Source organism: Psychroserpens jangbogonensis (genome assembly GCF_000797465.1).
Lineage (GTDB): Bacteria > Bacteroidota > Bacteroidia > Flavobacteriales > Flavobacteriaceae > Psychroserpens > Psychroserpens jangbogonensis.
Genome location: NZ_JSWG01000015.1, coordinates 403,700 through 461,370, shown reverse-complemented (window position 1 = coordinate 461,370; position 57,671 = coordinate 403,700). Strand labels below are relative to the sequence as shown.

The following is a 57,671-nucleotide window of genomic DNA, read 5'->3' as shown; positions in this document are numbered from 1 at the left end:
AAATTAGCAGTGGTATTGAACCAAAAAGCTCGCCATCCATTTCTTAATTTTTTAATGAGATCAAAAGTTGTATTACCTGTTTGCCTATGAATTAATTTGATTAAAATTTGACCTTCTGTTCGCGTTAATTTTTTGAGTTCTGCTGAAAATTCTTCTTCAATATATTTTTGAATAAGCTTAGCATAACGTCTCTTTGCTCGCTTCGTCTCTAAGGTTTCGAGTCGTTCATTTAACGTTGTTAAACGTTCGGCTGCTAACTTTGCATATGGATATACCTTTATGGTTTTCCGTTTTAAAATTAAATATTTAATTCGATCTTCTTTAGAATCAAATTTCAACTTTCTTAATAACATAACCTCATTAAGATTAATGGCTGTTACAGGAATTGAATCGCCTTCGATCAAAATATATTCAATAGCAGTTGAGTCTTGCTGTATTGGCTCTTTTTGGGCCATTACAAAAACTGGAAACATAAATAATATATACTTTATCAACTTCATTATTGATTGTTGAGCTAAAACCATTCCAAACGTGGTTTTAAACTTTGGTCAAAATTAAAAATTTACTGCTTTTAAAACCTTTAATTCGTGTTAATATTATTATTAGGGTAAATAAAAAACTCATAAGTTATTAAACCTATGAGTTTTTTAATAGTCTTCTATTAATCGAATTTATAACTTCTTCCGATTATCTTCTGAGCTCGTATCTATAAGTTTATTATAAGGATCTACTCCTACTTCAGTAGGTTTTCTATCCACAATAATTGTGATTTTATTATTGATTTTTGTGATTTTATGTTTTTTCAAATACAATTCTACTTCCTTCTTTTCTCCATCTTCGTTTTCATCTTCTGTAAAAATCCCAATATCAATATAATCTTCTAAAACAACAGAATACTCTAGTCTTTTCTTTCCTTCAGCTTTATAGGATAATGAATCTCCTACTTTCTCACCATAAAAACGTTTTCCTTTTTCATCGTTTCTATACTTACTAACATTAAACTCTATATCCACTTGAAATTTACCGTTGTCTAATTCGGTAACTTCAGAATCAATAATTCTGTTTTTATAAAGTGTAATCGTTTCGAACATATCCTTGATCACATATTGCAACGAATCTGGTGTGACTGCCCTAATATGATTTACCATATCTATCGACGTTGTATAAGGAGCTTCTTGGAATTTTACCTTTTCCACATAGGTTTTAAGCGCATTGTTAAGTACGTCTTCTCCAATATAATCACTCAGTGCATAAAACACCATAGAGCCTTTTTGATAATGAATATATCCTTGACCATCATTATACATTAATGCATTTTCACGCTTTTGTTCTAACGTACGTTGTATTAAATAATCGTCTAAAGCTTTCTTTAAAAACTTACGCATTTCACTTTTTCCTTGTTGATGCTCTAATACTTTTAAAGAGACATATTCAGACAAACTTTCAGAAAGCATCGTTGCGCCTAATACGTCTGCTCCAATAACTTGATGCGCCCACCATTGGTGTGCAACTTCGTGAACTGTAATAGCAAAAGGATAATCGACACCGCCTTCTTTTGTATCATCCACATCTGCAATAAATCCTACGCCTTCTGAAAATGGAATCGTATTAGGAAACGATTGTGCAAAACTTCCGCCTGTTCTAGGAAACTCAATAATACGAGTTTGTTTATGTTGATAAGGACTGAAATTTTTAGAGTTATAATCTAATGAGGCTTTCATACCTTTCATCATTCTATCCAAGTTATATTCGTGTCCTTTATGGTAATATATTTCTAAATTGATGCCTTTCCACTCTTCTTTTTTAACCTCGTATTTACCAGAATTAAATGCATAGAAATTTAAAATCTTACTATCCATTTTATAATGAAAATAACGACGACCATCTTCTGTCCATTCTTTTTGTAAATACCCAGGAGCAATAGCAATTTGATCTTCAGATGTACTTACTGTTGCTTCAAAATCTATCCAATCTGCATCTTTAGAAATATACGTATTCCCTAAAGCTGTAGAATCTGAAGGATGTGGTTTTAACTCGTTTGGAGGTAAATCATATTTTTTACGAGTCTCATTATCTCTCAATTCGCCACCATTGTAACCTAATGAAGGAAAGATTTGAAGGTTATTTATAAACGTTCCATTTCCTCTTACAGGAGAAAAAGGTCGCAATAGTGTATTTGGTGTATTATGTACTGTAATATCTAATTCTAAACTATCGCCTGGAAGTAACGATTGTTTTAATTTATAAATATCGAAGTTATACAACGTGTCTTCTGAAACTAACGTGTTTTCCTTGTTGAATTTGAACGTGCTTGGATAATCATTATGGTTAAGTAAAATACTATCAATAGCTTGATTAGATTTATTAACCATCAAGTAATTAGCTTTAGCATCAAAGTTTAAATCATTTGGAAAAATATTTACATCTGCTTTAACTGAAACAATTCTTGGCTGGATTGATTTTTCGTATTTTTTATAGGTCTTCTCCCATTCAACAGATTGCTTTTCCGATTCTTTACTTGATGTATTAACATTAGCAATATTGTTTTCGTGATAAATTTTAAAACCAAGAGCTAAAAAACCGATCAAGAATACTAATAAACCCATTATAGCCATTCCTTTAAAGCGAAATTTCGCAATAGATAAACGTTCTTTAAATGAATGAGGCAAACCTCTTACCCAAAATAAGCTTGCAAGAACTAATAACACCAATCCTCCTAATAACCAATAGGTTTTATAAATAAGATGTCGTGACGCAGACGTACCGTAACCATTCATATCTGAATACGAAAATCCTGGCGCTTGATTGTATTTAAATATAGATTGCTCAATGCCAGCAAAACTTAAAAACGGCATACCAATAGCAATTATTAATAAAACAAATAAGCCTAAATACTGATTCTTGAACAATGTTTGGACGAATAAAGATAGTAACGCCCAAATTGCAAAGTGAATAATCCTTAATCCAAATAACTCCTTTATATAATGTCCAATTTCGAAATTATAATAGCCTTTATAAATTTGAAATATCATTCCGGATACCATAATAACTACTAATAATAGTAATTGCATTTTAAGCAATGCAATAAATTTTGATAATAACAATGTCCAATTTGGTATTGGTGTTGTATCAAGTATTTGATCGGTATTTGCTGTTCGTGCTCTTTGTACTAACATTCCAGCATATAAAAACGTACAAACATTAATAGATAAGAAAAATCCAGCACCACCCATTAACGTTTTCCATGTTGCAGGAAGTGTATCAGTTCCAAATAAATTTCCAACTCCAGATAAACCAATAAGAATAAAAATCAATCCAACTAAAACAATACTTATAAAAGGCCAGCTTTTAACAATGTATTTAAAATCTATATTAGATAATTTCCATGTTGTTTTTAAATTCTGAACAAAAGAAAAATCATAATCAACTTTCGGTAAATTAATTCTTGTAATTCCTCCAAAATTAGTTTTAGTCATACGCTGACCCTTTTGTTTTCTAAATGAAAATGAGATGGCATTTTGACTAAATTTGAAAAATTTATAAACGAACCCAAAAATTAATGTTCCAATACCAAGCCATAATAATCTATTATAAATAATGAGCTCTTTAATTGGCAGCATGTCTTCATTCTGTTCTGCAACTGTCCAATAACGCGTATAATAATTTGCTGCTTCAGCTCCATAAGGATCTAAAAGCGCAGACAAAAATCTATTGTCTGGATCTGAAAGTATACTAGACACCAAACCTTGAATTAACATCAATAATATAATGGCAATAAAACCAGCCGCTATGTTTCTTGTATAGGTTACAATGGCAAAAACAATGGCTCCGAATAATAATATATTAGGTATTATATAAATAAAATAGGCTTGTAAATATGCCGTAAAACGAAAAGCACCAACAATATCCTCATTGGTTCCTGGTAATCTGAATCCAATAAACATTGCAATCCCAATAACTAAAACAATAAGAGTTACAATGGTTACACTGCTAAAAAATTTTGCAAATAAATAATTGGCTTTTGTAAAAGGATATGAATACAAAATGGTATGCATTTCACTTTTATAATCTCTATAAACGGAAACCCCAATTATAGATGGAAATAAAAAGAAAATTAGAGTTGTTAGTCCATTAAAGAGACCTATAACGCCAATTGGTGAATTAACAATTTGCGATGAACCAGTAGTGCTGGTAAGGAAATCGAAAAATCCCGCATTAATTGCAGAAAAAAGCAAGCCCAATATGAAGAATATTGCCAAGTAGATATAAAAGGATGATTTATTGAACCAGTATTTTAATTCGTGTTTAAATATTGTAGTAAACATGTTTTGTGTCTTAGAGATTAATTAAAGCCTATTAAGCAAGTATAGATTCGTCTTGCTTTAAAGCAATAAAATACACATCGTCTAATTGTGGTTCTGCTAACCTAAAATCGTCAGCAGGCTTTTCTAAGGCATGTACTCTAATATTTAAAGTATTGTCTTGGTTATAGTTTGAAGATAAAATATTGAATGAACTTTCCATAGCTTCTAAATCATCTCGTTCTACTATTTTCGTCCAAATTTGTCCTTTTATCTCTTCAGTAGCTGCAATTGGAGTTATTTGTTTTAAAATTCGCCCACCATTTAAAATCGCCATTTCATTACACAATTCTTTTACATCTTCAACAATATGTGTCGAAAAAATAACCGTACAATTGGTACCTACTTCTCTTAAAACATTTAAAAACCGATGACGTTCAGCTGGATCTAGACCAGCAGTTGGTTCATCTACAATAATTAATTTTGGATTATTTAAAAGCAATTGGGCAATTCCGAAACGTTGTTTCATTCCTCCAGAATATCCAGCCACATATTTCTTTCTTACATCGTATAAATTTGTGATTTCTAAAACTTCTTTTACCAAAGCTTGTCTGTCAGATTTTGAACTTACACCTTTTAGTGTAGCAAAATAGTCTAACAAAGCTTCAGCAGACATTTTTGGATATACGCCAAACGCTTGTGGTAAGTAACCTAAAATTTTTCGTAAAGACATATTGTCTTCAAGCACATTAATATCACCAAACATAATAGAACCAGAGTCAGGGCTTTGCAAAGTCGCTATGGTACGCATTAAAGACGATTTTCCTGCTCCATTTGGTCCGAGGAGTCCAAACATTCCTGTTCCAATTTCAAGATTAAGATTATCAATAGCCTTAACGCCGTTTTTGTATGTTTTAGTTAAATCTTTAATGACTAGCTTCATTATATTAAATTTTAGATGATTTAGTTATTGTTGGTAATTTGTATAAAAATACTTCATTTTGTTACAAAAAAATTTCCTTAGCTATTAAAAACCAAATAAATCCTTTTATTTTTACAGACATACAAATAAAACAAACTTACATGGCTTCAAAAAGCATACTCAACAAAAAATCAATTGACTTTCTTGAAAAATATTTAAACAATGCTGCTCCAACAGGATATGAGTGGGAAGGGCAAAAAATTTGGATGGACTACTTAAAACCTTATGTAGATGAATTCATAACTGATACCTACGGAACTGCAGTTGGTGTTATTAACCCTAAGGCAAAATACAAGGTTGTTATTGAAGGGCATGCAGACGAAATTTCATGGTATGTGAATTATATTTCAGATAATGGATTAATCTATGTGATTAGAAATGGTGGAAGTGACCATCAAATAGCACCAAGTAAAATTGTAAATATCCATACTAAAAATGGGATTGTAAAAGGTGTTTTTGGATGGCCAGCAATTCATACTAGAAATAGAGCAAAAGAAGAAGCGCCTAAACCAGAGAACATATTTATCGATTGTGGCTGCACAACAAAAGAAGAAGTAGAAAAACTTGGCGTACATGTTGGTTGTGTGATTACATATCCAGATGAATTCCATATTCTTAATAAAAACAAATTTGTATGTCGTGCATTAGACAACAGAATGGGTGGATTTATGATTGCTGAAGTAGCACGATTACTGAAAGAAAACAAAAAGAAACTTCCTTTTGGATTATATGTAACAAATTCAGTTCAAGAAGAAATTGGATTACGTGGCGCACAAATGATAACGGAAACAATCAAACCTAATGTTGCGATTGTAACAGATGTGACTCATGATACTACTACTCCAATGATCGATAAGAAAAAAGAAGGTCATTTAGAAATGGGTAAAGGTCCTGTTATAGCTTATGCTCCAGCAGTACAACAAAAATTACGTGATTTGATAACAGATACAGCTGAGTCGAAAAAGATTCCTTTTCAACGTTCTGCCTTATCGAGAGCAACTGGTACAGATACAGATGCCTTTGCCTACAGTAATGGAGGTGTTGCATCTGCATTAATATCATTGCCGTTACGTTATATGCATACTACTGTAGAAATGGTTCATCGTGATGATGTAGAAAACGTGATCAAAATGATTTATGAAACATTGCTCAATATAAAAGATGGCGAAACGTTTTCTTATTTTGAGTAGCAAAAACTGAACATGCAAAATCAAAAACATCTTTTTGATATTCCAGATGATATCACCTATTTAAACATTGCATCACAATCACCAGCTTTCAAAGCTATTTATGAAGCAGGATTAAGAGGTTTAAAGCAAAAATCCAGACCATACACAATACTTGGTTCAGATTATTTTGAACCTGTTGTAGAGCTCAAAAAACTGTTTGCTGAATTAATTGATGTTGAAGATTACAATAGAATTGCAACCATTCCATCGGTTTCCTATGGAATGGCTACAGTTGCAAACAATATTACTTTAAATAAAGGTGACGAGATTTTAGTAATTGATGAGCAGTTTCCTAGTAATTACTATTCGTGGAAAAAATTAGCAAATACATATAATGCCATTATTAAAACGGTTTGTCCAGTAAAAGGCGAACGATGGGATACTACTATTTTAGAAGCAATAACAGATAAAACTGCTATTGTTGCTATGGGAAATATACATTGGTCTAATGGAAGCTTATTTGATTTAAAAGCCATTAGAAAGAAGACTAAACAACTTAACGCCTTATTAATTATCGATGGAAGTCAAAGTATTGGATCTTTACCTTTTTCGGTTAAAGACATTCAACCAGATGCATTAATATGCGCTGGATATAAATGGTTGTTTGGTCCTTATGGTTCCGCTTATGCTTATTTTGGAGAATATTTTGATAACGGAGAACCTATTGAAGAGAATTGGTCAAATAGGTTGGATAGTGAGAATTTTGCTAGCTTAACCAATTACCAACCAAAATACAAACCATTAGCAAATCGTTACACAGTTGGAGAAAGCGGGAATTTCATTTATGTGCAAATGCAAATTGAAGCTTTAAAACAGGTTATAAAATGGACACCAAAGGCTATACAAGACTATTGCAAATCAATTTCATTTGAAGCTTCTAAGGAACTTTCCGAATTAGGCTGTATAATTGAAGACCATAATTATAGGACTCATCATTTATTTGGTGTGAAACTACCTGAAGGATTAGATATTATAAAACTGAAAGCTAATTTGCTTGATCAAAATATTTTTGTGTCTTTTAGAGGAGAATACATTCGAGTTTCATGTCATTTATATAACACAAAAAAGGATTTTGACACTTTAGTGAATTGCATAAAATCGGTACTTTAAACTATCATTTTGGAAGAATATATTGATATCGTAGATCAAAACGGAATACCTACAGGAGTTTCCGTTCCAAAATCTGAGATTCATACTAAAGGTCATTTGCACAATACTGCTCATGTTTGGTTGTTTACTTCAGAAGGTCATATTCTACTCCAACAACGAGCAGCTTCAAAAACTATTTGCCCATTATTATGGGATGTTTCTGTAGCAGGACATATTGATGCTGGAGAATCGATTGAACAAGCTGCTGTAAGAGAAGCAAAAGAAGAAATTGGAATCCTCCTTTCCGAAGACCAACTAAATAAAATTGGCGTATTTGAATGTCTTCAAACCTATCTTAATGGAATAATAGATAATGAATTCCATAATACGTTTATTGCTGAAATTGCTGTAAAAATAGAAGACTTGACTCCTCAGAAAGAGGAAGTAGAAGCTTTAAAATTTGTAAGTATTTCAGAATTTAAAACCCTTTTAGCTAACAGCGAAATTAACAATCACTTTGTTCCTAGTAATCGCAAGTACTATGAATTTGTAGTTGAAGCAATAAAAGCCAAATTGACTCAATAATTTTCACTAATTTTCATGAATGAATAATGTATTACTAGCAGTTGCTCCAATTCTGATCATAATTATCTATATCTATTGTAAGGATAAATATGAAAAAGAACCAAAAGGTCTACTCCTTATAAGTTTTGTTTTTGGCGCTATTGTTAGTATAATCATAACCACAATTCTCTATCTAGGTTTCGATATTATTTTACCCTTAAAAGATGAGTCTAGCATTCTGCAACAATTTATCAAAGCCTTTTTTGTAGTGGCTTTAGTAGAAGAATTCAGCAAGTATGTTATTGTACGTTATTTTGCACAACCGAAATTTGAATTTAATGAACCTTTTGATGGAATAATGTATGCTGTTATGGTCTCTATGGGTTTTGCTGCTACAGAAAATGTATTCTACGTATTAGAAGGTGGAGCTGAAGTTGCTGTATTAAGAGCTTTTACTGCAGTTCCTGCTCATGCAACTTTTGGGATTTTAATGGGTTATTTTATGGGAAAGGCTAAGTTTTCTAAAAGTAGAATTAAATTAAATTTTTACGGACTTGCTTTAGCTGTATTATTTCACGGTGCTTACGACTTCTTTTTGTTTATTGATTTCATTCCAGGCATCTGGATTGGTGCATTTATTTCACTAATTATTGGTATCGTATTATCTCGAAAAGCCATCAAGAAACATCAAGAGGGTTCTCAATTTAAATCTTTATAAAAATAGTATTAGAATATGATATTTTTCATATTTTAGGAGTGGTTATAATCTTAACTTTATCATATCTTTTAAACTTCAAATTCATGTATAAAATAAAAGTAAACAATTCGCACAGTTTTGACATTTCGAAAGAGGATTTAGAAAAACTAGACGCTATTGAAACCACAACAAATCACTTCCATGTTTTACAGAATAATAGTTCAACTAAAGCTTCAGTATTACAGTCAGATTTCAACAAAAAACACTATACAGTAAAAGTCAATAACAATACGTATGACGTTGATATAAATGATGATTTAGATCAACTAATTGCTGATTTAGGATTTGAAGTTGGCGCAACCAAACAAGTAAATGATATTAAAGCACCAATGCCTGGTCTTATCCTCGAAATTAATGTCAGTGAAGGTCAGGAAGTCAAAGAAGACGATGCGCTTTTAATTCTTGAAGCAATGAAAATGGAAAACGTGATTACCTCTCCTAGAGAAGGGATTATTAAATCTATTAAGGTTAAACAAGCTGAAACAGTAGATAAAAATTCGCTTTTAATCGAGTTTGAATAATCTATACACTTAAAATTATAATTATCTAAACATATATAATCTTCTAAAAAGATATTTATGAAAAAAATATTAGTTGCCAATCGTGGAGAAATTGCAATTCGTGTAATGCGAACAGCAAAAAAAATGGGTATTAAAACTGTAGCTGTATTTTCAGAGGCAGATAGAAATGCACCTCACGTAAAATACGCAGACGAAGCCGTATGTATAGGTCCAGCTCCATCAAATCAATCCTATTTAAGAGGTGATAAAATCATAGAAGTTGCCAAATCTTTAGACGTGGATGGTATTCATCCAGGTTACGGATTCTTAAGTGAAAATGCAGGTTTCGCGAAATTATGTGAAGCCAATAATATCATTTTCATTGGACCTCGTTCTAAAGCCATCAAAATGATGGGAGATAAATTAGCTGCTAAAGATGCGGTTAAGAATTACAACATTCCAATGGTTCCTGGTGTTGATCACGCTATTACAGATCCTAAAGAAGCTGTTGAAATAGCTAAAGACATTGGCTTTCCAATTTTGATTAAAGCTGCTGCTGGTGGTGGCGGAAAAGGGATGCGTGTTGTAGAAAAAGAAAAAGATGTAGAAGAACAAATGAAACGTGCCATTAGTGAAGCGACTTCAGCTTTTGGTGATGGTTCTGTTTTTGTAGAAAAATATGTGAGTTCTCCTCGTCATATTGAAATTCAAGTTATGGCAGATAGCCATGGCAATATCATTCACTTTTTTGAACGTGAGTGTTCTGTCCAGCGTCGACATCAAAAGGTTGTTGAAGAAGCGCCTTCAGCTATTTTAACACCTGAACTCCGAGAAGAAATGGGGCAAGCAGCTATTAATGTAGCGCGTTCTTGTGATTATTTAGGTGCAGGAACAGTTGAATTTTTAATGGACGCTGATCATAATTTCTATTTCTTGGAGATGAATACACGATTACAAGTGGAGCATCCTGTTTCCGAATGGATTACAGGTGTGGACTTAGTGGAACTCCAAATTAAAGTAGCTCGAGGAGAAGCTTTAGAAATCAAACAAGAAGACTTGAAGATCAGTGGTCACGCTTTAGAACTTCGTGTATATGCCGAAGATCCAATGAATAACTTCTTACCTAGTGTTGGAAACCTTGAAGTTTACAAATTACCGGAAGGTGAAAACATTCGAGTCGATAACGGTTTTGAAGAAGGGATGGATATTCCAATTTATTATGATCCAATGCTTTCAAAATTGATTACCTACGGAAAGACACGTTCTGAAGCGATACAGCTAATGATAAAAGCGATTGATAATTACCATATTAAAGGTGTGCAAACAACATTACCTTTCGGACGATTTGTTTGTGAACATGATGCGTTTAAAAGTGGGAACTTTGATACTCACTTTGTGAAAAACTACTACTCGCCTAGCCTTTTGGAAGAACGACATCGTAAGGAAGCTGAATTAGCAGCTAAAATTGCCTTAAAACGCTATTTAGAAGATCAAAAATTATTACGATTACCTAATTAAGACACTATGAATTCTAAGATAAAAATGCTTAACGAAAAACTAGAGCTATCCAAATTAGGTGGCGGACAAGCACGAATTGATAAACAACATCAAAAGAAAAAACTCACAGCAAGAGAACGCGTGTTATATCTTTTAGATGAAGGTTCTTTTGAAGAAATTGGAGCTTTGGTTACACACAGAACAAAAGACTTTGGTATGGAAAACCAAAAGTTTTATGGTGATGGTGTAGTAACTGGTTATGGAACAGTTAACGGACGATTGATTTATGTTTTTGCTCAAGACTTCACGGTTTTTGGTGGTTCATTATCTGAAACACATGCCGAAAAGATTTGTAAAATCATGGACATGGCCGTTAATGTAGGAGCACCAATTATTGGATTGAATGATTCAGGTGGAGCTCGTATTCAGGAAGGTGTTCGTTCTTTAGGTGGTTATGCCGATATTTTTTATCGAAACGTACAAGCTTCTGGGGTAATTCCTCAGATTTCTGCTATAATGGGACCTTGTGCTGGTGGTGCAGTTTATTCTCCTGCAATAACCGATTTTACAATTATGGTGCAAGACACAAGTTATATGTTTGTGACTGGACCTAATGTTGTAAAAACAGTTACTAATGAAGAAGTAACAAGTGAAGAATTAGGTGGTGCTAGCGTGCATTCTACAAAATCTGGTGTAGCACATAAAACATCAGCAAATGATATAGAATGTTTAGAGGATGTCAAAAAGTTACTGAGTTATTTACCACAAAGTAATAAAGAAACACCAAAAGATTTAGAGTTTGAATTTCAAGAAGAAATAAGAAGTAGTTTATCTGAAATTGTTCCTGAAAACCCAAATAAGCCTTACGATATGCATAATGTCATTGAAGGAATTATTGACGAAGATTCTTTTTATGAAATTCATAAAGATCATGCCGAAAACATCATTGTTGGTTTTGCACGTTTAGGCGGAAAGTCAATTGGAATTATAGCTAATCAGCCTATGTTTTTAGCAGGAGTATTAGATGTTAACAGCGCTAAAAAAGCAGCACGTTTTGTGCGTTTTTGTGATTGCTTTAATATTCCGTTGTTAGTACTTGAAGATGTTCCTGGATTTTTACCAGGAACAGATCAAGAATGGAATGGTATTATTGTTCATGGTGCGAAACTACTTTATGCTTTTAGTGAAGCTACAGTGCCAAGAGTAACTGTGATTACCAGAAAAGCGTATGGTGGAGCCTATGATGTTATGAATTCTAAACATATTGGAGCAGACATGAATTTTGCTTGGCCCAATGCTGAGATTGCAGTTATGGGAGCAAAAGGTGCTGCCGAAATCATATTCAAACGTGAAATTGTTTCTGCTGATGATCCTGAAGCTAAATGGAAAGAAAAAGAAGCTGAATATGCTGAATTGTTTGCGAATCCTTACAGTGCGTCTGAACGTGGCTTTATTGACGAGGTTATTCTTCCGAAGAACACAAGAAGAAAGCTTATTAAAGCCTTCTCAATGTTAGAAAACAAAGAAGTAAACAGACCTAATCGTAAACACGGAAATATTCCGTTGTAGTTAATTAGGAAACTTACTTTTATCTAAACCAGGAACGATACGTAACGCATTTTTATAGTATACTTTTTTAAGAACATCGTCAGGTAAATCTAAACCATACATTGGCCAAAAAGCATGGTACTTTTTGTGGTAAGGAAAATACTCATCTGCACTTTCTAAAACTCTAAAATACGTTGGGAACTCCTTTGGTTTCCAGCTGTCTTTACCAAAGAGAATACGATCTTGATACTTAATAAAGAATGCTTTTGCGAAACGAGGCTGTCGTCCTAATTCAGCAATAATAGCACCTATGCCAACATTCATGTTAGGCATATCATCCAACAGCTGGCCAAGCTTACCTAGATCGTTAGCAAACCAACCCATATGTGCATTGATGAATGTTGTATTTGGATGTGCCTTAAACATATTATGCTGCTCCTGAATAATCTGTTCCCAAGGTGCAGGGTTATTTGCATCACGCTTACGACGTGGATGTGTTTTTAGTTCTAACCATCTTTCATTATCACCATCAAACTCATCCCAAAACAGTTTTGGATCTGCTGCATGAATTAATACTGGAATTCCAAGTTCTCCACACGTTCTCCATATTGGATTTAATCTAGAATCATCAATTGCCAATCGTTTACCATCAACATCTGTATTTCTTAATCCCAAACTTTTATAGACCTTTAATCCTCGAGCTCCATTTTTCACATCTTCCTTCAATTGAGCTACTTTCTTTTCTATCCATCCCTTTGCTCCTGCTCCATCAAAATTAATATTACAAAATACCACAAAGCGGTTTGGGAAATTCTTGTCAATATTGGCTACAGATTTTATAAGATCGTCTCCAGTTCTACCACTTAGATTTACCATGATTCCCATATTAAGAGTATCCATAGCTGCTACCACAGGTGCTAAATCTTGAGTTGGCATTTGGTATTGATGACCATGCACATCTATAAAAGGAAATTTAGCTTTTTTAATTACTTTTCCAGGAACCACCAATGTTGATGTTGGATTATAATCTTCAAAAGATATGTCTTGTCCGAAGGATAAAAACGTAGCACTTATTAATACTGCTAATAGAATATAAAATTTAGATGTCATAAGTTGTGATTTACTAGATAAAGTTAAGCATCAAAGCGAATTCAAAAATAGAATTAGGAAGGGTTTAACATCTAGTTATTAAAACAAACGACCATAATAATTTAAATCAACGATTTCACCCTTAGTGGTTCTATAATCTTTTCGAATCGTGCCTTCCAACTCAAATCCATTTTTTAGAATAACAGCAATACTGCCTTTATTCCTGCTACTAGCTCGGCATAATAGTTTGATGAATTTATAGTGTTCTACAATATGATCAACTACTAATTTAGTAGCTTCAGTCACAATGCCTTTGCCTTCGTATTTAAGATCGATAAAAGAACCTAATTCTGCCTTTGGTACATTCAAATCTATGTTCTTTACATCTACCAATCCCACAAAAGCATTGGTATGATTATCTGTAATCATGAACGGTAAATAGCTTATATTTTGGATGCGTTGTTGAATTTCAACACAGTATTTCTCAGTAGCATCAAGGGTTAATGTTTTTGAAACTGTTCCTGCAAAGAAATCTTCTAAACGCGGTCTGTTGTTATCAATTAAATTGAAAAACACTTCGCTTTCATTCGCTTGTAGGAGATTGACTTTATAGTGATCAAATGTCATACATTAATTGTCTAATAATCGTCTGTGATAATTTATTTGTCCAAGATGATACGCCAAGTGCATAGTCAGGTGTACTAAGAAATATTCGGTAGTCATAGGTTCCTTAAACACACGATGTGTATATTCTTTTTGTAAATCATCTTCAGATATTTTTTCTAGAACTGAAGAAACAACATCTATCGTATCTTCCACTTGTTGTATTAATTCTGCTCTAGGAACATCTTTAAGAGAAAACTCTAACTCGCGTTGTCTTACATATCCGGAATCACCCATAGTTGCTCCAATAAAATGATTCAAATTTCCAACGAGATGCAAACATAGATTACCTGCAGAATTTGAAATATCCTCAGGAACTATCCACAAGGTTTTTTCTTCTTTATAGATTTCAATTTCCTTTTTTAAGGCGTTTAAGTCTCTATTGAATAATTTAATTAATGTATCTATAATCATGTGTTCGGTTTTATAATCCCATAAAATTATTTAAAATAAATTAAATCTTAGCTTGATAGGTATACAAATCATAGTACCTGCCTTCTGCCGCAATGAGCTCATCATGATTTCCTCGTTCGGCAATTTTTCCGTTTTCTATAACCAAAATTTGATCAGCTTTACGAATCGTACTCAATCGGTGAGCAATCACGATTGTGGTTCTATTTTTAGTAAGTTCTCCCAAACTCTTTTGAATCAGAGCTTCGCTTTCAGTATCTAAATTAGAAGTCGCTTCATCTAAAATAATAATTTTTGGATCAGCTAAAATAGCTCTAGCAATTGCAATACGTTGTCGTTGTCCACCAGATAATTTCACGCCTCGTTCTCCAATCATCGTTTCTAAACCATCATCAAAACGGTCTGTGAATTCATTTACATAAGCGGCTTTTACCGCTGCAAGCAATTGTTCTTCCGAAGCATTAGGTCTTGGAAACATAATATTCTCACGAATGGTTCCTTCAAACAAAAACTCATCCTGTAACACAACACCTAAATGTTTTCTGAAACTTTTCAGATTCACCTTTGACAAATCTTTACCATCAATTGTAATTTGTCCTGACTTAGGATTTAAAAATGTTGCTGATAATCCGGCAATTGTAGATTTTCCTGAACCTGAACTTCCTACGAGTGCAATCACGGAACCTGATTCTGCTTTAAAATTTATGTTATATAATACAGCTTTTCCTTCTTCGTATGCAAAAGACACATCATTAAATTCTAGTTCTCCCTTAAACTCTTTAAGTTCTATACTTCTATTGGCATCATCTTCTTCGGCAGCCATATTCATTAATTCTTCCGTTCTATCTAAACCTGCTAAAGCTTCTGTTAATTGACTTCCAATATTACTCATTTGAACAATTGGCGCAATCATAAATCCTAATAGTAAGGTGAAAAATAGAAAGTCACCAGTAGTCATTTCTCCAAGAATCATGTAATAACCACCAATACCCATAATTCCAGTAGTTGCAACGCCAATCAAAAAAGTTGAAGAACTTGTCATTAAGGCGGTAGCTGTTAAGCTTTTCTTTACGTTTTGGAATAATCTATCAACGCCTTTTTCAAAAATCTTGTTTTCTTGATCTTCAGCATTAAATGCTTTTATCACACGAACACCAGCTAAAGTTTCGGTTAAACGACCGGTAACCTCAGCATTAATTTTTCCGCGAGATCTAAAAATAGGGCGAATGTATTTGAATGCTTTTAAAGCAATAATTCCGAATATAGACAAAGGCACAAATACAAAAAGTGTCATCCATGCATTGAGTTTTATTAAAATAATTAATGAGACAATAGCTGTGAAACTTCCTCCTACCAACTGAACTAAGCCTGTTCCTATAAGGTTTCGAACACCTTCTACATCATTCATAATTCTGGATACTAAAGCACCTGACTTGGTATTATCAAAAAAGCTTATCGGTAAGGACAAGACCTTTTTTTGTACTTGTGCACGTAACTCACTAATTAAATATTGCGCCTGAACACTTAATATTTTAGTGAGTAAAAATGACGTAGCTGCTTGCACTGTAATGGCAGTTATAACAATCGAAATAAGTGTCCATAATCCACTTGTATCTGCATTTGGAACAACTTCATCCAACAAAACTTTACTTTGCCATGGGAGCACCAATCCAGACAAGCTTCTTAAAACAATAAGTACTAAGCCTATAAAAACTAATTTTCTACGTGGCCAAATAATCGTTTTAAATGCTTGTTTTAGGGTGACTTTTGGTTTTTTATTATCTTTTTTATCAGACGATTTTAAATGCTGCATGATTGAAATTTAGTTTACAAAGATACACTTGAAATTCGTACTCCGTTTTTTGAAAAGTCAATGTTTTGTTAATTCATTTTTTGAGGTTAAATACTCTTTGTTTTCTTGTACTTTTGCGCCATGCAAAACAAACCTACGTTTAAAATCGAATTTATTGCACTTATGGCATCGTTGATGTCAATAGTTGCTTTATCTATTGATGCATTATTACCAGCTTTACCAGAGATTGGAAGTGCACTTGGAGTAACGAACCCAAGTGACAATCAGTTATTGATCACCATGATCTTTTTAGGTTTAGGCTTTGGACAGTTGATCTTTGGACCTTTATCTGACAGTTTTGGGCGTAAACCTATGGTTTATTTTGGGTTTGCTGTGTTCGTTATTGCAAGTATTATTTGCGTCACTACCAACAACTTTGAAGTGATGATTGTTGGTCGTATACTTCAAGGCATTGGTTTATCTTCTCCACGAACAATTGCTATTGCCATGACACGTGACACTTATAGTGGTGATTTTATGGCAAAAGTCTTATCTATTATTGTCATGTTCTTTATTTTGGTTCCAATTGTAGCTCCAACGCTTGGACAATGGTTACTAGACATTTTTAATTGGCAAGCTATATTTAATGCCAACCTCATCATAGGATTACTTATTGTTTTATGGTTTTGGAAACGACAACCAGAAACACTTAAAGACGAAAACCGGATTAAATTCTCGCCATCAATTTTCATTACTGGAACTAAAGAGTTTTTACGACATAAAGAAGCAGTTGCATTTACATTTGTATCAGGATTTATTACTGGTTCGTTTATGGTGTATTTAAGCACCTCACAACAGATCTTTCAAGAACAATACCAATTAGGTGAATTATTCCCTTATATATTTGCAAGTACAGCCTTTTCAGTAGGATTTGCAACATTTACTAATAGTAGACTCGTTATTAGATTTGGCTCCTTTAATATTGCCTATTATGGCACGATAGCTTATGCTGCAATTTCATTATTATACGTGATGTTATATTACACAGGTAATAATCCAAGTATTGGCATTTTAATTACCTTCTTTTTATTACAGTTTTTTGCTATAGGTTTTCTCTTCGGAAATTTACGTTCACTTGCGATGGAACCTTTAGGTCATATTGCTGGTATTGGTTCTGCCATTAATGGATTTATATCTACGGTTATGGCTGTACCTATTGCCAACTATATTGGAAGTTTTGTGAAAACTTCTGTACTTCCTCTCTTTATTGGATTTTCTATTTTTGGAATACTTTCGTTATTGGTGTTCTTGTGGTTGAAACGGAGACGTGTTCGTATTAGGGCTTAGCTTTTTTATAAAACTCAAATCTTCTTTAGTGATGGTTTTAGATTAAAACTACAGTAATCTGTTAAAAATCAATATCCTAAAGGTTTTCGTTTTAAATTTTATAACTTGTTAGTCAATCAAATTATAAAATTCATGAAAAAAATTACTTTGTTACTTACCTTATTAACTTTTGGAGCACAAGCCCAAACTTTTCCACTTCCATATTGCGAGATTACAGATGCTAATGGCGTTACTGTTGAAGAAATCACCTCAGTTGATTTTGCTGGAATCAGTATTTCTAATTCTGATGCTGCTTCCGTATTAGTTGATGAAACGACTACTATTGTCAATGTTCCTCAAGATGAAACTTATACAATTGAAGTTGCTGGGAATACATATGGCAACTTTGACACAGATATTGTTGCTTTTATAGATTGGAATCAGAACGATCTATTAGATGATACTGGCGAAATCTATCAAATAGGAACACTTACCAATACAAATGGAAGCGATGGCAATTCAGTTACTTTGGATATTATTATCCCAACAGACGCTGTTTTAGGAACCACACGAATTCGACTTACAAAAACATATCAAGATCCTGATTCTCCTGCGGAAATAAACCCATGTGGCATACAGTTTAATCCATTTGGTCAAGGTGTTTTTTCAGGCTTTGGACAAGCATTAGATTTTAGTTTAGATGTAGAAGCGCCTTTAGGTATAGATACATATGAGTTTAATGCCTTTTCTGTATATCCTATCCCTACAAAAGATGTTTTAAATATAACATCCAAATCAGTATTAAATGCTGTAAAAATATATAATATTTTAGGCCAAGAAGTGTATGCTAAAAACACAGAAGCATCTCAATTAAAATTAGACCTGTCGTCTTTTACTTCAGGAATCTACATAGTGAAACTCTTTACTGAAGAAGGTCAGCATAGTTTTAGGGTTATAAAGGAATAGAAGCCTCAGTTATTGAAATGCTAACGTATTGCATTAAGAAGTTAGACTATGAATTCTTAAGTCTTTTTTAAATATAATAAGACACTAGTCATCTTTATAGCTTATACGGTCGCGAATGCCACCAGTTTCACGATGAATAATCACATCTGCATTATAGCGTTTAGCTAAGGTCTTCGCTTTACGAATGGCTGTGCTTTGTTTTCGATGTTTTGAGGTGATTCGCTTATTCCCTTCTCGTCTCACAGCCCAATCGTCTTGATAAGGCACAACATGTTGATGCCAAGTTCTTTTTTTAGTACTGTCTTTTCCTAGAGCTTTGAGAATGGCTTCTATGAGTTGTTGTATAGCTTTTACTAAGGCTGTTTTGTTGGACATACTTTTACTCCTCTTTAGCTTTTTTAATAATCGCTTTAAGACGCTCTTTTCTGGTGGCAGCTTCTGACTTGAGTTTGTTCTTTTTTTGCGCCATTAGCTTAGAATGCTTGGCTTTTGCCCTTGTGTTTTTCTCTGATCCTTTTTTTGACATAGCTAATTGATGATTACTATTTTAACAAATTAAAGATAATAAAACAAAAAAACAACCTAATTAGGTTGCTCTTTTTGTTTTGCATTAGTGATTGATGTGCCATCCTTTTGTAAAGCAAAAGATATAACGGAAAGCACGACCTTTTGAGCTAGGAAAAGGGAATGCCCAAAAGCTAAGCTTTTAATACCACTCTAAATCGAGCTTTACCATCATGCAAGTGATCTATAGCTTCGTTGACATTAGTCATATCAAATTCTTCTACCGTTGGATAGATATCGTGTCGTACACAAAATTCCAGCATTTTACGAGTTAAAGCAATACTACCTAAAGGACTTCCTCCTACCGACTTTTCGCCAGCGATCAAACTGAATGCAGGAATTTCCATAGGTTCTAAAACTGCTCCAACAGTATGTAATTTACCTTGAGGTGCAAGTGTATTTAAATAGGAACTCCAATCTAGTTTAACATTAGTCGTGTTTAAAATAAAATCTAGACTGCCAGCAATACTTTCTAAATCGGAAGGATCTGTTGAGTCGACCACATTGTGTGCTCCCATTGCTTTCAACGCTTCAGTTTTAGATTTGTTAGACGTAAAGGCAGTTACTTCACAACCCCATGCTTTTAAGAATTTAAGTGCCATATGACCTAATCCTCCAATTCCAATCACACCAACTTTATCTGTTGGTTGAACACCAGACAATACTATAGGATTGAATACCGTAATTCCGCCACAAAATAAAGGACCTGCTTTAGCCATATCTATTCCAGATGGCAACTTGGTAACCCAAGACCAATGTCCGCGAACATGATCTGCAAAGCCTCCATGACGTCCAACAATTGTACCTTCAGCAGTTGCGCAAAGGTGCTGTTTCCCATCCATACATTGATTACAATGTAAACACGATTCTGAATACCAACCCAAACCTACTTTGTCGCCTATTTTAAGTCCTTTTACTTCTGAGCCTAAACTAATGACTTCTCCCACAATTTCGTGACCTGGAACGAGTGGAAATTCCGCATTTCCCCAATCGTTGTTAATCATGCTCAAGTCACTATGACAGAGTCCGCAATAATGGACCTTGATATCGACTTGTTCCTTGCCTAATTCTGGTAAATTGTATTGAAAGGTTTCTAGTTTTGCTCCAGCTTCTTTTGCTGCGTATGCATTAATTATCATAATTGTAATATATGTTTTAGTGTTGTTTTTCTTTTTTTTAAAGATACGAAGATTCCCTATAGAAATTAATTAAAGACTAGTTGGGATTATTGGTATGTTTGTTAAGCTTTGAATTAGTCTAAAAATCGGTAGTACGCACATTTGAGATAAGCGCCTTCTGGAAAGCCAACTGGATGATCGATATCGTGCTGTGTTTTCTGTTCGATAGAAAATGAACGTTGATACTTTTGTAAGGTTTGTGCATTTATGTCATAAAATGCTGTTGCTGTCACTCTTGATGAACAAGAAGCCAAGACTAAAATTCCGCTTTTTGCTGTGAGTTGCACTCCCAACTGCGCTAGTTGTGCATATTTTTTCTTTGCTAAAGCGACTTCCGTTTGTTGTTTGGCAAAACTAGGTGGATCAATCACCACAACATCAAATTGTATGTTTTCTGAAACGAGCTCTTCCAATATTTTAAAGGCATCGCCTGCTAAGGTATTATGTGTTCCAGAATATGGATTTAGTTTTCCGTTTTGAAGTGCAATTTCTAAGGCTTGTTCGCTAATATCTAAACTAGTGACTTCCTTTGCTCCATTTGCTAAGGCATGAACTGAAAATCCGCCAGCATAGGAAAACACATCTAAAACAGTTTTGTTTTTACTTAGCAGCCCAACTTGTCGTCGATTCTCTCTATGATCTAAAAAGTAACCCGTTTTATGGCCTTTGATTACGTTTGCCGAAAACTGAACACCATGTTCTATAAACTGAACCTCTTCGTTGTCTAAGGTTCCAAAAACCACATCACCATCTTTAAGTTGGTGCGATTTAGAATTTTGTAAGCCTCGACTTAAACGAATCACAAGTGTTTTACATTTTGAGATTTGTAATAAACTTTCAAGAATAGTTTCTAAAAAAGGCAACCATATTTCTGAATAGAGTTTTACTACCAATACTTTCGCATAGACATCTGCAATAAGCGACGGAAAACCATCATTCTCACCAAATAACAATCGATAACTATTGGTCTTCGTTTTTAAAAGTGGTAATCGTTTTTGATAGGCTTGCTGAATTTTATTATAAAAAAAGGCATTATCAATATTCACCGAAGCGGTATCACTATAAATCATTTTGATACGTATTGGTGAATTAGCATCATACAAACCAATCCCAATCATCTTATTGGCTCGTTTGCCAAAGATAATTGACATATCACCAGTTTGAGCAGTGTTATTAATTTTTACAATACTATCTGAAAACACCCAAGGATGACCATCTTGCACATAGTTCTCGCCTTTAGCTGTTAATTTTACGGCTAGACGTTTTGGTTGAAGATTGGTTACAATTTGTTTTGAAAAAGGCATTTAGTGAGCTATATAATCGTATCACAAAGAAACAATAATCTTTATTGAATAGAAATAAAAAACGCAACCCTTTCAAGTTCTGTTTTTTTTAGTCCTAATCTTCTTCTTCTATTTCCTTAACAAATGTCACTTTAGAGATAGAAGTTGATGAGAAATTAAAACCTGCTTCTGAAGAATTGATAGATTCTGTAATTCCAATAATTAAGCTTTCAGCAGTTAGTTCAAAAATTTCGACTGTTCCTGTTTCTGATGAGTCTGCAAAAATTAGTTCATCACCATCTAGAGCCCATGCTCCACTTTCTAAAAACATTATATTCTCAATATTTTCAACTTCAGATTGTCCCAGAGTTGTTGTGGTCACTTCTAAACTATAAGAACCGTCAGAAATAGTTTCATTTGGATTATCATCAAAGATAATTGTGAAGTTAATATCGTAACCTTGTCCTACTGCTTGTGACGTTATATCTTGACCCGAAAAGTTGGTCACCACATCATAAGTAAATTGCACATCTACTGCTATCCATGTCCCTAATAAATCTCTATTAAAGTCAGAATCTTCAGGATCAAAGCTATCGTCATTCCCAGAACAGGCTGTTAGGATTAAAGCCAAAACGAGACATAATTTATGGGCTAATTTCATTTTTAGAGGAATTGGTTATAAGTAAATCTAAAATACAACTAATAACACTGAGTTTTAATTAATAAGATTAAATTAGATGTAAGGTTGTTTTTATAAGTTAAAGCGCTGAAGGTTAGACCAAAAAAAAAAAAACGCAATCATTACTGATTGCGTTTTTCAAACTAATATTCTTTGAATTTACATTCTAGAATAAATTGTTTCTAAATCTATAGTTGTTGTATTTAAAGTACCTTGGTTATTAATTACTTCAACCGTTTGATATCTTAATCTTAATGTTGTATTTGTTAATTCTAAAATCGTCATTGTTCCTTCATCTCCATTAGACACTGTAGTTAATTGGCTTCCATCTCTGGTCCATGTACCATCTCCTACAAATTCAAGGTTTGGAACATCAAACACTTGTTCTTGTCCTAAAGTCGTTGAAGTTAGTTCTACGCTATATTGACCTTCAGAAACAAATTCATTTGGGTTTTCAGAAAATTCTAATGTAAAATCCACATCATAAGATTCTCCAACAAAATCAGTTACGATGGTTTGTCCTGCAACCTCTATAACTGTATCTCCGGAATATAATACATCAACGGCATCCCAAATTCCAATCAATTCACCATTAACATCTCCTGGATCATTACTATTATCGTTGTCATCACTAGAACAAGCAGTTAATACTAAAGTAAGAGCAATAAATAAAAAGTTAAATTTTTTCATAATTTATTTGAGTTTTTATAAGCCGCTAATTTAAAAATTAAAATCAAAACTCATCTGTAAATCATCGTAATTTATTGATTTGATGACTATATGCAAAAAAAAACGCAGCCCTTTCAGGTTGCGTTTTTTCAAATGTTAAGATAATTTTGTATGCTTATTTTACTTCTTCAAAGTCTACGTCCTCTACATCACTTCCTTCTGCTTCGCCATTTTGACTTGCATCTGGTCCTGGTGCTTCTTGACCTGCTTCTTGTCCTTCAGCTTGCGCTTTGTACATTTCTTCAGATGCTACTTTCCAAGCTTCGTTGATTTTTTCTAAAGCTGGTGTAATAACCTCAATATCTTTAGTTTCGTAAGCTGTCTTCAATTCTGCAAGTGCTTCTTCAATTGGTTGCTTCTTATCATCAGATAATTTTTCACCAAATTCTTTAAGTTGACTTTCCGTTTGAAAAATCATAGCATCTGCTTCATTTAGTTTTGTAGCATTTTCTACTGCTTTTGCATCTGCTTCTGCATTTGCCTCAGCGTCTTGCTTCATCTTTTGAATTTCCTCATCTGTTAATCCTGAAGATGCTTCAATTCTAATATCTTGTGTTTTGTTTGTCGCTTTATCTGTTGCAGATACTTTGATGATACCATTGGCATCAATATCAAAGGTAACTTCAATTTGAGGTGTTCCTCTTTGTGCTGGTGGAATACCATCTAAATGGAAACGACCAATTGTTTTGTTATCTGCTGCCATTGGACGCTCTCCTTGTAATACATGGATTTCTACCGATGGTTGATTATCTGCTGCTGTTGAGAATACTTGTGATTTCTTAGTTGGAATCGTTGTATTCGCTTCAATCAATTTTGTCAAGACATTACCCATAGTTTCGATACCAAGAGATAATGGTGTTACGTCTAATAAAAGAACATCTTTTACATCACCTGATAATACACCACCTTGGATTCCTGCTCCTAAAGAAACAACTTCATCTGGATTTACACCTTTACTTGGTGCTTTTCCGAAGAACTTCTCTACTTCAGCTTGAACTATAGGAATACGAGTAGATCCTCCTACTAATATTACTTCGTCAATATCACTCTTAGATAATCCTGCTGCTTTTAAAGCAGAAGCACATGGCTCTATTGTACGTTTTACTAAATCGTCAATTAACTGCTCAAATTTTGAACGTGTTAATGTACGAACTAAGTGTTTTGGTCCTGAAGCTGTAGCAGTCACGTATGGTAAGTTAATTTCAGTTTGTGCTGAAGATGATAATTCAATCTTCGCTTTTTCTGAAGCTTCCTTTAAACGTTGTAATGCCATTGGGTCTTTACGTAAATCAATACTTTCTTCTGCATTGAATTCATCTGCCAACCAGTTGATGATTTTTTGATCTACATCATCACCACCTAAGTGTGTGTCTCCATCTGTAGATAACACTTCAAATACACCATCTCCTAATTCTAAGATAGATACATCATGTGTTCCTCCACCAAAATCGAAAACAACGATTTTTTGGTCAATACCTTTTTTGTCCATACCATAAGCTAATGCTGCTGCAGTAGGTTCGTTGATAATTCTACGAACTTTTAAACCTGCAATCTCACCTGCTTCTTTAGTAGCTTGACGTTGCGAATCATTAAAGTAAGCTGGTACAGTAATTACTGCTTCACTTACATCTTGACCTAAATAGTCTTCAGCAGTTTTCTTCATTTTTTGAAGAATCATAGCTGATAATTCTTGTGGTGTATATAAACGACCATCGATATCTACTCTTGGAGTATCGTTGTCACCTTTAACGACTGTATACGGTACACGTTCTGCTTCTTTTTTAGATTCAGAATATTTGTTACCCATAAAACGTTTAATTGAATAAACCGTTTTTGTTGGGTTAGTTACTGCTTGTCTTTTTGCTGGATCACCAACTTTAATTTCTCCTCCTTCTACAAAGGCGATAACCGAAGGTGTTGTTCTTTTACCTTCAGCGTTTGGGATGACAACCGGTTCGTTACCTTCCATTACAGAAACGCAAGAGTTTGTTGTACCTAAATCGATTCCAATAATTTTACTCATAATATTATATTTGTTTTAAAGATTTCCGCTTATCACGGAAACGTTATGTTCATTTTAATTACGATTTGATTATGACAATCATTATGCCATTACAATAAATATGACATGATGTCAGAATACTTTCTGAAAATTGTCTAGTTATATTGTAGTTTTGGTACATGATTTGATACATAAAAACAAAACTTATACTTATGAAACATATATCTTACCTTATTTTAGCTTTTGCTTCTTTTTTTATGATGTCTTGCGATGGAGATCCTGGACCACAAGGTCCTACTGGCGCAGATGGAGGCTTATTAGTCTCGTCAGCTTTTGAAATTGAAATCGATTTTAATACTGAAAATGATTACTCTTTTATTGAAGATTACGGATTTGATGTGTTTCCTTCTGATGTTACCTTGGTTTACATTTTATGGGATACTGTAAACGGACAAGATATTTGGCGTTTATTACCACAAACTGTAGAATTTGAAAATGGAACTTTAGTCTATAATTACGATTTTACCCAAGCTGACGTGAGTTTCTTTTTAGAAGGCACGACTGACCTAGATACCCTTGGGTCTGAATGGACTCAGAATCAAGTGTTCAGAGTTGTTGTTGTACCTGCAGATAATATTGATGGACTTGATGTGTCTAATCTCAATGTCGTCATGCAAGCAACTAGCATTGATAACTTTAATGTCAGATAATATAAAAACTTTTGCACGTCTTGTCACACCTATGCAACAAAACGTATATTTGCTCAGCAATTAATACGATTTAGTGAATGGAGTGTATTTCTGTTTTTGACATGCTCAAAATTGGAGTTGGTCCTTCGAGTTCCCATACATTGGGACCTTGGAGAGCTGCAGAACGTTGGATTAAAGAATTAAAAGATGCCAACAAATTTGAAAAGGTTGAAAAAATAACAGTTGATCTTTATGGCTCCTTATCTCTCACAGGAAAAGGGCATGCAACAGATTATGCTGTGATGTTAGGTTTATTAGGATGTGATCCAGAAACTATTCCGACAGAAAACATTACAAACTACATTAATGACATTAAAACTACTAAAACACTAAACTTCAATAGCGAGAAACTAGTAAATTTTAATCCAGAGACTGCTATTGTATTTAATAAGAAATTTTTACCATATCATTCTAATGGAATAATCTTTACTGCTAATATTGATGGTAGGAATAAAAAATCAACCTTCTATTCTATTGGAGGAGGATTTGTTGTTAAAGAGGAACGCACAAATCACAAGAAAAACTTTGAAATAAAGTGTTCGTTTCCGTATCCTATAGATAAGGGAAATGAATTGCTAAAGTTCTGTAGTGACTTGAAATTACCAATTTCGGGAGTTATTTTAGAGAATGAAAAATCCATTCGCAATGAAGCTGTTATAGATTCAGAATTACAACGTATTTGGGATACCATGTTAGAATGCATGTATATTGGATGTCATTCTGAAGGGACTCTTCCTGGAGGTTTAAACGTCAGACGTCGCGCTTATGACATGCATCAAAGCTTGAAAGGTGATACACCATATACAACTCATGTTGGATGGCTAAATTCTATAAGAAATACTGAAGTTAAGTTTCGTCAAATTCTAAAGTGGGTTAGTTGTTTTGCTCTTGCTGTAAATGAAGTTAATGCATCTTTAGGACGTGTTGTTACTGCTCCAACAAATGGAAGCGCTGGAGTTATTCCATCTGTATTGATGTATTATTTAGTAATTGAAAATCACGATGGTAATTTTGAAGATATAAAACGCTTTTTATTGGTAGCTGGAGAAATCGGAAGTATTTTCAAAAAAGGAGCTACTATTAGTGCGGCAATGGGAGGATGCCAAGCTGAAATTGGTGTCTCTTCAGCAATGGCAGCTGGAGCCTTATGTGAACTCTCTGGTGGTAGTCCAGAACAAGTTTTGGTTGCAGCAGAAATTGCAATGGAGCATCATTTAGGACTGACTTGCGACCCAATAGGTGGTTTGGTACAAATTCCGTGTATAGAGCGCAATGCCATGGGAGCAATTAAAGCTATCAATGCATGTGAATTAGCCTTAGATACAGATCCAAATAATGTGAAAGTACCATTAGATACAGTCGTGAATACTATGTGGGAAACAGCTAAAGACATGAACAACAAATACAAAGAAACCTCAGAAGGCGGCTTAGCCGTTGGAGTTAATGTTAGTGACTGCTAGCCTTTCAATTTAAAACACAAATCAAACCATTTTCATTTAATATCTTTATTTTTACAAATATAAATCCACAGCAGATATGTCAACCGCAAAAAAAGAATACAAACGAATTACCGTAAAGACCTTAGTAGACATGAAGTCAAAAGGCGAAAAAATATCAATGTTAACTGCTTATGATTATACTATGGCGAAAATAGTGGATGAAGCAGGAATTGATGTTATTTTAGTAGGTGACTCAGCAAGTAACGTTATGGCAGGACATGAAACGACACTTCCTATAACTTTAGATCAAATGATTTATCATGCATCTTCTGTAGTGAGAGCTATTGACAGAGCTTTAATCGTTGTTGATTTACCTTTCGGAAGCTACCAAAGCGACCCTAAAGAAGCATTACGATCTGCTATAAGAATCATGAAAGAATCTGGTGGTCATGCCGTTAAAATGGAAGGTGGTAAAGAAGTTAAAGAATCAATAAAGCGTATTCTTAATGCAGGAATCCCTGTTATGGGACATTTAGGTTTAACACCTCAGTCAATATATAAATTTGGTACTTACACTGTTCGTGCTAAAGAAGAACAAGAAGCTCAACAATTAAAAGAAGATGCTTTAATGCTTGAAAAAGCAGGTTGCTTCGGAATTGTATTAGAGAAAATCCCAGCAAAATTAGCACAAGAAGTTGCCGAAAGTGTTTCTATTCCTGTAATCGGCATTGGTGCTGGTGCTAGGGTTGACGGTCAAGTATTAGTATTACATGATATGCTAGGTATGACACATGAGTTCAATCCTCGTTTTCTGCGACGTTATATGAATTTGTATGAAGAAATGACAGTTGCAATCGGACAATATGTAGCAGATGTCAAGGCTGAAGATTTTCCAAATGATAAAGAGCAATATTAATATAGATCTCTAGATTTGGCCAAAGATAAAATTCTATCCAATAAGCATAATCTTCAAGTTATTTACGAAGACAATCACATCATCATCGTTAATAAACGTGCTGGTGATATTGTTCAAGGTGACAAAACTGGTGATAAGCCTTTAAGCGATGTTGTTAAGGACTATATTAAAATAAAGCACAATAAGCCTGGAAATGTATACTTAGGTGTTGTACATCGCTTAGACAGACCAACTACTGGCATTGTGATGTTTTCTAAAACGAGTAAAGCCTTACCAAGACTCAATAAACTTTTTGCTGAAAAGAAAGCTTATAAAACATACTGGGCAATAGTGAAACAGGTTCCAGAGTCTCCTCAGGACACCTTAATTAATTGGCTTAAGAAAAACCCGAAAAACAATAAATCTACAGCTTACAGTAAGGAAATTAAGGATAGCAAAAAAGCAATTTTACATTACAAGACACTAAAGGTTTTAGATAATTATATATTGCTCGAAATAGAATTAGAAACAGGAAGGCATCACCAAATTAGAACTCAGTTGGCAAGTATTGGATCTCCAATAAAAGGTGATTTAAAATACGGGTTTGATCGTAGTAATAAAGATGCAAGTATCAGCTTACATGCAAGGCGTTTGCAATTTACACATCCAGTTTCTAAAGAACCTATTGATGTTTCGGCTCCTTTACCAAATGATCCTATTTGGAATGCTTGCGAAAATTAAAATTGATAATTGATTGTTAAAATTACACCCTCGTTTGGTTGAGACTCTAAACTAAAAGTGGCATGTATTAGTTCTGCTCTACTCTTCATATTAATCAATCCAGATCCTTTCTTAGCAGAATCAATATCAAAACCTTTTCCGTTGTCAGCAGCTGTTATTATTAACTGAGTGTCTTGATAATCTAAAGTAACCTTAAGGCTTTCTGCTTCAGAATATTTTACAGAATTTGAGAAAAACTCTTGAAGAATTCTGAACAAAACAATTTCGTGCTTTTTATCTTCAATAGGCTTTTGAAAACCTACTATAACTAATTCTGTAGAAGAGAATTTCATTCGTTTTAAACGGTCCAACTCATTAGATATAGAGTCTTCAAAACCCATATTTAAAATGACATCATTATTCAACGATTTGGATAATGAACGAACTTCTTTAAGACTTTCCTTTACAATATCTGAAGTTTCACTCACCTTAACTTTCAAGTCATCTGGAGCTTTTGATATGAGCATATTAAGTTGCATGCTTGCATAAGCTAATAATTGACCAACATTGTCGTGTAACTCCCAACCAATATGTTTTAAGGTTTGTTCTTGTATTTCTGATTGTGTTCTAGAAATTTCTTCGTCAAAAGCCTTTTGCTTTTCTATCTGATCTAACAAAAGTTTGTTCTTTCTTTTCTGAAAGGTCACAAAAAAAAGTATAATCATTACCAATACTAACAATAATGCAAAAATTACGTAGCCAATTAAAGCAACCTCCTCTTTGTTTATTGTTTGCTCATTTTGAGCGAATACCAAAAACCGAAACCTATGCATGAATAAGTAAAAATATTAATGTATAACAAAAGTAATGTTCTGAAATTTACAAATTCCGTGTTAAAGGGAAGAAAATAACCACTGTAAATAAATAATGGTGTTGCACATAAATTCCATAACAACAAAGCAACACTTATATAAAACGAAGGTAATTTATAATACTGAAGTATATAATCACTACTCATCAATTCTTTAAAATATAAAATAACATAAATAGAAACTATTACTGATGCTAAAATCGCATCATAAGGTAAACCCAGATTGAAAAAAGCATCAGTAAATGTGTAATAAAAAATAGAAAAAACACTGTATAGAACAACTATAGATCGAATGAATAATTTGGATGATTTATTACTGATTAATTCAGTATAAAAAACTCCCAAAAAACCAATGGTCAAGAAATTATAAATATTATACAACCAAATGTTCTGACAAAAAATACTATTCTTCCAAACAATGAACCAACTATAATCATAATTGTTTTGTAGAAAGGACTTATACATTCCTAATATTTCAACAATTACAGTAATCCACAAAAAGACTACAAAAACTTTTAGCTTTTGGTTGTTTGTTTGTTTTAAATAAATAGTTCCTAAAATCGCAGCAGAGATTTCAAAAAATTTTCCTATGTATGATCTGTTTTCATAAAGAAATTCACTCACAGTGTATAAAATTATTGAGGATAATTTGCTCCTGGAGGATCACCACTTTCACCTTTATCTAAACCATTTCCTCCAGAAATATCATCACCACCACCTTTTTGCAACGACAACATATTTCCTTCAGATGAATTTAAAGAACCTGTTGGCACCAGTAAAAAAGTAGAATAACCAGGTGTGCCATCTACTGCCTCATGTGCTCCAGGATAAATCCTAATTCCATCCATTGTGTATCCCAATTCTCCAGCTTGTTTCTCAGCTAGTGTAATAAAGTTTTGTATGTCTTCTAAAGAGTACCAAGAAGATCTGTTATCTCCTCCCTCAACTCCCTTAAACACTGAATCATTAATTGCTTGATACCTTGGATCGTAAGCTTCAGTTAATTTTGTGATTTCAGAAGGGCTAATAATACCTTTTGGAATTGGTGTTTCATCCATGTCATTTTGGTTTTTATCATTATGAAAATAAAAATACATTGCTAAAGCACCTAAAACAAATCCTAAAATAAGTAATATTAATTTTTTCATAATTTAGTTAGTTTAAATTAATTGTTAGTCTAATGTATTGAAAATCTTAACATAAAACCAAAAAATATTCTAAATTCTAGGTTTTTTCTTACTAATCAATGCATTTAAACCTAAATTTTTCACCAAAAACACTCTGAGACAACCGATTAATCGATTCTTCTGAAACCTGCAAAATTCTTGGATAACCTCCTGTAGTTTGGCAGTCACGCATTAAAATCAATAGTTTTCCAGAAGGCGTCAATTGTACTGTTCCGGGCAACACTAGTGATGTAATAATAGGTTCAATTTTATTATCTACGGTTTCGTTAACCTGATATGCCATTCTATTACTATCCTTTGAAATCGTAAATTCAGTAGAAAAAAGGACTTGTTGTTCTAAACAAGATAATCTTCCAAACTCGATGCCTTTAAAAACATCCAATACATTGACATTGAAATGCTTATTATCAATTCTAAGAGAAGCAAATGCATTACCAATTGAATCATTATTCTCAAAGATTGATAGTTGATCGCCCTTTTTTAGTTTCGAATTTTTAGTTATCGTCTTATACATACTATAACTATTCATTACAAATTCTGTTTGAAAACCTCCTTTAACAGCCAAATAAGCTCTACAGCCGTAGTTTCTAAGGCCAAAAGACAGTTCGTCATTTTTAAGAACACGAATACGCGTATTCATCTTTATAGGTTTGGAATTTAGTTTTGGGCTTAAATCTGCTCCAGATAGCACAATTTCAGTAGTACACTGAAATTTTAGTTTAGGTCCTATAATCATTATTTCTAAAACCGCTTCAGTTATAGAGTTTCCCAAAGCAGTATTAGCAACTTTAGCAGAATACAAATCCATTGCGCCAGAACATGGAACACCATATTCTTGAACACCAAAGCGACCTATGTCCTGAACTGTATCATAAAAACCAGTTTTGAGTACTTCAACCATCTATTATCTCGCTTTCTAAGTTATACGTTCCATTTTCAACTGCTTTCAAAACACGATTATGCTCTTCAATTGTAATAGGAACAAATTGAATTGTATCTCCTGCTTTTGCAAAACATGGACTAATTTCTTTACTATTAAAAAATTCTAGTGGTGAATTCCCGATAATATTCCAACCTGCTGGACTCTTATTTGGGTAAATTCCTGTTTGCTGATTTCCAATTGCAACTGCTCCTTTTTTAACCTCCAATCTAGGAATGTTTTTACGTGGAAAAAACAATCGTTTATCAAGTCCGCCTAAGTATAAAAAACCAGGTAAGAAACCGATAAAAAAAACAGTATAAATTACCTCGGAATGTATCCTAATAATTTCTGATTTTGAAAATTGTGTTTCTTTAGAAATTTCATTTAGATCAATACTAAATTCATCATCATAACACACAGGAATATTCCAGTGCTTCAAGACCGACTTTTTATTACTAATTCTAGTAAAATACGCCTCTTTTAAGGCCGAAAACTCACTATAGGCATTATCAATAGTTAATATATAAGTTATTAATATCGAGTTATATGCAGTGTTTACATGAAGTATAGATTCAATATTTAAATTTGTAAGGTGATTTTTGAAGATTAGCACATCTTTCAGTATATTTTCATCAATTTCTTGAGGCCATTGAACTAAAATTGAACGTTCAGAAAAGCGATGGTATGTGAGTTTGAAATCTTTCAAAATTTACAAAATATTTATAGAATTCTGTTCTAGTTTACGAGTTAAAAATTCTAAATTTTTAATCACATATTTATGATCTCCATGAACGCAAAATGTATCAACTTTCAGTTCTACTTCCACTCCACTTATTGTCTTAACTTTTTCTTTAGAAATCATCCCAAAAACATGCTCGAAAATCAACTCTGAGTCATGAATTATGGCATCATTATTTTGTCTTGAAACCAAAGTTAGATCGGCATTGTAATTTCTATCAGCAAAACCTTCATATAAAACTTTCATTCCTTCGGCAATAGCTATTTTAGAAATCACAGATTGATAAGGCGCATAAAGTATTAGATTCTTATCGATCCCTTTAATAACATTGACTATAATTTGGGCTGTTGCCTCATCAATAGATGCTAAATTGTATAATGCGCCATGAGGTTTAACGTGATGCAACTTTAAATCCATAGAATTCAAAACTTCCATTAGAGCATTAATCTGATCTTCAAGTGTATTATATAATTCTGAAGGCGACATTTGCATTATTTTTCGTCCAAAATTTTCTTTATCAGGAAATGATGGATGAGCACCAATTTTAACATGATGCATTTTTGCTAGTCTCACAACATGTTTCATTGTTTCAAAATCACCAGCATGTCCACCACAAGCAATATTGCATGAAGACAAATAAGGCATTAAAAAGGCTTCATTACCTAAGCCTTCACCTAAATCACAATTGATATCTATTTGCTTCATTTTAAATAAAGTTAAATACTTTCAAAATACTTTTTACACCTAAAAACACTGCTATTGCTAGTATTGCAAAGCCAAAAATATTTTGTAGCAACGAGTTTTTATATTTTCCTAGAATAGACGTTTTATTCATAATCCATAATAAGAAACCAGCAATAACAGGTAACAGTAATCCATTAGCAACTTGAGCGAATTTGATGATTTCGATAGATTTAAAACCTATAGACGAGAACAAGACTCCTAATGTCAGAATAAATATCCAAACAAATCTAAATCGCTTAGATTTCATATTGGAACTCCAACCTAAGCATCCAGAAGCAACATAAGCAGCAGCAAGAGGCGCAGTAATAGCACTCGTTATTCCTGCGGCAAATAATCCAACAGATAAAAATACAGATGCATAGCTTCCAAAAAGTGGCTCAAGTCCTTTTGCCAAATCTGCAGCATTATTAACTTCAAAAGACTTAATCGCAGCAGCAGAAATCATAATACACATCGAGACAATTCCACCAAGAACCACTGCAATAATGGTGTCCTTTCTAGCAAATTTGAGATCTGATTCATTTTTCCATTTTTCCTTTACTAAAGACGCATGCAAAAACAAATTATACGGCACTACAGTTGTTCCAACTAAAGCTATAACTGTCAATATATTGTCACTCGAAAACTTTGGAACAAAAAGTCCTTTTAACACTTCTGACCAATCTGGCTTTGTCATAATAGCGGTAATTAAAAAGGCCAAACTCATTAATATCACTAAAGAAATCAATGTTTTTTCTAAAATTTTATAATTACCAATATAGAGTAATACAAAAGCAATCGCACCAATTAAAATGCTAAACAAATTAAGATTCATATCACCAATAGCAATGGTTTGACTACCAAATAAGTTCTCTAAACCTAGAATACTTCCGCTTATATTACCAGCTTCGTATGCAGCGTTACCAATAACAATTGCCGCAAGAATCAAAATGATAGCAAGAGTTCTTAATAAAGGATTAGAGATTTGAGAACGAATCACTTCTGACAACCCCTTTTGAGAAATTATGCCTAAACGAGCTGCCATTTCTTGCAGAACAACAGTAGCCACAATAGATAAAACCATTGCCCATAGCAATGCAAATCCAAAATTAATTCCTGCAAGTGTGCAGACCGTAACTGTTCCTGGCCCAATAAATGCAGCTGCTACGAGAGGTCCTGGACCAATATTTTTAAACCAGTTTCTAATCACGTTCTACAGAATTTAAGGCATAAATAGCAAAACTACCTAGCCAATGTCCACCTTCATAACTATCACCAACAATACTTGGTAATGAATAATTAATATGTTGATTCGCTATGTTTTTTAAGTGGTTGTATTCTGGTATGTCTTTCGCAATTTCATTTAAACTCCATGCTCTAGAAAAGTTAACACCATCAAGATGCACCAATTTTCCATCAGTTCTATCACTAACTTTTCCTGTTTCAATGGAAAAGTTTTTCCTTTTTAATTGCGGAAGAAAATCATTAATCCATGTTTTATAATTTTCTGTCGATAATACACGCTTCATTAAGGCAGCTTCTTCCAAACAAGGCGACAGGAAATCAAATCCGCTAGGCTCCCACGACAAAGGGCAACCAGCGTCATTATTATAGAAATCGTTTGCCCTCAGCTCTATAAGCGACTTCAACTCCTTATTCCCAACCGTTTTTGCATAATCATAAGCAAATGAGAGTCCGAAAGCCGTATTTGGATGTTCTCCAACTCGAATTGGATAATTTAGTTTCGGTAAAAATTCCAAATATTTACCAACAATCAAATCTGTCAACGGTTGCAAATTAGCTTCTAATGTTCTTGCTACTGGATCATCCCAAGAATGTAATTCTTCAGCTAATTTTAATAACCAAGCCCAACCGTAAGTCCGTTCCCATGATGCGTTGTGTTTTCCAAAAAAATAAGACACTTCAATTTTCATGTTCTCTTCAGACATATTCTCGAGCAACATGGCCATACTTTTTTCTCGATTGTTTAAGCCAGGAAATTGTTTTAATAAACTGACCAAACTCCAGTGACCATGAACAGCAGAATGCCAATCAAAGCAACCATAAAATGCTGGATGCAAATCTTGAGGCGACTGCAAATCTTCGTCACTTCCAATCACCTGATTGAGTTTGTTAGGATATTCCGTTTGAATACAATCTATTGGTAATTTTGCTAATCGGTTGGCTTCTTCCAAATTAAGAATTGGCATAATAGCTTGTTTGACCTCTATTTTTTGTTTAGAAATTGTGGTTGTCTTGTTTTCGGAGGTGTTGCAACTCAACACTGAAAGCGCAAAACAGAGTAAGAAATAGTTTTTCATGTTATAAATTTAAGGTTTTAATCTATAACATTTTTAAGATTTTTAGCCCAACCAACCTTCACGATCCATACTTCTATATTGAATGGCCTCACTGATGTGAGAACCATTTATAGATTCAGAATTTTCTAAATCTGAAATTGTTCTGGAAACTTTTAAAATACGATCATAAGCTCTAGCTGATAAATTTAAACGCTCCATCGCAGTTTTTAGTAATTGCATGGAAGCCTCGTCTAATTTACAATGTTTTCGAATTTGTTTGGTATTCATTTGTGCATTGTAATGCACACTATTAGACTCTTCAAAGCGTATGGTTTGCAATTCACGAGCTGCTGTAACACGTTTTCTTATCTCTACTGAAGACTCTCCTTTTCGCTCATCTGACAATTTCTCAAAGGGAACCGGAGTGACTTCGATATGAATATCAATTCTATCTAATAAAGGGCCTGAAACCTTACTTAAATACCGTTGCATTTCGGCAGGAGAAGATGTTACAGGCGCATTGGGATCATTAAAATAGCCACTAGGACTTGGATTCATACTAGCGACCAACATAAAAGACGAAGGATACGTTACAGTAAACTTTGCTCTAGAAATCGTAACCTCTCGATCCTCAAGCGGCTGTCGCATGACTTCTAAAACTTCACGCTTGAATTCTGGCAACTCATCTAAAAACAACACTCCGTTATGTGATAATGAAATTTCTCCAGGTTGCGGATAACTTCCACCTCCAACTAATGCAACATTTGAGATTGTATGATGCGGACTTCTAAACGGTCGTTGCGCCATGATTCCTGCGTGCTCTTTAACACGACCAACAACCGAATGAATCTTTGTAGTTTCAAGAGCTTCAGATAACGTCATTGGAGGCAGAATGCTCGGTAATCGTTTTGCAAGCATTGTTTTTCCTGCTCCAGGAGGTCCAATAAGAATAATATTATGACCACCAGCTGCCGCGATTTCCATGCAACGCTTGATGCTTTCCTGGCCTTTGACATCAGAAAAATCAAACTCAGGAAATTCTAAATTTTTATAAAATTCTTCTTTAGTATTGATAATAGTTTGAGCAATAGAAATGTCCTTATCAAAATGATCAATTACTTCTTTAATATTTTCAACACCAAACACTTCCAACCCATCAACAATAGCAGCTTCTTTAGCATTTTGTTTCGGAAGAATAAAACCTTTAAACCCTTCTTCTTTCGCTTTTACAGCAATAGGTAATGCGCCTTTTATAGGTTGTAGGTTTCCATCTAAAGACAATTCTCCCATTATAAGATATTGCTCAAGATGCTCTGCTTTTATTTGTTTTGTCGCGACTAATATCCCAACTGCTAAAGTTAAATCGTAAGCAGAACCTTCCTTACGTAAATCTGCAGGAGACATGTTGATAATGATTTTCTTACCAGGAATTTTATAACCGTTATTTTGAAGTGCTGCAGCAATACGGAAATTACTTTCCTTGATGGCGTTATCTGGAAGGCCGACAAGATGATAACCAATACCAGAATCGACATTAACCTCAACAGTAATAGTTGTGGCTTCCACGCCAAATACGGAACTTCCAAAAACTTTTTTAAGCATTTATAGAATATTTTCTATAAATGTAATGTAAAATTAAAGATATTCAAAGAATGTAAACTCAATTATTGATTGGGATTCAAAACCACACTAGGCTCATAATCAAATCCCCATTGTATTCCAAAGAGCGCTACTTGATCGCCATCACTCTTAAAATTTTTACCAAAGCCTCCATTTAATGTAAAGGATTTATTAATTTTATATCGAATTGAGCCCATTGAGCGTTCTTCATTATTATTATCAGAATCTCTAGTAATGTATTCATAGGCAAAGGACAGACTATCTAATTCTAATTCCATTTTAACACCATAATCTGTATTGGTTTCAATGAACAACTCATCATTATCATCCAGATTTAAGCCATCTCTTAGGTATCTAAAAACGGCATAAACATGTATATGACTATTGTCTCCAATTGTTGGTGTATAAAAAGCTAAGTCTCCTGAAGCCCAAACACCAAATCTCCCAAAGGCATCATCAATATCCTGACTTTCATCTCCCATAAAATGACTGTAAGCTGCTGCCACATCTAAAGCAAATAAAGGTTTACGGTTTACGGTTTTTTCAAAATTATCTGTAACTTTTTTGTAGCCTTCTAAACTCGTAATCTTTGTATTAATTTCAGCAGGTTTCAAATTAGGGTTTGCAAAAATCGCAATCACTTCTGGACTCGACATGAATTGTGTGTATGCTGTGTATTGAGATTTAATATCGTTAATTTGATTTTTCGTTTTAAACGATAACAATCGTGTTCGCGCTCCAATTGAAACATAGGATTGCGCTTGCGGAAGCACATCAAATGTTCCGTTCATTAAGGCCAGTGATACAGATGCTCTTTTCCAGACATCACCAAAAACGTTATATCTTGTATAATCATCTGCAGTTACTTCAGAATCATCAGATTTATCCGTAGTTAAATTATTGTATTTAAAGAAATTCATATCTTCTCTTTTCACATACCAATACGGCTGAAATTCGACAGCATAATTATTATTAGATAATCCATTAGAGCTATCACTACCGAAGGCACTTATGGTTTGTAAAGCAAAAGCTTGTACATTTTCTGGCACAATGATATTTGATGGCGTAATATCCATCAACATGAAGGCTGGCGAATTTGGAGGTGCCATATTTTGTAGTGCTGCAGTTGGCACAGGTCCTTGAGCAAACAAAATTGATGACCACAACATACTTAATAATACTATATTTTTCATGATTTCGATTTAAGTTAATAGCAATTCACTTTCAATGACACAGGTTTTATCTTTAAAGAAGGATTTTAATTCGAAAGTCATAACATGCGGACTAATATCACCTCCTTTTACGCTTGCTTCATAAGTATCTTTAACTTGTTTAATAGCGAGATTGAAGGTTTGTTCATCTGGAAATGAATTAAAAAACCTCAAAAAACTCATCACTCTAAAGAACTTACCGTTTACTGTATTTCCTTTGTCAAGACTTTTCCATCCAGACTTTAGAGCTGGATCAAAAGGAGGAATCATTGAATAAGGTGTATCATCATTTTCAGAATGATACAGAAACGCATAGGTCATTGTAATTGCCTCTGTTTCTAATCCGACTTTTAACTTAATAGGTTTGTTAGTACCAACTTGATATGAATCCATTCTTTTTTGGTTTTAAGGGTTAGTATTTAAGATTTCAGTAATTACAGCATCTAAATCATGATGCTTAATTTCAAAAGCTGTTAACCATTGTGAGGTAGTTGAATGATCTGAAAAACTATTAAGTGCTTGCATCACTTCAGTTTTATGTCGTATTGGTAATGTTTCAACAACATCTGTTAAATTATCAAATAACTGAAGTGGAGAGTTTTTAGCTTCACTTAATTTAAAAGCAATTTTTCCCGTGACATCTAAAAACTTTAAGTAATTAACTTTTGTGGTTATTGGTGTAGCAATATTTAAACGTTCAAAAATAGCTTTAACCATGCCTCTAGTTTGTCCTCCCCAAAGACCATCTACGATAATCTCCTTTCCATAAATATATTTAAGAACCATTTGAACATAAAGGGTTTCAGATTTAGAAGATTCGTTATAGTCTACATTGACACTGGTGTCAATATGCCAATGGTCTTCATGATTAGGGTAAAAGTGATTTAAGACTATTCCGAAATGTTTTCTAAGAAATGATTCTATACCAAGATATAACTCCTTTTGGTGAACAAAATTTAAAGTCACCAAAGACATATCATTCCAAAACATTGCATCTAAATCGAATGCTCGACCGCTTCCATGCTGACCAGCTTTATCGACAAAGATTCCTGCTGTTGTTATAACTTCAGGCTGACCCAAAGGACAATGCATAAACACTTCATCAAAAGCAGCTTTTAATACCTTTAAAAAATTAGTGTCAACTGAGAAATTACGTTGTTTCCCTCTTGTTCCGTATGGATGACTAGTAAGTCTAGCGTAATGTAATGGGATTCCGTTAATTGAATTTATTTGTTTCATCTTGGTTTGATTTTATCGTTTTAATAAAGTTCGAATGGGTTCAATTTGATCTATCATTAACTGGCTTTCAATAACACGATTATAATATGTAATGGTACTTTCACTTAAATGCCTTGCCAGTGTTGGCTCATAAGTTTTCCATTCAAAATCATTATCATTTAAATACTTTTTCACTTCAGCATTCTCTCGTATCAGAAAAGCTTTAAGTGCATCTTTTTGACTTTTATCAATAAGATTCCCACCTAAGAAGGTTAGAACCTCATCATACTCAATTTGAAATGGCAAGTAGATAGGAACGTAATCTATTAAAGGATCTTTGCTCCAATCTCTCAAAAGGTCTCCCAAGTAGTTTGGGATTTTGTCTAGATTAAAGCCTGTTTTTAAATCGGCTACAATATTATCTTGCTCAACCTCATCTATATTGAAATGTGTGATTTTATTTTCAGATTTAAATTTTTGGACCAGATACCAGATATAATTATTCCGACCGTTAATAATTTCAACAAATACTTTTTTAGTTTTATTTAAGGTCGAATCCTTCAGTAAATAATTATGTAAATCTAATGAGCTCAGGAGTCCGCTATTATCTAGAGCTCCTGCATCAATGTAATGTCCATATCCTTTTATCTTAGCCGCTGGACTAAGTGCTGGAAAACGATTTGTAGAAGACACAGCCTCATAGTAAGCAATGGAACGACCGTTGCCCAATTGCGATAAGTTATCTGAATTATAAAACACTGTTGAATCCTTTGGATATTTCACAGAATAGAACACACCGCGTCTGCCATTGGTTTTTGCTGTATTAACAATTAGCGATGGAAAATAACCCCTTTTATTATCGAAGATATTTGTTTTCCAATAGGAATTAAAGGATAACGGATCTAAGGTCATAGATGTTTCTCCTTCTAAAATATTCCGATAAGTTACCATCGAAAAATACGATCGATCTCTAAACTTCCCTATTTCACTAAAAGGATACATTTTTCGAACAAAATCATATCCAAAAGTCAATGCTAAATCTTTAGAAGCGAAATTCTCTTTGGCAACAGTATCAATCTTCAATCCGATTGCATTAAAATCATCATTGTATTCACCACCTAAAACCGAATATAATGATAAACCCATCATACCTCCTGAAGCACCAGAAAATGAAATGGTTTGATCTAAAAAACCTCCTTCAGTTTGCTTTTGAATTTCATTTAAGACCTTCATGGTCCATATATTCGCTTTTAAACCTCCACCATGAGCGGCAACAAAAAACAAGGGTTTATCGGTTCGGTATCTTAAGCTGTCTTTGAAATCTTCCATATTTAGAACAGCTTCATTCTCTACCGTTTTAAATGCCTCTAGTTCGTGTATTTGAGTTTCCGAAGAATAACTCACGATACAGATTACAACTATAATAAGCGTCGTAATTGAAGCTATTAGACGTCGTCTTATTGCAAATGCTTTTTGATTATCTAAGGACACAAAGTTCTTTCGATTTTCAGGAAGCACACCAGAACTGTACAAATAATTTTTTTCGGTGACATAAGGGTTCTTATCTAAATCTTCTTTTTGAGTCTTAAAAATCACTAACATGAAAAAGTACTTTACTAAACATGCAATTGAATAATAAGAAATAAAGAAGAAACTAAGCAATATGAGCATCGCATTAGATAATTTCCAATTGTAGAACACAGCAAGATTACTGTAAATCAAAAACAGAATAACCACTACAAAAAACACAAAATAATACCTGAGATAACCTACACTACTACTTAGAAAATAGTAACGATCAAAATTCACTGTCTTAGCATATACCCTAAATACTCTAAACAATACATACAAGAGCGCTAATAAAAACGTAAATCCTTGGAGCAACCAATAGCCATATAAACTAAATTCTAAAGTACCTGCAATCACCCATCCAAATATTATAACCAGGGCAATACAAACGAGAAGTGCATTTACGCCTTTTGTGACAAACTTGAGTTTTTGAGCTTTAATGTCTGCTAAGGCTTGATCACTATTTATAGCTAATAATTTGTCTTGATACTTATCAAAACTATCCAACAATAGTATAAGAATTGCAGGAGGAATTATAGAAAACACAAGTGTACCAAACTGAATCATTGATACGTCAAGTCCGCTAAAGTATAGTTTTGGATAAAACGTTTGGTAAATGTAATAATGCCAAATAATAAATATCACTAAGCCTAAACATTGTCTGAAGAATTTTGCTTTAAAATCTTGTTTATATTTTTGATCAATTTTAGAAAAAACAAAGATGGCATAGCCAAGCCATTTATACGCGTACCATTTATGATCATCGCGACTGTCATTAATATCTTCTGCATAGTAGATATATCTTGGGTAATGAGACAACACAGACGCAAAAACAGAAATGACTACAAAGCACAACAGCAAAGACGTTTTGTCATTTTCTATCATGTCTACCAGCAGTGTATTCGCTTGTTCCAAAGCCTGAACCAGTAGCAAGATAATACCCAAAAACAAAAGACTTAAGTATGAAGACTTAACAAATTTACCAAATGAGATAATAAGGTTATTAACGAACTTAAGAAGGTGCAGAATTAATTTCCCAAAATATTTAAAAAACATAAAAACAATTTAAAATTAGTACTCTTTGCGTCAACAAGAATTAATTTTAATTATCTATAAGGGAGGATTATAGCTCTAAATTACAAAAATAAAATGAGTAATAACTTGTTGCAGAATCTAAAGACTAAAATTTTTATCAACAGGCTTTTATAAATTCCTATCTTAGAACCATTAATTCATCATTTATGAATCTCACAAAGCGCATTGGTTTGGTCCTAGGACCACTTCTCTTTGTAATTATAATTCTATTTCTCAAGCCTGAAGGATTATCTCCTGAAGGAACCGCAGTACTAGCATCAACAGCATGGATTGCAGTTTGGTGGATTACTGAAGCGATACCAATTGCTGTAACTGCATTATTACCAATTATTTTATTCCCTTTATCTGGTGGATTGAATTTGGCTGCGACGACGAGCTCTTTCGGACATAAATACGTGTTTTTATATTTAGGAGGATTCATTATTGCTATAGCGATTGAAAAATGGAATCTACATAAACGTATTGCACTTAATATTATTAATATAATAGGAAGTGACGTTCGAAAAATCATTTTAGGATTCATGATTGCCACTGCATTTTTATCGATGTGGATCTCGAACACTGCAACTTCTGTTATGATGCTGCCTATAGGAATAGCTATTATCAAACAACTTAAAGACAATCCTGATACTATAGAAAATGAAAACCAGGTTTTCGGAAAAGCATTAATGCTTGCTATTGCGTATAGTGCGTCAATTGGTGGCATTGGAACTTTAATCGGAACACCTCCAAATCTAGTGCTTGCTGGCGTAGTATCTGATACCTACGGTTATGAAATTACATTTTCACAATGGTTTATGTTTGGTTTTCCTATTTCAATACTTTTACTTTTTATTTGCTGGAACTACCTCACACGCTATGCATTTACATTTAAACAAACCGAATTTCCAGGAGGCAAACAAGAGATTAAACGACTTTTAAAAACCTTAGGAACCATTAGTTACGAAGAAAAACTCGTTGCTATTATTTTTGCCGTTACAGCGTTTTGCTGGATTACACGCTCCTTCCTATTACAAGGTGTTTTTCCAGCTCTTGACGACACTATAATTGCTGTGTTTTTTGCGATACTCTTGTTTTTAATTCCTGCTAAAAACAAAAAGGAAAGACTTATTAATTGGGAAGAAGCTGTTAAATTACCTTGGGGAATTATTTTGTTATTTGGTGGCGGAATGGCTTTAGCAAAAGGTTTTGAAACTAGCGGATTAGCAGCTTGGATAGGAAATCAAATGACGACACTCCAAGGTGTTTCTACAATTCTTTTAATTCTATTACTTGTGGCTGCCGTTAACTTTCTAACTGAAATAACATCTAACCTAGCTACGACAGCCATGCTGTTACCCGTTTTAGCTCCAATGGCATTAACAGTAGATATTCATCCATTTATATTAATGGTTGGAGCAGCAGTTTCAGCATCATGTGCATTTATGCTTCCTGTAGCAACACCTCCTAATGCAGTTGTATTTGGATCTGGTTATTTACGAATACCAGATATGGTAAGCAAAGGGATTGTAATGAATGTCATCTCGATTATCATCGTGACACTATTTGTCTACTTTGTATTACCCGAAGTTTGGGATATTGTAGTTGAAGGGTTTCCTTCCGATTTGATAACTTCTAGTTCTTAGTTTTTTAGAAATCTGATGGTCTCCTCTTTATTGTCTGCTTGTATTTTCAGAAAATAAATTCCGTTAGATAAGTTTTCGACGTCTATAGAAATATCTTGACCTTCAATACTAACGTCAATCGTATTTAAGAGTCTTCCGTTGATATCGACAATGCTTATTTTGTTAATTTCAACTTTACATTGAATGGTTAATTTAGAAGTTGTAGGATTAGGGAATACTGAAAACAATTGACTTTCAAAATCTTCTACTGAAAGCACATCAGTAATATCATACACTTGGACAAATCCTGAATCACTTCCATTAATATTATTGTTTGGGTCTCCAATAGCAACTTTAGTTCCGTCTGAAGACAAATCTACACTGTAACCAAAGTCGTCATTAACTTCTGCTCCAGAAATAGCATTTCCAAACATATTCCAACTACCACTTTCATACCTGTAAAATCGTGTATTATTTTCCTGAGGCGCTCCAACTGCCAATATATCTCCAGAATCAGATAAATCAATTGCCCAACCAAAGCGTTCAAAACCAGACTCACCCTGAATGTCGTCTCCTAATTGCTGCCAATTATTACTTATTAGTTCAAATACTTCAACTTCACCCGAATTAGTTCCGTTTTCATCATTTCCCCAACTTCCGACAGCAACGATACTACCATCATCAGAAACTGAAGATGATGCTCCAGTGAATATACTAGGTGTTTCTCCGTAAATTGTAGATCCAACTTGAGACCACATTGAGGCATCAAAATGAAACACTTTTGCATAACCCTCTTGTGTAGTTCCGTCAACGTTTATCCAAGCTCCACAAATTACATGATTTCCATCTCCAGACATATCTAAAGACATCCCGAATACGTCGCTCTCATTATCTCCAAAATGCTCAAAAACTAGATTCCATTGGCTTCCATCGTAATCATATATTCTCAATACACCATTATCAAAATTACTAGTATTTGTGTAAGGCGCTCCAACTGCTATTCTATTAGCATCATTTGCAATAGACACAGTTGTTCCAAACTCATCATCATTATTTACTCCAGCAAGAGTACTTCCTTTTTGAATCCAATCTGTCCCATTAAATTCAAATATTTGTGCGCTTCCAGAATTAAAGCCATTAGCATTACTATACTGCGCTCCTACTATAATTGTATTTCCATCGTTTGTGATATCTACTGCTCTTCCAAAATTATCCTCATCTAGAATTCCTAGAAGATCATTTCCTAATTGTATCCAATCAGTGCCATTATATTGTAATACCTTCACTTGACCAGCTCCATAAGCTCCAACCGAACTTCCTGGCGCTCCAACAACAACGGTTTGTCCATCTCCTGAAATAGCAGTGTCCCAACCCATCATATCAAAAGTAGCCTCGCCTTCAATATCATTTCCTATTTGAACTTGTGATTGCACGAAAATCGCAAACAATAAGCATGTTATTGATAATATATTTTGTTTCATTTTTCCTTTTTTTGAAGACTTCAAAACTATTACATTAATGATCATTTACAAACTCCAATGCACGCTTTTCATTATAATAAACTTTACCTTTTTGAATGAACCCAACATGCCCTCCATAATTTGGCATTTCTAAATACAATTGATCATTATACTTTGCTTCTTTTATAGGAAAACATTCTGGAGATAAAAACGAATCATTTAATGCGTTTATTAATAAGGTTGGCACTGTTATGTTTTTTAAGAATTGTAAGCTACTTGACTTTTCATAATAATCTAAGGCGTCCTTAAAACCGTGCGCTACTGATGTATACGCCTCATCAAAATCTCTTAAAGTTTTTATTGAATTAATCTCTTTAACACTAATTCTGTCAGGGAATTGCAAAATTTTTAACTTAAGTTTATCAACCAAATGTTTTTTAAATCGAATAGCAAATGCTTTATTATTTGGTTTATGTAATTCTATAGCAGAACCATTGAGATGCACTGGCACAGAAATCGCAATTGCTGACTTTACTTGATCTGGGATTTCTCGTTTTTCACCTAAATATTTTAGTGTAATATTTCCGCCTAAACTAATTCCTTTGATATATATATTTGAATAGCATTTCTCCTTAATACAGTGGTTTACAACATCATCTAAATCATCTGTTGCACCTGAATGATAACTATTATATAACCGATTATCTTCTCCGCTACAACCTCTAAAATTCACACCTACAGCATCAATTCCATTCTGGTTGAATAGTCTTGCTGTTCCTGTGACATAAGGTCGTTGTGCATTGCCTTCTAATCCGTGAAGTAATATGATTACTGCGTCAGATTTCTTTTGAGCATAACTCCAATCTAAATCTAAAAAATCAGAATCACGAGTTTCTATACGTTCTCGTTGTTGCTCTAATCCTTCCACTTTACGGACTAACCCTGAATACACAGTAGCTATAAAGCCATTTTTAAATTGAAATAATGGCTTGTAGGTTGATTTAATAATTGGCATTACTTCTTATGCTTCAATGCATCAGCTGGTGTTGGAACAAAATGTCCTTTACCTCCTGCTCTGTCATCATCAAAAGTCACCGGGATATCATCGTTTAATGTGCGTTCATGCCATGTTAAACTTTCGGTTCCGTCATCTCTCTTAACCATTGTAATACAGTCTTCAACAGGACAAACTAATGAGCATAAATTACAACCAACACAGTTTTCTTCGATTATACTCGGAATTCTATTTGTAGTATCAATTGGTAAAGCAATAGCTTGATGCGCACCATCATCACAAGAAATGTAACAAAGGTCACACCCTATGCACTTATCTGGATTTATTTCGGCTACTACTTTATGTTTTAAATTTAAGTGTTTCCAATCAGTTACGTTTGGCAAAGCTTTACCTGCAAAATCATAAATAGTGTTATAATTCTTCTCTTCCATAAACTGACGTAAACCAGCTTCCATTTCACGCACTATTCCAAAGCCATAATGCATTACTGCTGTACACACTTGAACAGAAGTAGCACCTAGTAATATAAACTCAACAACATCACGCCAAGTTTCAATACCACCAATACCTGATAAAGGCACTTTTCCAATCTCTGGATGCTGAGCTAAATCTTTAAGCATGTGCATAGCAATAGGCTTAACTGCTGGCCCACAATAACCACCATTACTTCCTTTACCATCTACAATTGGATAAGGCGCATAAGACTCTAAATCAATTCCAACGATACTTTTAATTGTATTAATCAAGGAAATAGAATCTGTTCCACCTTGAACAGCTGCTAATCCAGGGTCGGTAATATGTGAGATATTAGGTGATAACTTAGTAATTACCGGAATATTCGCAGCTTCCTTAACCCATTCTACAATCGTTTTTAAAACTTCTGGCTCTTGTCCTACTGCGGAACCCATTCCACGTTCACACATGCCGTGTGGACAACCGAAATTAAGTTCTATACCATCGGCTCCTGCATTTTGAACATCTTTTATAATCTGCTCCCATTCTGATCTGCTTTCCACCATAAGTGAAGCAATAACAGCATGATCAGGAAAATATTTTTTCACTTCTTCAATTTCACGAAGGTTATCAGCCAAAGGTCTGTCTGTAATTAGCTCAATGTTATTGAAACCCATCATTTTGGTATTTCTATAATCTACTGAACCATAACGACTCGACACATTAACAACAGGAACTCCAAGCGTTTTCCAAACTGCTCCTCCCCATCCAGCTTCAAAAGCCTTCATTATTTGATAGCCTGAATTTGTTGGTGGTGCTGATGCCAACCAAAAAGGGTTTGGCGCTTTTATTCCTCCGAAATTTATTGATAAATCTATCATGCTTCTATTCTTATTTAGTTAACCAATTATGAATTCCTTGTGCTGCCATTTTGCCATCGTAAGCTGCATTTACAACTTCTGCTCCTCCATTTACAGCATCACCTCCAGCAAAATACTTTGGATTGGATGTTTGAAATTCGTCATTAATTTTAATTCTTGTTTTATTATCTATATCTAAGTCATCAATCATGTCATACAAATGACCTTGCTTAGCTTGACCTGTTGCTTTTATCACCATATCACATCTCACTACAAATGTATTATTCATATTAGTTTTTAATTTACCATCTACCATTTCGGTTTTAGCAAATTTCACACCTTCTACTTTACCATTTCCTGTAATAGCTATTGGAGTTACATTGAATAAACTATCGACTCCAGCACTGATAGCCAAATCATATTCAAATCCATAAGCTCCCATTTTCTGTTTAGAGTTTCTATAAGCTAAAACTGTTTTTCGGGCTCCCATTCTTGCTGCTTCGGAAGCTGCATCCATGGCAGTATTTCCTCCACCGAGAACGACAACTTTAGCTGGAATTTTAATTTCGTGTTGCTTCATGCGAAGTTCTTCTATAAATTCAACAGCACCAACAACACCTTCTTTATCTTCACCATCCATTCCTAAATGTCTAGTTGCTCCAAGACCAACTCCTACAAATATGGCATCGTAATCCTTTTCTAGAATAGCTAATTCCTTTTTTGAATTAATAGCATTGTTATATTTAATATTGAAACTAAGTTGCTTTTGAAGGTATTCAACTTCTTTCAACACCTCTTCGTTTGTAATTTTATATGGTGCAATACCGTAAACCGTTAATCCTGACGGCTTATCTTTTGCTTCATATATATCCACATCATAACCCAGAGTTCGTGCTTCACAAGCACAAGCAATTCCTGCTGGACCTGCTCCAATAATTGCAATCTTTTTTCCGTTAGGCTTACCAACTTTAAAAATTACTTTTTCAGCTTCAATCGTTTTATTAGTTGCATAGTTTTGAAGTCTACCAATTTGAATTGGAGGCACATCTTGATGATTATACACACAAGCACCTTCACACAACACACCAGTTGGACAAACAACACCACAGGCATTTCCGAGCCAGTTAGAATCAAAAATTGTTTTGGATGCTCCTGTTATATTATCAGTATGAATCTGCTTAATAAACAAGGGGATATCAATACTCGTTGGACATGCTTGAATACAGGGTGCATCATAACAAAACAAACATCGTGAAGCTTCGTAAAAAGCCTCAGTATCATTCATTAATGGTTTTTTCTGCTTGAAATTCTTATCGAATTCAGCTTTCGTTTTAGGTCTTTTATATTCTGCCATGTGTAATAATTATGAATTCAGAGTAATAATTTTATTTAATCAAGTATTTACAGATCTGTTAATCTTCCGTAAGTTTCTGGTCTTCTATCTCTATAAAACTGCCAAGTAGAACGTACTTCTTCAATTAAATCTAAATCAAATTCAGCTACTAATAATTCATCATCATCTCGAGACGCTTCAGAAAAAATTTGTCCACGTGGATCAACAAAATAAGATTGTCCGTAGAACTTACCTAAGTTCCATGGCTTCTCTTCACCAACACGATTAATACAACCCATAAAATACCCATTAGCTGCTGCGTGAGCAGGCTGCTCTAATTTCCATAAGTATTCACTCAATCCAGCAACTGTAGCTGAAGGATTATAAACAATTTCAGCTCCATTTAAACCTAAAGCTCGTGCTCCATCTGGAAAATGTCTATCATAACAAATGTAAACGCCTACTTTGGCATATTTTGTTTGAAACACTGGATAACCCATGTTTCCTGGTTTAAAGAAGAATTTCTCCCAGAATCCAGTTGTATGTGGAATATGATTTTTTCTATACTTCCCTAAATAGGTACCATCTGCATCAATTACTGCAGCTGTATTGTACAATACTCCAGGTGACTCCTTTTCATAAATTGGAACAATGATCACCATATTATGTTTCTTAGCAAGTACTTGCATTTTTTCAGTAGTTGGACCTGGCACAGATTCGGCAGACTCGTACCATTTTTTATCTTGTCCTGGACAGAAATATGGTGTATTGAATATTTCTTGCAAACACAATATCTGAACTCCTTGTCGTCCTGCTTCTTCTATATACGGAATATGTTTATCGTACATAGCATCCATAATTTCTTGAATCGTCCCTTCTCCTTCTGTCATTGGAAGACTCATTTGTATCAATCCTGATTTTACTTTTCTTGCCATGATCTTATCTGTTTATTTATTGATATGTAATCGTTTATATAACTGTTTTAGAGGTTTTTCCTCTTTTAATAAATTCTCCATGTCCTGCTTTTAAAAGACAGTCTTCATTTTCTATGGCGACTTTCCCTCTTAAAATTACAGTTTCTGTTTTCCCTGTAAGTTGATGACCTTCATATCCTGAGTAATCACAATTCATATGATGTGTTTCTACAGAAATGGTATGTTCTTTTTTAGGATCGAATATCACGATATCTGCATCGCTTCCTATTGCGATTGTTCCTTTTCTAGGATACATTCCGAAGATTTTTGCAGCATTAGTAGAACTTACTTCAACATATTTAGTTAATGAAATCTTTCCTTTATTGACACCTTCTGAAAATAACAACTCCATACGATGTTCGACTGCTGGATGACCATTTGGGATTTTAGAAAAATCATCTTTTCCCATTTTCTTTTGTTCCCACATAAACGGACAATGATCGGTACCAACGACTTGAACAAGCCCTTGATTAATTCCAGACCAAAGTGCTACTTGATCTTTCTTTTCTCTTAATGGTGGACTCATTACCCATTTTGCGCCTTCAAAATCATTCTCATAAAGTGATGCATCCAACACTAAATATTGTGTGCAGGTTTCTACAAAGATTTTCTGATTGCGCTGTGTTGCTTTTCGTACTGCATTTAAAGCACCTTCGCAAGTCATATGAACAATATAGCCAGGACAATCTGTATAATGCAGCATATCTGCAAAACGAGCTGAAGCTTCAGATTCAGTAACTTCCGGTTGTGATAAATAATGATATAAAGGTGATGTGTTTCCTAATGCTCTGTTTTTTGCAATTAGTGAATCAATTACATCTCCATTAGTTGCATGAACAGTAACTAAGCCACCAGCTTTCTTAACTACTTTCATGAGTTGAACCATTTGTCCATCATCAATCATTAAAGCACCTTTATAAGCCATAAATGTTTTAAAAGATGAAATCCCTTCCTCTTCAATCATCTGAACGACTTCTTTTGCCACATTATCATTAAAATCGGTTACAGCCATATGATATGAATAATCACCAATCGCCTTTTGTGATTTGTCTTGCCATGTTTTTAATGCGCTATGTAATGTGTCTCCTTGAGTTTGTAATATAAAGTCAATCACCATTGTTGTACCTCCATGTAAAGCTGCTCGAGTACCCGTTTCATAGTCATCACTAGAATACGTACCCATAAAAGGCATATCTAAATGCACGTGAGGATCTATTCCACCTGGAAATACTAATTTCCCAGTAGCATCAATTACTTTATCTGCTTGGTAATTCAAGTCTTTTCCAATAGCAACTATTTTCTCGCCTTCAGTATATACATCAGCTATATAAGTTTCTGACGCAGTAACAACTTGACCGTTTTTTATTAAAATTGACATTTTTAGTATTGAATTATTAATTAATCGATTTTTTAAATTTACATGTTTTTAATCAGCATCCTCAATGTTTAGCTCACTTATCGTCAAACTCTTAGATGAAAGTTTACTCACTATCACTCCAACTATTATAGCCAAAACAAATGATGGTCCTAATTCTCCAAGTTTCTCAAAATAGATTCCGATAGAATCCAAAGAAGCAAATCCGAACTTAAAAAGAGGAACAGACAAAAACCCTGTAATCATAGAAGCAATCGCTCCTTTTTCGTTGAATTTACCCCAAAATAGTGACAGAATAATTGTTGGACAAAATGTCGCTGCTATTCCAGACCAACCAAAAATAACAAACCAAAAGATTGTTCGATTTGGCGACGTAACTGCAACGATCATAGCAACTAGCAATGCAAAAATCGCCAATGAAAGCGTAATTATTTTAGAGATTTTAGCGAGCTCTTTTTCAGATTTATTAGGCTTATAAATTTGTTGATAAAAGTCTCTAGATATCGCACTAGAAGCCACAACTAAAAGCGAATCTATTGTTGACATGATTGCCGATAAGACAGCTGCTATATATATTCCTATTAAAGTCAGTGGCATAATTTCTTCAACCAAAAGAGGCAAAACGTTTTGCGCTCCATTTCCTAATATCGTTTCAGGGTTTGCATCAATGGATGTCAAAAGATATCTTCCAAAAATTCCGACAAGAACAGCACATACATCTGTAAGTATTGTAAACACAATAGCTACCCAGCGTCCTTTTTTTATTTCATTTGTACTTTTAATAGACATGAACCTTACAAATAATTGAGGCGATCCCATAAAGCCTAATCCGATACACATAAACCCTAAAATTGTAAATACGTTTAATGTATTAAAACCTCCTTCTCCCCAAATATTTAAAAATGAAGGGTCTAGTTTTACGAGTTCTTGGGATATAGATACTTCAGGAGAAATGGCATAATAAGCTACAATTGGTAATGCAACTAAGCCTATAAGCATAATTAAACCTTGAAATAAATCTGACCAAGCAACAGCTACAAATCCTCCAGAAAAAATATAAGTTAAGACTATAAAAAAACCAACAATGGCTCCTGTAAAATAATTCCATCCAAGAAACGATTCAAAAGCAGAACCTGTAGCATCAATTTGTGCGCTAACATATATCACTACAAACAGTGACAAAGCAGTTGCTGCGACTATTCGTAATGTATTCGTTTTAGATTTAAATCTACTTACTAGATAGTCTGGGATGGTTATTGAATTGTATTTATCTGTAAGCTTTTTAAATTTTTCAGCCATAAAAAACCACGCGACTGTAACTCCAATAACTTCACCTAAAACCACCCAAAATGCCGAAACACCTACCATGGCTCCTAAACCAGTAAGTCCAAGCAGCAGCCAAGCAGATTCTCCTGTGGCTCTTGCGGAAAAGGCAACAACCCAAAAATTTAGTTGTTTTCCTCCTACATAATAATCTTTCGTACTCTTAATTTTTTTAGAGGCGAAGTATCCAATTAAAAAAAGGATTGAAAAATAAACAAATAGTATAATGTATTTTGTATTCATGTCAGTTAGTTTTTTTTCATTAGTAAATAATACAATACAAACGAAATAATGAATCCTGAAAACCATGAAATCGCATAAAGCCAACTCATAGCCGGAATCCATTTTCCTCCAATAGCGATAAAAGCACCTATCAACAATGCAATAATGGCAGCTTTATTTACACCGCTTCCTCCAAAAGAATAAATTCCATTTTCCTTATACAGATCCGCGATTTGAATCTGTTTCTTTCTAATTAGATAATAGTCACAAACTAAAATTGCTAATACTGGCCCTAAAACCGCACTAACATCTATAAGCAAACCTTGTATTTCATCTAACAATAGCCAAGGAAATATAAGAATACCTATAATTCCTGTAATGATTCCACCTCCTCTAAAACTTATCCTTTTAGGAGATAAATTTGAAAACGCATTTGCTGGAGCAATAACGTTAGCAGCAATGTTTGTACTTAAAGTCGCTATTATCATAAAGATTTGAGCAATAACCACTACCCAAACACTATCAAATTTTGCTATTAATGCTATTGGATCCCAAGGCGCATCATTAGCAATAAGTATATCGTCAAAATTTATAATTGCTGCGCAGGTTACAAATATGCCAACAAAAGAATAGAGCATCATAGTACCTGGCAATCCAATAAATTGACCTTGTACTTGTGCTTTTTGAGATGATGAGTATCGCGTTATATCAGCAATGCTTAATGACATTGTAGCCCAAAACCCAAGCATAGCAGTTAGCCAGATTAAATACTTCCAAATTTTATCGCCAAATGAACTTTTTCCTGCTCTAGCAGTAACGTCTGCGATTGAAGATGTTGATTTGGCATTCCTTAATTGAATCTGATAAGCATCATTCTCATTTATTTCGCCGATGGAAACATCTTTTTCAGACAAGGTATTCCACCCTAATTCACTTCCATTTAATATTAGTTGATATTCACTAGCTTTAGAAACCCCTTGTTTATCCTTGATAGGATTGATATGAATAAAATTATTATTATAATTTTCATGGTAAACTTCAGCAACGGGAATTTCTAATTGTTTTCCTTGTTCTAATACAATTCCAAATCCTCCAGCATTAGTATATCCCCAACCAATTAAAATCAATCCCATGAGAATCAATATTGGTGCAGAATATTCTTCAAGCCATTTAATACTTTCTGTTCCTTTCCAAATAAAAAACATATTTATGAACCAGAAAATGCCAAAACAGATAAATTGTCCAATCGAAAGACCAACTGATGGATCATTTCCAGAAATAGCAATAAAAATTGAATAAATTGCCATTCCTCCTAGCCACGTATTAACACCAAACCAGCCACAGGCAACTAATCCTCTGATTACAGAAGGAATTTGGACACCTTTAATCCCAAATGAAGATCGTCCAATAACAGGAAATGGGACACCGTACTTAACTCCAGCATGACCATTAAGCACCATAGGAATGGTGATTATTAAATTAGCAACACCAATTATAATAAGCGCTTCATACCAATTTAAGCCAGACTTAATCATATAAGAAGCCAAAAGATAGGTAGGAATACAAACTGCCATTCCTACCCAAATAGCAGCTAAATGCCATTTACTCCAAGTCCGTTGACTTGAAGGCACAGGTGCTAAATCATCACTATAAAGTGATGAGGCGGAAACATCTTCTTGTAATTCTACAATGTCTTTGTTCATATATTAATTACAGTATTCGTCAGCAATAGAAATAGCTTGTGAGACGATTCTTAAACCTTCGTCTACTTCTTCTTTAGTAACGTTTAAAGGAGGTGCAATAAAAATCCAATTCCATCGCACAAAAGTGAACATACCTAATTCTCTAATTTTGGCTGCCATTCTTGTTGTAGCTTCCATTTCAGACGGTTTTGCATTCCATGGCACTGTAGGTTCTTTTGTTTCCCTATTCTTAACTAACTCTATACAACCAAGCAATCCTGTATTTCTAAAATCTCCAATAGAAGGATGCTTTGCTTTTAATTTTTCAACTTCAGCTTCAATATACAATCCCATTTCTGCTGCTCGTTCTACTAGATTTTCTTCTTCAATAATTTTAATATTTTCTAATGCTGCAGCACAACAAGTTGCATGTGCTGAATATGTTAAACCTAAAGTCATAGGAATATCATTAAAATGGTTAGCAATCGCATCTGTAACCATCATTGCTCCTAATGGCAAATAACCTGAAGTCAATCCTTTTGCTAAACACATAATATCTGGAGTCACATCGTGATGATCAATCCCAAACATTTTTCCTGTTCGTCCAAAACCGCTCATTACCTCATCGTCAATCATCAAAATTCCATATTTGTCACATAATTCTCGAACACGCTTTAAATACATTGGAGGATATTTAATACAACCTGAAGAGCCAGATTCGCCTTCAAATAAAATAGCGGCCACGCTATCTGGATTTTGAAACTTAACCACACGTTCTAAATGTGCAAAAGCTAGTTCTCCACATTGTTCAATTGAATTAGAATTCCAAGGACAACGGTATGCATAAGGGTTTTCTACATGCACTATATTTGGCATCGCATTACTATCTACAGGAAATCGCCTTGGATCTCCACCACTTGCAGTTATTGCGCCATTAGTTGCACCATGATATGCTCTATAGTGTGTTATAATTTTATGTCGACCAGTATAAATTCTAGCCAGCTTAATTGCATTTTCAATTGCTTCTGCTCCGCCAAGTGTAAACAATGACTTTGTTAAATTTCCTGGTGTTATTTCTGCTAATTTTTTACCGAGTTCGCCTCGTACTTTTGAAGCTGTTCCAGGGTACAAATAACTATATTGTTGCATTTGTTTTGTAACAGCTTCAGTAATACGTTGATTACCATGACCAATATTCACATTCATTAATTGCGAAGAAAAATCTAGATATTTTTTTCCGTCTCTGTCGTAGAAATAGCGTCCTTTTGCATGCGATGCATTTATAGGATTTAGGCCACCTTGTTTTGACCAAGAAAATAAAGTATAGTCTAAATTATCTTTTATAATTTGCTTATCACTCATTAACTCTAAATAGTTGATTAATAATTATTTAATTGTTTTTACATGAACAAATAGATTAACTCATCCAGTTTGTTTGTGCTTCAGGATTCCACTTTGTTGTGGTTTTTTTATTCTGTGTCCAGAACTCAATAGAACTGCGTCCAGTAATATCACCTACACCAAATTTTGATTCGTTCCATCCGCCAAAAGAAAAAGGCTCCCGAGGAACTGGAACTCCAATATTAACACCAATCATTCCTGCGCTAGCACGCTCCATAACTTGTTTGGCTAAACCTCCACTTTGTGTAAATACTGCAGCAGCATTTCCATAGTTAGAACCATTTTCTATTTCGATAGCTTCATCTAAATCTTTAGCTCTTATTATCGAAATCACTGGTCCGAATATCTCTTCTCTTGCCACAGACATATCTGTAGTTACATGATCTATAATTGTTGGTCCTACATAATAACCGCCTTCTTTTCCAGAGACAGTTGTATTACGACCATCTAATAAAATTTTTGCGCCATTTTTTTCAGCTTCAGCTATATAAGCTTCTATACGTTCTTTAGCTTCCGCAGTAATTACAGAACCTAAATTATCTCCAGGAACAATTGTTTTTGCATCTTCAACCATACGATCAATAATATGCTGAACATTATCAACTCCAACCATAACAGAAGCTGCCATACAACGCTGACCAGCACAACCAGACATAGACGCTATCACATTAGAAGCTGTCATTTCAGGATTTGCATCAGGCAACACTAATAAGTGATTCTTTGCACCTCCAAGTGCTACACATCGTTTTAAAGTAGATGTTGCTCTTTTATAAACAATCTTTGCAACTTTAGTCGAACCTACAAATGATACGGCTTCAATTTTTGGATGATCACAAATGGCTTCAACTACCTCTTTACCTCCATTAACAATATTAAATACGCCATCAGGAAGACCCGCTTCCTTTAACAACTCTGCCATACGAACTGTGCTTAATGGCACTAACTCAGAAGGCTTCATTACCATTGTATTTCCTAATACTAAAGCATTTGGTAATGTCCAATGTGGTACCATATTCGGAAAATTAAATGGCGTAATCGAAGCTACAACTCCAAGAGGCTTGCGCTCAATTCGACATTCGACACCTTTACTAACTTCCTGTACTTCATTTACCACTATTTGCGGCATAGACACAGCAAACTCGCAGAGTTCCATACTTTTTTCAACTTCTGCTTTTGCTTCACCATAAGTTTTACCATTTTCAAGCTGCACTAATTTTGTGAGCTCATCTATGTTTTGTTCTAATAGATTTCTATATCTAAAAAATATTTGAACTCGTTCTTTAAAGGTCATTCCTGACCATTGTGGAAATGCTCTATTTGCGGCTTGCACAGCATCATCAACATCTTGTGTTGTAGACATAGGTATTGAAGAAATTTTTGAACCATCAATAGGACTCAATACATCCATTGAATTTTGGCCATTTCTTTCAAATTTACCGTCTATATAATTTTTTACTTCGGAAAGTGTATCACTAACATTCATCATCAGCTTAATAGATTAATTTTATTAATATTTGAACAAAAAATAAGAATGCTGTAAAAACCTTGTCATACAACTGACG

General features: G+C 34.0%; 51 protein-coding genes (1 of these 51 cut by a window edge). 14 read left to right on the top strand and 37 right to left on the bottom strand.

Annotation, left to right across the window (positions count from 1 at the left end):
• The 3 genes from RH81_RS15775 to RH81_RS15765 form a co-directional block, all read right to left on the bottom strand.
• A protein-coding gene (locus tag RH81_RS15775; protein WP_033962238.1) for a DUF4294 domain-containing protein crosses the window boundary here: on the bottom strand, positions 1–500 show its 5' portion. It extends 187 nt beyond the left edge of the window; the window shows 500 of its 687 coding nt (coding positions 1–500); its start codon is at positions 498–500; the stop codon falls past the left edge of the window.
• Between the two features lie 171 nt (positions 501–671).
• Positions 672–4,325 (bottom strand): ABC transporter permease/M1 family aminopeptidase, encoded by a 3,654-nt coding sequence (locus RH81_RS15770; protein ID WP_033962117.1) that lies wholly within the window; start codon positions 4,323–4,325, stop codon positions 672–674.
• Between the two features lie 31 nt (positions 4,326–4,356).
• Positions 4,357–5,244 carry an ATP-binding cassette domain-containing protein gene (locus tag RH81_RS15765; RefSeq protein ID WP_033962116.1) on the bottom strand — a complete coding sequence of 296 codons (888 nt, stop codon included), beginning with the start codon at positions 5,242–5,244 and terminating at the stop codon, positions 4,357–4,359.
• 140 nt (positions 5,245–5,384) lie between these two features.
• On the opposite strand from RH81_RS15765, the gene RH81_RS15760 reads away from it, so the two are divergent.
• The 7 genes from RH81_RS15760 (at position 5,385) to RH81_RS15730 (ending at position 12,488) form a co-directional block, all read left to right on the top strand.
• Positions 5,385–6,473: a M42 family metallopeptidase gene (locus tag RH81_RS15760; RefSeq protein ID WP_033962115.1), complete on the top strand. Its 1,089-nt coding sequence runs from the start codon at positions 5,385–5,387 to the stop codon at positions 6,471–6,473.
• Positions 6,474–6,485: 12 nt separating this feature from the next.
• Entirely contained in the window at positions 6,486–7,622 is a 1,137-nt protein-coding gene (locus RH81_RS15755; protein ID WP_241478996.1) for an aminotransferase class V-fold PLP-dependent enzyme, read from the top strand.
• Positions 7,623–7,631: 9 nt separating this feature from the next.
• Complete coding sequence (locus RH81_RS15750) at positions 7,632–8,186, top strand: NUDIX hydrolase (RefSeq protein ID WP_033962112.1); 555 nt, start codon at positions 7,632–7,634, stop codon at positions 8,184–8,186.
• Positions 8,187–8,205: 19 nt separating this feature from the next.
• Complete coding sequence (locus RH81_RS15745; RefSeq protein ID WP_033962111.1) at positions 8,206–8,883, top strand: PrsW family intramembrane metalloprotease; 678 nt, start codon at positions 8,206–8,208, stop codon at positions 8,881–8,883.
• 83 nt (positions 8,884–8,966) lie between these two features.
• Positions 8,967–9,443 (top strand): acyl-CoA carboxylase biotin carboxyl carrier protein subunit, encoded by a 477-nt coding sequence (locus tag RH81_RS15740; protein WP_033962109.1) that lies wholly within the window; start codon positions 8,967–8,969, stop codon positions 9,441–9,443.
• Positions 9,444–9,500: 57 nt separating this feature from the next.
• Positions 9,501–10,940 (top strand): acetyl-CoA carboxylase biotin carboxylase subunit, encoded by a 1,440-nt coding sequence (accC, locus tag RH81_RS15735; RefSeq protein ID WP_033962106.1) that lies wholly within the window; start codon positions 9,501–9,503, stop codon positions 10,938–10,940.
• Positions 10,941–10,946: 6 nt separating this feature from the next.
• Positions 10,947–12,488 (top strand): acyl-CoA carboxylase subunit beta, encoded by a 1,542-nt coding sequence (locus RH81_RS15730; protein WP_033962104.1) that lies wholly within the window; start codon positions 10,947–10,949, stop codon positions 12,486–12,488.
• On the opposite strand, the gene RH81_RS15725 is transcribed toward RH81_RS15730, so the two are convergent.
• From RH81_RS15725 to RH81_RS15710, 4 genes are all read right to left on the bottom strand, one after another.
• Positions 12,489–13,577 carry an amidohydrolase family protein gene (locus RH81_RS15725; protein WP_033962101.1) on the bottom strand — a complete coding sequence of 363 codons (1,089 nt, stop codon included), beginning with the start codon at positions 13,575–13,577 and terminating at the stop codon, positions 12,489–12,491.
• A gap of 78 nt (positions 13,578–13,655) precedes the next feature.
• Positions 13,656–14,183 carry a GNAT family N-acetyltransferase gene (locus tag RH81_RS15720; RefSeq protein WP_033962099.1) on the bottom strand — a complete coding sequence of 176 codons (528 nt, stop codon included), beginning with the start codon at positions 14,181–14,183 and terminating at the stop codon, positions 13,656–13,658.
• Between the two features lie 3 nt (positions 14,184–14,186).
• Positions 14,187–14,633: a DinB family protein gene (locus RH81_RS15715; RefSeq protein ID WP_033962098.1), complete on the bottom strand. Its 447-nt coding sequence runs from the start codon at positions 14,631–14,633 to the stop codon at positions 14,187–14,189.
• A gap of 40 nt (positions 14,634–14,673) precedes the next feature.
• Positions 14,674–16,443, bottom strand: a complete 1,770-nt coding sequence (locus RH81_RS15710; RefSeq protein ID WP_033962095.1) for an ABC transporter ATP-binding protein — start codon at positions 16,441–16,443, stop codon at positions 14,674–14,676.
• A gap of 120 nt (positions 16,444–16,563) precedes the next feature.
• Here RH81_RS15710 and RH81_RS15705 point away from each other — a divergent pair, with 120 nt between their 5' ends.
• A complete protein-coding gene (locus RH81_RS15705; RefSeq protein WP_033962092.1) occupies positions 16,564–17,769 on the top strand; it encodes a multidrug effflux MFS transporter in 1,206 nt (401 codons plus the stop codon).
• Between the two features lie 132 nt (positions 17,770–17,901).
• The gene (locus RH81_RS15700) at positions 17,902–18,714 is read left to right on the top strand and encodes a T9SS type A sorting domain-containing protein (RefSeq protein ID WP_033962089.1); all 813 of its coding nucleotides are present in this window, start codon (positions 17,902–17,904) and stop codon (positions 18,712–18,714) included.
• 84 nt (positions 18,715–18,798) lie between these two features.
• Here RH81_RS15700 and RH81_RS16670 read toward each other — a convergent pair whose 3' ends face one another.
• The 7 genes from RH81_RS16670 to dnaK form a co-directional block, all read right to left on the bottom strand.
• Positions 18,799–19,089 carry a DUF2188 domain-containing protein gene (locus tag RH81_RS16670; RefSeq protein WP_052172598.1) on the bottom strand — a complete coding sequence of 97 codons (291 nt, stop codon included), beginning with the start codon at positions 19,087–19,089 and terminating at the stop codon, positions 18,799–18,801.
• A 4-nt stretch (positions 19,090–19,093) separates the two neighbouring features.
• Positions 19,094–19,240: a hypothetical protein gene (locus tag RH81_RS17170; RefSeq protein ID WP_173424380.1), complete on the bottom strand. Its 147-nt coding sequence runs from the start codon at positions 19,238–19,240 to the stop codon at positions 19,094–19,096.
• A gap of 172 nt (positions 19,241–19,412) precedes the next feature.
• Positions 19,413–20,417 (bottom strand): NADPH-dependent aldehyde reductase Ahr, encoded by a 1,005-nt coding sequence (gene ahr / locus RH81_RS15690; RefSeq protein WP_033962086.1) that lies wholly within the window; start codon positions 20,415–20,417, stop codon positions 19,413–19,415.
• 113 nt (positions 20,418–20,530) lie between these two features.
• On the bottom strand, positions 20,531–21,760 hold the full coding sequence (locus RH81_RS15685) for a class I SAM-dependent rRNA methyltransferase (protein ID WP_033962083.1): 1,230 nt from the start codon (positions 21,758–21,760) through the stop codon (positions 20,531–20,533).
• Positions 21,761–21,854: 94 nt separating this feature from the next.
• Positions 21,855–22,400, bottom strand: a complete 546-nt coding sequence (locus RH81_RS15680) for a hypothetical protein (RefSeq protein ID WP_033962080.1) — start codon at positions 22,398–22,400, stop codon at positions 21,855–21,857.
• A 177-nt stretch (positions 22,401–22,577) separates the two neighbouring features.
• On the bottom strand, positions 22,578–23,108 hold the full coding sequence (locus RH81_RS15675; protein WP_033962077.1) for a lipocalin family protein: 531 nt from the start codon (positions 23,106–23,108) through the stop codon (positions 22,578–22,580).
• A gap of 154 nt (positions 23,109–23,262) precedes the next feature.
• Positions 23,263–25,170, bottom strand: coding sequence for a molecular chaperone DnaK (gene dnaK / locus RH81_RS15670; RefSeq protein WP_033962074.1), 1,908 nt, complete (start codon positions 25,168–25,170; stop codon positions 23,263–23,265).
• Between the two features lie 191 nt (positions 25,171–25,361).
• Between dnaK and RH81_RS15665 the strand changes: the two genes are divergently transcribed.
• The 4 genes from RH81_RS15665 (at position 25,362) to RH81_RS15650 (ending at position 28,973) form a co-directional block, all read left to right on the top strand.
• Positions 25,362–25,859, top strand: a complete 498-nt coding sequence (locus tag RH81_RS15665) for a hypothetical protein (RefSeq protein WP_033962071.1) — start codon at positions 25,362–25,364, stop codon at positions 25,857–25,859.
• Positions 25,860–25,936: 77 nt separating this feature from the next.
• Positions 25,937–27,358, top strand: coding sequence for an L-serine ammonia-lyase (locus RH81_RS15660; protein WP_033962069.1), 1,422 nt, complete (start codon positions 25,937–25,939; stop codon positions 27,356–27,358).
• Between the two features lie 76 nt (positions 27,359–27,434).
• The gene (panB, locus tag RH81_RS15655) at positions 27,435–28,253 is read left to right on the top strand and encodes a 3-methyl-2-oxobutanoate hydroxymethyltransferase (RefSeq protein ID WP_033962066.1); all 819 of its coding nucleotides are present in this window, start codon (positions 27,435–27,437) and stop codon (positions 28,251–28,253) included.
• Between the two features lie 15 nt (positions 28,254–28,268).
• Entirely contained in the window at positions 28,269–28,973 is a 705-nt protein-coding gene (locus RH81_RS15650) for an RluA family pseudouridine synthase (RefSeq protein WP_033962065.1), read from the top strand.
• Here the strand turns inward: RH81_RS15650 and RH81_RS15645 are convergent.
• The 13 genes from RH81_RS15645 to RH81_RS15585 form a co-directional block, all read right to left on the bottom strand.
• Positions 28,970–29,659 carry a sensor histidine kinase gene (locus RH81_RS15645; RefSeq protein ID WP_241478995.1) on the bottom strand — a complete coding sequence of 230 codons (690 nt, stop codon included), beginning with the start codon at positions 29,657–29,659 and terminating at the stop codon, positions 28,970–28,972. The genes RH81_RS15650 and RH81_RS15645 overlap by 4 nt on opposite strands.
• Before the next feature lie 77 nt (positions 29,660–29,736).
• Positions 29,737–30,447: a hypothetical protein gene (locus RH81_RS15640; RefSeq protein ID WP_033962064.1), complete on the bottom strand. Its 711-nt coding sequence runs from the start codon at positions 30,445–30,447 to the stop codon at positions 29,737–29,739.
• A gap of 11 nt (positions 30,448–30,458) precedes the next feature.
• Positions 30,459–30,971, bottom strand: coding sequence for a hypothetical protein (locus tag RH81_RS15635; RefSeq protein ID WP_033962063.1), 513 nt, complete (start codon positions 30,969–30,971; stop codon positions 30,459–30,461).
• Positions 30,972–31,062: 91 nt separating this feature from the next.
• Positions 31,063–31,911 (bottom strand): 5-oxoprolinase subunit C family protein, encoded by an 849-nt coding sequence (locus RH81_RS15630; RefSeq protein ID WP_033962062.1) that lies wholly within the window; start codon positions 31,909–31,911, stop codon positions 31,063–31,065.
• Positions 31,904–32,638: a 5-oxoprolinase subunit PxpB gene (pxpB, locus tag RH81_RS15625; protein WP_241478994.1), complete on the bottom strand. Its 735-nt coding sequence runs from the start codon at positions 32,636–32,638 to the stop codon at positions 31,904–31,906. Before pxpB ends, RH81_RS15630 begins: the two co-directional genes overlap by 8 nt.
• A gap of 3 nt (positions 32,639–32,641) precedes the next feature.
• Entirely contained in the window at positions 32,642–33,376 is a 735-nt protein-coding gene (pxpA, locus tag RH81_RS15620; protein WP_033962058.1) for a 5-oxoprolinase subunit PxpA, read from the bottom strand.
• 1 nt (position 33,377) lies between these two features.
• Positions 33,378–34,604: an Nramp family divalent metal transporter gene (locus RH81_RS15615; protein ID WP_033962055.1), complete on the bottom strand. Its 1,227-nt coding sequence runs from the start codon at positions 34,602–34,604 to the stop codon at positions 33,378–33,380.
• On the bottom strand, positions 34,597–35,715 hold the full coding sequence (locus tag RH81_RS15610; RefSeq protein WP_033962042.1) for a DUF2891 domain-containing protein: 1,119 nt from the start codon (positions 35,713–35,715) through the stop codon (positions 34,597–34,599). Before RH81_RS15610 ends, RH81_RS15615 begins: the two co-directional genes overlap by 8 nt.
• Positions 35,716–35,757: 42 nt before the next feature.
• On the bottom strand, positions 35,758–37,296 hold the full coding sequence (locus tag RH81_RS15605) for a YifB family Mg chelatase-like AAA ATPase (RefSeq protein WP_033962036.1): 1,539 nt from the start codon (positions 37,294–37,296) through the stop codon (positions 35,758–35,760).
• A 62-nt stretch (positions 37,297–37,358) separates the two neighbouring features.
• Positions 37,359–38,507, bottom strand: a complete 1,149-nt coding sequence (locus RH81_RS15600) for a hypothetical protein (protein ID WP_033962035.1) — start codon at positions 38,505–38,507, stop codon at positions 37,359–37,361.
• Positions 38,508–38,516: 9 nt separating this feature from the next.
• Positions 38,517–38,918, bottom strand: a complete 402-nt coding sequence (locus RH81_RS15595; RefSeq protein ID WP_033962034.1) for a hypothetical protein — start codon at positions 38,916–38,918, stop codon at positions 38,517–38,519.
• Between the two features lie 12 nt (positions 38,919–38,930).
• Positions 38,931–39,764, bottom strand: a complete 834-nt coding sequence (locus RH81_RS15590) for a hypothetical protein (RefSeq protein ID WP_052172596.1) — start codon at positions 39,762–39,764, stop codon at positions 38,931–38,933.
• 12 nt (positions 39,765–39,776) lie between these two features.
• On the bottom strand, positions 39,777–42,257 hold the full coding sequence (locus RH81_RS15585; protein WP_152604853.1) for a hypothetical protein: 2,481 nt from the start codon (positions 42,255–42,257) through the stop codon (positions 39,777–39,779).
• A gap of 296 nt (positions 42,258–42,553) precedes the next feature.
• On the opposite strand from RH81_RS15585, the gene RH81_RS15580 reads away from it, so the two are divergent.
• Positions 42,554–44,032 carry an SLC13 family permease gene (locus tag RH81_RS15580; protein WP_033962026.1) on the top strand — a complete coding sequence of 493 codons (1,479 nt, stop codon included), beginning with the start codon at positions 42,554–42,556 and terminating at the stop codon, positions 44,030–44,032.
• Here RH81_RS15580 and RH81_RS15575 read toward each other — a convergent pair.
• From RH81_RS15575 to RH81_RS15525, 10 genes are read right to left on the bottom strand one after another with little or no spacing between them, the layout of a single operon-like run.
• A complete protein-coding gene (locus tag RH81_RS15575; RefSeq protein WP_161792000.1) occupies positions 44,029–45,492 on the bottom strand; it encodes a T9SS type A sorting domain-containing protein in 1,464 nt (487 codons plus the stop codon). The two genes, RH81_RS15580 and RH81_RS15575, sit on opposite strands and share 4 nt — an antisense overlap.
• A 34-nt stretch (positions 45,493–45,526) precedes the next feature.
• On the bottom strand, positions 45,527–46,486 hold the full coding sequence (locus RH81_RS15570) for a YheT family hydrolase (RefSeq protein ID WP_033962022.1): 960 nt from the start codon (positions 46,484–46,486) through the stop codon (positions 45,527–45,529).
• The gene (gene preA, locus RH81_RS15565) at positions 46,486–47,820 is read right to left on the bottom strand and encodes an NAD-dependent dihydropyrimidine dehydrogenase subunit PreA (protein ID WP_081988362.1); all 1,335 of its coding nucleotides are present in this window, start codon (positions 47,818–47,820) and stop codon (positions 46,486–46,488) included. The genes RH81_RS15570 and preA overlap by 1 nt, the downstream gene beginning before the upstream one ends.
• Positions 47,821–47,830: 10 nt before the next feature.
• Entirely contained in the window at positions 47,831–49,153 is a 1,323-nt protein-coding gene (locus RH81_RS15560) for an FAD-dependent oxidoreductase (protein WP_033962021.1), read from the bottom strand.
• Positions 49,154–49,200: 47 nt separating this feature from the next.
• Positions 49,201–50,067 (bottom strand): nitrilase-related carbon-nitrogen hydrolase, encoded by an 867-nt coding sequence (locus RH81_RS15555; RefSeq protein WP_173424379.1) that lies wholly within the window; start codon positions 50,065–50,067, stop codon positions 49,201–49,203.
• 34 nt (positions 50,068–50,101) lie between these two features.
• The gene (gene hydA, locus RH81_RS15550) at positions 50,102–51,484 is read right to left on the bottom strand and encodes a dihydropyrimidinase (RefSeq protein ID WP_033962017.1); all 1,383 of its coding nucleotides are present in this window, start codon (positions 51,482–51,484) and stop codon (positions 50,102–50,104) included.
• Between the two features lie 48 nt (positions 51,485–51,532).
• Positions 51,533–53,047 carry a sodium/proline symporter gene (locus RH81_RS15545; RefSeq protein WP_033962223.1) on the bottom strand — a complete coding sequence of 505 codons (1,515 nt, stop codon included), beginning with the start codon at positions 53,045–53,047 and terminating at the stop codon, positions 51,533–51,535.
• A gap of 5 nt (positions 53,048–53,052) precedes the next feature.
• A complete protein-coding gene (locus RH81_RS16665) occupies positions 53,053–54,729 on the bottom strand; it encodes an NCS1 family nucleobase:cation symporter-1 (protein WP_052172595.1) in 1,677 nt (558 codons plus the stop codon).
• Between the two features lie 3 nt (positions 54,730–54,732).
• The gene (locus RH81_RS15530) at positions 54,733–56,070 is read right to left on the bottom strand and encodes an aminotransferase class III-fold pyridoxal phosphate-dependent enzyme (RefSeq protein ID WP_033962016.1); all 1,338 of its coding nucleotides are present in this window, start codon (positions 56,068–56,070) and stop codon (positions 54,733–54,735) included.
• A gap of 55 nt (positions 56,071–56,125) precedes the next feature.
• Entirely contained in the window at positions 56,126–57,595 is a 1,470-nt protein-coding gene (locus RH81_RS15525) for a CoA-acylating methylmalonate-semialdehyde dehydrogenase (protein WP_206539392.1), read from the bottom strand.
• Between the last annotated feature and the right edge of the window lie 76 nt (positions 57,596–57,671).

Bases quoted from the DNA above. Each gene is read 5' to 3' on its own strand.
- panB (WP_033962066.1), top strand. From the start codon at position 27,435: ATGTCAACCGCAAAAAAAGAATACAAACGAATTACCGTAAAGACCTTA.
- RH81_RS15595 (WP_033962034.1), bottom strand. From the start codon at position 38,918: ATGGATTCATATCAAGTTGGTACTAACAAACCTATTAAGTTAAAAGTC.
- ahr (WP_033962086.1), bottom strand. From the start codon at position 20,417: ATGATAATTAATGCATACGCAGCAAAAGAAGCTGGAGCAAAACTAGAA.
- RH81_RS16670 (WP_052172598.1), bottom strand. From the start codon at position 19,089: ATGTCCAACAAAACAGCCTTAGTAAAAGCTATACAACAACTCATAGAA.
- RH81_RS15635 (WP_033962063.1), bottom strand. From the start codon at position 30,971: ATGAAAAAATTAATATTACTTATTTTAGGATTTGTTTTAGGTGCTTTA.
- RH81_RS15575 (WP_161792000.1), bottom strand. From the start codon at position 45,492: ATGAAACAAAATATATTATCAATAACATGCTTATTGTTTGCGATTTTC.
- RH81_RS16665 (WP_052172595.1), bottom strand. From the start codon at position 54,729: ATGAACAAAGACATTGTAGAATTACAAGAAGATGTTTCCGCCTCATCA.
- RH81_RS15765 (WP_033962116.1), bottom strand. From the start codon at position 5,244: ATGAAGCTAGTCATTAAAGATTTAACTAAAACATACAAAAACGGCGTT.
- RH81_RS15700 (WP_033962089.1), top strand. From the start codon at position 17,902: ATGAAAAAAATTACTTTGTTACTTACCTTATTAACTTTTGGAGCACAA.
- RH81_RS15580 (WP_033962026.1), top strand. From the start codon at position 42,554: ATGAATCTCACAAAGCGCATTGGTTTGGTCCTAGGACCACTTCTCTTT.
- pxpA (WP_033962058.1), bottom strand. From the start codon at position 33,376: ATGAAGCAAATAGATATCAATTGTGATTTAGGTGAAGGCTTAGGTAAT.
- RH81_RS15610 (WP_033962042.1), bottom strand. From the start codon at position 35,715: ATGAAAAACTATTTCTTACTCTGTTTTGCGCTTTCAGTGTTGAGTTGC.
- RH81_RS15760 (WP_033962115.1), top strand. From the start codon at position 5,385: ATGGCTTCAAAAAGCATACTCAACAAAAAATCAATTGACTTTCTTGAA.
- RH81_RS15660 (WP_033962069.1), top strand. From the start codon at position 25,937: ATGGAGTGTATTTCTGTTTTTGACATGCTCAAAATTGGAGTTGGTCCT.
- RH81_RS15710 (WP_033962095.1), bottom strand. From the start codon at position 16,443: ATGCAGCATTTAAAATCGTCTGATAAAAAAGATAATAAAAAACCAAAA.
- RH81_RS17170 (WP_173424380.1), bottom strand. From the start codon at position 19,240: ATGTCAAAAAAAGGATCAGAGAAAAACACAAGGGCAAAAGCCAAGCAT.
- RH81_RS15605 (WP_033962036.1), bottom strand. From the start codon at position 37,296: ATGCTTAAAAAAGTTTTTGGAAGTTCCGTATTTGGCGTGGAAGCCACA.
- RH81_RS15675 (WP_033962077.1), bottom strand. From the start codon at position 23,108: ATGAAAAAATTTAACTTTTTATTTATTGCTCTTACTTTAGTATTAACT.
- RH81_RS15685 (WP_033962083.1), bottom strand. From the start codon at position 21,760: ATGCCTTTTTCAAAACAAATTGTAACCAATCTTCAACCAAAACGTCTA.
- RH81_RS15740 (WP_033962109.1), top strand. From the start codon at position 8,967: ATGTATAAAATAAAAGTAAACAATTCGCACAGTTTTGACATTTCGAAA.
- RH81_RS15590 (WP_052172596.1), bottom strand. From the start codon at position 39,764: ATGAAACAAATAAATTCAATTAACGGAATCCCATTACATTACGCTAGA.
- RH81_RS15525 (WP_206539392.1), bottom strand. From the start codon at position 57,595: ATGATGAATGTTAGTGATACACTTTCCGAAGTAAAAAATTATATAGAC.
- hydA (WP_033962017.1), bottom strand. From the start codon at position 51,484: ATGTCAATTTTAATAAAAAACGGTCAAGTTGTTACTGCGTCAGAAACT.
- RH81_RS15630 (WP_033962062.1), bottom strand. From the start codon at position 31,911: ATGGTTGAAGTACTCAAAACTGGTTTTTATGATACAGTTCAGGACATA.
- RH81_RS15755 (WP_241478996.1), top strand. From the start codon at position 6,486: ATGCAAAATCAAAAACATCTTTTTGATATTCCAGATGATATCACCTAT.
- RH81_RS15720 (WP_033962099.1), bottom strand. From the start codon at position 14,183: ATGACATTTGATCACTATAAAGTCAATCTCCTACAAGCGAATGAAAGC.
- RH81_RS15555 (WP_173424379.1), bottom strand. From the start codon at position 50,067: ATGGCAAGAAAAGTAAAATCAGGATTGATACAAATGAGTCTTCCAATG.
- RH81_RS15600 (WP_033962035.1), bottom strand. From the start codon at position 38,507: ATGAAAAATATAGTATTATTAAGTATGTTGTGGTCATCAATTTTGTTT.
- RH81_RS15665 (WP_033962071.1), top strand. From the start codon at position 25,362: ATGAAACATATATCTTACCTTATTTTAGCTTTTGCTTCTTTTTTTATG.
- RH81_RS15715 (WP_033962098.1), bottom strand. From the start codon at position 14,633: ATGATTATAGATACATTAATTAAATTATTCAATAGAGACTTAAACGCC.
- dnaK (WP_033962074.1), bottom strand. From the start codon at position 25,170: ATGAGTAAAATTATTGGAATCGATTTAGGTACAACAAACTCTTGCGTT.
- RH81_RS15730 (WP_033962104.1), top strand. From the start codon at position 10,947: ATGAATTCTAAGATAAAAATGCTTAACGAAAAACTAGAGCTATCCAAA.
- RH81_RS15545 (WP_033962223.1), bottom strand. From the start codon at position 53,047: ATGAATACAAAATACATTATACTATTTGTTTATTTTTCAATCCTTTTT.
- preA (WP_081988362.1), bottom strand. From the start codon at position 47,820: ATGATAGATTTATCAATAAATTTCGGAGGAATAAAAGCGCCAAACCCT.
- RH81_RS15745 (WP_033962111.1), top strand. From the start codon at position 8,206: ATGAATAATGTATTACTAGCAGTTGCTCCAATTCTGATCATAATTATC.
- RH81_RS15770 (WP_033962117.1), bottom strand. From the start codon at position 4,325: ATGTTTACTACAATATTTAAACACGAATTAAAATACTGGTTCAATAAA.
- RH81_RS15705 (WP_033962092.1), top strand. From the start codon at position 16,564: ATGCAAAACAAACCTACGTTTAAAATCGAATTTATTGCACTTATGGCA.
- accC (WP_033962106.1), top strand. From the start codon at position 9,501: ATGAAAAAAATATTAGTTGCCAATCGTGGAGAAATTGCAATTCGTGTA.
- RH81_RS15530 (WP_033962016.1), bottom strand. From the start codon at position 56,070: ATGAGTGATAAGCAAATTATAAAAGATAATTTAGACTATACTTTATTT.
- RH81_RS15725 (WP_033962101.1), bottom strand. From the start codon at position 13,577: ATGACATCTAAATTTTATATTCTATTAGCAGTATTAATAAGTGCTACG.
- RH81_RS15570 (WP_033962022.1), bottom strand. From the start codon at position 46,486: ATGCCAATTATTAAATCAACCTACAAGCCATTATTTCAATTTAAAAAT.
- RH81_RS15560 (WP_033962021.1), bottom strand. From the start codon at position 49,153: ATGGCAGAATATAAAAGACCTAAAACGAAAGCTGAATTCGATAAGAAT.
- RH81_RS15680 (WP_033962080.1), bottom strand. From the start codon at position 22,400: ATGAAATTAGCCCATAAATTATGTCTCGTTTTGGCTTTAATCCTAACA.